Genomic DNA, 57,671 nt, shown 5'->3' with positions numbered 1-57,671 from the left:
CTTCGCCGACTATGACCTCACCAGCCTGCGTACCGGGATCATCGCCGGCTCGACGTGCCCGGTCGAAGTGATGCGCAGGGTGATCGAACAGATGAATATGCCGGCGATCTCGATTTGCTATGGCATGACCGAAACATCTCCGGTCTCCACCCAGACCCATACCGATGATCCCCTGGAGCGTCGGGTCAGCACGGTCGGCCGGGTGGGGCCGCATCTAGAGATCAAGGTGGTGGAGCCGGTCACCGGCGAGACCGTGCCCCGCGGCGTCCCCGGTGAGTTCTGCACCCGGGGTTATTCGGTGATGGCCGGTTACTGGAATGACCCGGAGCGGACCGCAGAAGTGATCGACGCCGACGGCTGGATGCATACCGGAGACCTGGCCGCCATGGACGCATGCGGGTACGTGCAGATCACCGGCCGGATCAAGGACATCGTCATTCGCGGTGGCGAGAATATTTCGCCCCGCGAGATCGAGGAGTTCCTGCACACCCACCCCGACGTCGTCGATGCCCACGTCATCGGCGTGCCCGACGAACGCGTGGGCGAAGAGCTCATGGCGGTGGTCAAGCTGCGGGACGGCGCACCGCAGTTGACCATCGCGCGGCTACACGAATTCTGCGCGGGCCGCATCGCCAGGTTCAAGATTCCGCGGTATCTGCGGATCGTCGACGAGTTCCCCATGACTGTCACCGGCAAGATCCGCAAAGTCGAATTGCGTCAACAGGCAATCGACTACCTGCAAGGTCGAGGGTGAGCACCCGGATGCTGGTTACCGTCCCTTTACCCACCGCGCGGGCGGTGGTATTGTCATGCCCCGGTTAATGATGATTAACTGAAGAACCCAGCCGGCCGGACAGCGAGGAGACTTTGCGGGTAATGGACAAGGTGGTGGCTACCGCTGCCGAAGCGGTAGCGGACATAACCGACGGGTCCTCCCTGGCGGTTGGCGGGTTCGGGCTTTGCGGCATTCCGGAGGCGTTGATCTCGGCGCTGGTGGACAGCGGTGTCACTGACCTCGAGACGGTGTCGAACAACTGCGGCATCGACGGGATCGGTCTGGGAGTGTTGTTGGAGCACAAGAGGATTCGTAGGACTATCTCCTCGTATGTGGGAGAGAACAGGGAGTTTGCTCGGCAATTCCTGGCCGGCGAGCTCGAGGTGGAACTCACCCCGCAGGGCACGCTGGCCGAGCGGCTGCGCGCCGGCGGCATGGGCATCCCGGCCTTCTATACGCCGGCCGGTGTGGGTACCCAGATTGCCGACGGCGGGCTGCCGTGGCGTTACGACGCGTCGGGTGCGGTAGCGGTGGTGTCGCCTCCGAAGGAGACTCGCGAGTTCGACGGTGTCACATACGTTTTGGAGCGGGGAATTCGCACCGACTTCGCGCTGGTGCATGCCTGGAAAGGGGACCGGCACGGCAACCTGGTGTACCGCTACGCTGCCGCCAACTTCAACCCCGAGTGCGCGCCCGCGGGGAGGATCACGATTGCCGAGGTGGAACACCTCGTCGAGCCGGGTGAAATCGACCCGGCGATGGTGCACACCCCGGGTGTGTTCGTGCAGCGGGTGGTACACGTGCCCAATCCCACCAAGCGGATCGAGAAGGAGACGGTGCGCTGATGACCTGGAGCAGAGACGGGATGGCCGCACGGGTCGCCGCCGAATTCCGCGACGGCCAGTATGTCAACCTCGGCATCGGAATGCCCACCTTGATTCCCAACCACATTCCCGACGGCGTGATCGTTGTCCTGCACTCCGAAAACGGGATCCTGGGCGTCGGACCATATCCCAAGCCCGAGGATCTCGATGCCGACCTGATCAACGCCGGCAAGGAGACCGTGACCACGCTGCCGGGCGCGGCGTTCTTCGGCTCGTCGACCTCTTTCGGCATCATCCGCGGCGGCCATCTCGACGTCGCGGTGCTTGGCGCCATGCAGGTTTCGGTCACCGGCGACCTCGCTAACTGGATGATCCCGGGCAAGATGGTCAAGGGCATGGGCGGCGCGATGGACCTGGTGCACGGCGCCCGCAAGGTGATCGTGATGATGGAGCATGCGGCCAAAGACGGCAGCCCCAAGATCGTCGAGCAGTGCACGCTGCCATTGACCGGCGTGGGCTGCGTGGACCGCATCGTCACGGAATTGGCGGTCATCGATGTCTGCGACGACGGCCTGCATTTGATCGAGACCGCGCCCGAGGTGACGGTCGACGAGGTCGTGGCGAGAACTGAACCACGGCTCATATTGCGGGATCTGGTTACCCCGTGACCGCCGTCGCCGCACCGTCCTTCGCCGACGAGCACCGCAGGCTGGTGGCCGAGTTGAACACCAAGCTCGCCACTACCGCACTGGGCGGCAGCGAACGCGCGCGAGAGCGTCACGTCAGCCGTGGCAAGCTGCTGCCCCGGGAACGGGTGGATCGGCTGCTCGATCCGGGCAGCCCGTTCCTGGAGTTGGCGCCCTTGGCTGCCAACGGAATGTACGACGACGAGTCGCCGGGCGCCGGGATCATCACCGGAATCGGCCGGGTATCCGGGCGCGAGTGCGTGATCGTCGCCAACGACGCGACGGTCAAGGGCGGGACCTACTACCCGATCACGGTCAAGAAGCACCTGCGCGCCCAGGAGATCGCGCTGCAGAATCGACTGCCGTGCATCTACCTGGTCGACTCCGGCGGCGCCTTCCTGCCACGCCAGGACGAGGTGTTTCCCGACCGCGAGCATTTCGGGCGGATCTTCTACAACCAGGCGACCATGAGCGCCAAGGGAATTCCGCAAGTGGCGGCAGTTCTGGGCTCCTGCACGGCCGGCGGCGCCTATGTGCCGGCGATGAGCGACGAGGCCGTCATCGTCCGTGAGCAGGGCACCATCTTCCTGGGCGGACCGCCACTGGTCAAGGCCGCCACCGGCGAGATCGTCACGGCCGAGGAGCTCGGCGGCGGCGACTTGCACTCGCGGACATCGGGTGTCACCGACCATCTCGCCGACGACGACGAACATGCGTTGCGCATCGTGCGCTCCATCGCGGCCACCTTCGCGCCCCGCGATCCGGCTCAGTGGGACGTGACGCGTGTGGTCGACCCCAAGTACCCGCAGGCCGAGCTTTACGGCGTGGTTCCCCCCGACCCGAGGGTGCCCTACGACGTGCACGAGGTTCTGCTGCGACTGGTCGACGGCAGCGAATTCACGGAATTCAAGGCAAAATACGGCAAGACTCTGGTGACCGCCTTCGCGCGCATCTACGGACACCCGGTCGGCATCGTCGCCAACAACGGCGTATTGTTCAGTGAATCCGCGCTCAAGGGTGCGCATTTCATCGAACTGTGCGACAAGCGCAAGATCCCGCTGCTGTTCCTGCAGAACATCGCCGGGTTCATGGTCGGCCGGGACTACGAGGCCGGCGGTATCGCCAAGCACGGCGCCAAAATGGTCACCGCCGTGGCCTGTGCCCGGGTGCCGAAGTTGACCGTCGTGATCGGCGGATCCTATGGTGCAGGCAACTATTCGATGTGCGGACGGGCGTACTCGCCGCGCTTCCTATGGATGTGGCCGAATGCGCGGATCTCGGTGATGGGCGGCGAGCAGGCGGCGTCGGTGCTGGCCACCGTGCGCGGTGAGCAGCTGTCCGCGGCCGGCACGCCCTGGCCTGCTGACGATGAGGAGGCGTTCAAGGCGCCGATTCGTGAGCAGTACGAGTGCCAGGGCAACCCCTATTATTCGACCGCCCGCCTGTGGGACGACGGCATCATCGATCCGGCTGATACTAGAACTGTTGTCGGGCTTGCTCTTTCAGTGTGCTCTCGGGCACCGCTGGAACCGGTTTCCTACGGCGTCTTCCGGATGTGACGTGATGTTTGACACGGTATTAGTGGCCAACCGCGGCGAGATCGCGGTGCGGGTGATCAGCACTCTGCGCCGGCTAGGGATCCGCTCGGTGGCGGTCTACAGCGACCCCGACGCCGGCGCGCGGCATGTGCTGGAAGCGGACGAAGCGGTGCGGCTGGGGCCGGCTCCGGCGCGCGACAGCTACCTGGACATCAACAAGGTGCTCGACGCCGCCGCGCGTACCGGATCGCAGGCGATCCACCCCGGTTACGGGTTCCTTTCGGAGAAGGCCGATTTCGCGGCAGCCTGTGAGCGTGCCGGGATCGTTTTCCTCGGGCCGCCGACGCGGGCGATCGAGGTGATGGGTGACAAGATCACCGCCAAGAACGCGGTCGCCGCCTTCGACGTGCCTGTCGTACCCGGCGTTGCCAAGCCGGGGCTCAGCGACGACGACCTGGTGGCGGCGGCCGCCGGGGTCGGCTATCCGGTGCTGATCAAGCCGTCCGCGGGCGGTGGCGGCAAGGGAATGCGGTTGGTCGAGGACCCGGCGCGGCTGCGTGACGCGCTGGTGAGTGCGCGTCGCGAAGCCGGCTCCTCCTTCGGTGACGACACCCTGTTCCTGGAGCGATTCGTATTGCGGCCCAGGCATATCGAGGTGCAGGTGCTTGCCGACACACGCGGCAACGTGGTGCATCTGGGCGAGCGTGAGTGCAGCCTGCAGCGCCGCCATCAGAAGGTCATCGAGGAAGCGCCGTCGGCGCTGCTCGACACGCAGACGCGGGCGCGAATCGGCGCCGCCGCCTGCAACACCGCCCGCAGTGTCGACTACGTCGGCGCCGGAACGGTGGAATTCATCGTCTCCGCCGAGCGTCCCGACGAGTTCTTCTTCATGGAGATGAACACCCGCCTGCAAGTGGAACACCCGGTCACCGAGGCGGTCACCGGGCTGGATCTCGTCGAGTGGCAGCTACGGGTGGCTGCCGGCGAGAAGCTGCCATTTGCACAGGACGACATCGAACTGTCCGGACATGCGATCGAGGCGCGGGTGTACGCCGAGGATCCCGCACGCGGCTTTCTGCCCACCGGCGGGCGGGTGTTGCGGGTGATCGAACCCGCCGGTGCGGGTGTGCGGGTGGACTCGTCGCTGCTGGCGGGCACGGTGGTCGGCAGTGACTACGACCCGATGCTGAGCAAGGTGATCGCGCACGGGGCGGATCGCGAGCAGGCGCTGGCGCGGCTGGACCAGGCGCTGGCGCACACCGCGGTCCTGGGCGTGCAGACCAATGTCGAATTCCTGCGCTTCCTGCTGGCCGACGAGCGGGTGCAGTCCGGGGATTTGGACACCGCACTGCTGGACGAGCGGGTGGCCGACTTTGCGCCGCTGGCGGCGCCCGACGATGTGTTCGCCGCGGGTGGCCTCTACGTGCAATGGGTGTTGGCTCGCCAAGCTGCGGGCGACCTGTGGGCCGCCCCGAGCGGATGGCGAGTGGGCGGCGGTGGTGCCCCGGTGCGAACCGCGATGCAGACTCCGCTGCGTACCGAGACGGTGTCGGTGTGGGGCTTACCGGAGGCGGCCCGGGTGCAGGTCGGCGACGGTGAAATCCTGGGCGCCAGTGTGCAACTCGCGCGGGACCGGATGAGCGTGACGCTGAACGGGGTGCGCCGTGACTACCGATGGGCCGAGGCCGACCGCCACCTCTGGATCGCCGACGAGCGCGGAACCTGGCATATCCGCGAGGCCGAAGAGCGCAAGATTCATCGCGCTGCCGGCGAGCGGCAGGCCGAAGTCGTCAGCCCCATGCCCGGCAACGTCATCGCGGTGCAATCTGCCTCCGGCACCGAGGTTGCCGAGGGCGACGTGGTGGTGGTGGTGGAGGCGATGAAGATGGAACACGCGCTCACCGCACCGGTTTCGGGGCAGTTGGAGGTGCTGGTGTCCGTCGGAGAGCAGGTGAAGGTCGACCAGGTGTTGGCCCGGATCAAGGATCAAGGATCATGACGACGATGATTACCGCGGGGACATTACCCAAGGAATACCAAGACCTCAAAGACACGGTGGCTGACTTCGCGCGCACCGTGGTCGCGCCGGTATCGGCCAAACACGATGAGGAACACAGCTTCCCGTACGAAGTCGTCGCCAAGATGGGTGAGATGGGGCTGTTCGGCCTGCCGTTCCCCGAGGCTTACGGCGGCATGGGCGGCGACTATTTCGCGTTGGCGCTCGCGCTGGAGGAGCTCGGCAAGGTCGACCAGTCGGTGGCCATCACCTTGGAGGCCGCGGTCGGTCTGGGTGCGATGCCGATTTTCCGGTTCGGCACCGAAGAGCAGAAACACAAGTGGTTACCGGATCTGACCGCCGGCCGCGCGCTGGCCGGTTTCGGACTGACCGAGCCCGGTGCGGGCTCCGACGCGGGCAGCACCCGCACCACCGCTCGGCTCGAGGGGGATGAGTGGATCATCAACGGCAGCAAGCAGTTCATCACCAACTCGGGCACCGATATCACCTCGCTGGTCACCGTCACGGCCGTCACCGGAAGCGTGGCGGACGGCAAGAAGGAGATCTCGACGATCATCGTTCCCAGCGGCACACCGGGATTCACCGTCGAGCCGGTCTACAACAAGGTCGGCTGGAACGCGTCGGACACCCACCCGCTGACGTTCACCGATGCCCGCGTGCCGGCCGAAAACCTGCTGGGCGCTCAGGGAACGGGTTATGCCAACTTCTTGTCCATCCTCGACGAGGGCCGTATCGCAATTGCCGCGCTGGCGACCGGGGCGGCGCAGGGCTGCGTCGACGAGAGCGTTAAGTACGCCAAGGAACGTCAGTCGTTCGGCCAGCCTATCGGTTCGTATCAGGCGATCAGCTTCAAGATCGCACGGATGGAAGCGCGGGCCCACGTCGCGCGCACAGCGTACTACGAGGCTGCGGCAAAGATGTTGGCGGGCAAGCCCTTCAAAAAGGAGGCGGCGATCGCCAAGATGGTCTCGTCGGAAGCGGCGATGGACAACGCGCGCGACGCCACCCAGATTCACGGCGGCTACGGCTTCATGAACGAATACCCGGTGGCGCGTCACTACCGCGACAGCAAGGTCCTCGAAATCGGTGAGGGCACCACCGAGGTGCAACTGATGCTGATCGCACGATCACTGGGGCTGTCGTGAGCAGACCTGCCGGCGAGCGTGAACCTGGCGACACCACATCGGCGAGTCGCGTCGCAGAATCCACAGTCGGCGCAACGATAGTCCAGAGAGGCTTGTGGTTCGAAGAGTTCGAGATCGGAACCACCTACCTGCACCGACCCGGACGCACCGTCACCGAGGCAGACAACGTCGTGTTCACCACACTGACGATGAACACCCAATCGCTGCATCTCGACGCGGCCTGGGCGGCGCAGCAGCCGGGGTTTCGCGGTGAGCGGCTGGTGAACTCGATGTTCACCCTCTCGACGATGGTCGGGCTATCGGTGTCACAGCTGACGCTCGGCACCATCGTGGCCAACCTCGGTTTCGCGGAGGTGTCGTTTCCCAAGCCGGTCTTTCACGGCGACACCCTGTACGCCGAGACGGTGTGCACCGGCAAGCGGGAGTCGAAAAGCCGCCCCGGCGAAGGCATTGTCACCCTGGAGCACACCGCACGTAACCAGCACGGCGAGATAGTGGCCCGCGCGGTGCGCACCACGCTGGTCCAGAAACGGCCGGTCGAGGAGGCGCGATGAACCTACGCGCGGCGGGCCCGGGGTGGCTGTTCTGCCCGGCCGACCGCCCGGAGCGCTTCACCAAGGCCGCCGCTGCCGCCGACGTGGTGATCCTCGATCTCGAAGACGGTGTGGCCCAGGCGGAGAAGTCGGCCGCGCGTCAAGCGCTGCGCGACAACCCACTGGACCCCGAACGCACCGTGGTGCGCATCAACGCGGCCGGCACCGATGAGCAGGCCCGTGACTTGGAGGCATTGGGGGCCACCGCGTATCAGACGGTCATGCTGCCCAAGGCCGAGTCGGCGGCACAGGTGGCCGCGCTCGCACCGCGCGACGTCATCGCGCTGGTGGAGACGGCGCGCGGTGCGGTATTTGCCGCCGAGATCGCCGCCGTCGACGGCACCGTGGGAATGATGTGGGGGGCCGAGGACCTGATCGCCACCCTGGGCGGCAGCGCCAGCCGGCGCGCGGACGGCGGCTACCGGGATGTGGCCCGCCACGTGCGGTCAACGATCCTGCTGGCGGCGTCCGCGTTCGGCCGTTTGGCCCTGGATGCCGTGCACCTGGATATCCGCGACATCGAGGGCCTGCGGCAGGAGGCGATCGACGCTGCCGCGGTGGGTTTCGATGCCACAGTGTGCATTCACCCGAGCCAGGTCCCGGTGGTGCGCAAGGCGTATCGACCCAGCGACGAGAAGCTTGACTGGGCGCGGCGAGTGCTGGCCGCCTCGCGAAACGAGCGTGGGGTGTTCGCGTTCGAGGGGCAGATGGTCGACTCACCGGTGCTCAGGCACGCGGAAATGCTGTTGCGGCGGGCGGGGGAATCCGCGCTCGGGTGACGACGGCTTTGCTGTCGGTGGTCCCGGGGCGCGGACGTCGGACCGCGCCCGGCCGCCTCGTCTGGCTAGTTGGGGTGTCCCGACACGTGCGCACCGGCGCCGCCGATCAGCCCGGCGTCTTCGGATTTGGGAGCATAATGGGAGAAGCGCCAGTGTTGCGGCGATCCGAGCCGAATGGTCAGCCAGCCGCTGACTCCGGCTCCATGTAGTGCTGGCTCAGCTTTGCTATTGACCCGCCGCACCACGCGCGCCGACGCGAAGATGCGGCCTGCCCGGCGGGCATCCTCACCATGGCGTGACGGCGTGAGCTGAGGAGGCGGTATGGCTCGCAAGTGTCAGACACCGATGACGGTCGACCTCGAGCCGGTGCAACTCGTTGGCCCGGACGGCACACCGACCGCGGACGAGCATTACAGCCGCGATCTGTCCGCGGAGACGCTGTGCTGGCTCTACGAGATGATGGTGGTCACGCGGGAGCTGGACGACGAGTTCGTCAACCTGCAGCGCCAAGGTGAATTGGCGCTGTTCACACCCTGTCGTGGCCAGGAGGCTGCGCAGGTGGGAGCGGCCGCATGCCTGCGCGCGACCGACTGGTTGTTTCCGCAATACCGTGAATTGGGCGTATACCTGGTGCGTGGCATCCCGCCCGGACACGTGGGCGCCGCATGGCGCGGAAGCTGGCATGGCGGGCTGGAATTCACGAGGAAGTGCTGCGCTCCGATGTCCGTTCCGGTCGGCACCCAGACATTGCACGCCGTCGGCGCCGCGATGGCCGCCCAACGCCTCGGCGAGGACTCGGTGACTGTCGCCTTCCTGGGCGACGGCGCCACCAGCGAGGGCGACGTCCATGAGGCGCTGAATCTCGCCGGTGTATTCGGGGTGCCGTGCCTGTTCTATGTGCAGAACAACCAGTGGGCGATATCGACGCCAGTACGAAAGCAGACGGCTGCTGTTTCCCTCGCGCACAAGGCAATCGGCTATGGCATACCCGGCATCCGAGTGGACGGCAACGATGTGCTGGCGTGCTATGCGGTGATGGCCGAGGCCGCCGCTCGGGCCCGAGCCGGTAACGGTCCCACGCTGATCGAGGCGGTGACCTATCGCCTGGGCCCACACACCACCGCCGACGATCCCACCCGATATCGCGATCAGCAGGATCTGGATCGGTGGCTGGATCTGGACCCGATTCCACGCTTTCGGCGTTACCTGCAGGGCCTGGGGCTGTGGTCGCAGAGCCTCGAGGACCGGGTCGTCGCCCGTTCGAGGGGGCAACGGGCCGAACTGCGCGACGCCGTCTTTGACGCGCCCGATTTCGACGTCGACGAACTCTTCACCGCGGTCTACGCCCACATCACACCGGAGCTTGAAGCGCAGCGCCGGCAGTTGCGCGCCGAATTGGCGCGGACCGAATAGGGAGGCGTCCATGACTCAGATTGCCGATCGCCCAACGCCCTCGGAGGAACGGCTGCCGCTGTCGCGGTTAGCGCAACCGCTGGGGCCGGCACCGCACCCGATCACCATGGTGCAAGCGATCAACCGCGCACTGCACGACGCTATGGTCGCCGACGAGCGGGTCCTGGTCTTCGGTGAGGATGTCGCGACCCAGGGTGGGGTATTCCGGGTGACCGAAGGACTGGCTGAAACATTTGGCGAAGCCCGTTGTTTCGACACACCGTTGGCGGAGTCCGCGGTGATCGGGATCGCCGTGGGGTTGGCGTTGCGTGGGTTTGTGCCGGTACCCGAGATTCAGTTTGACGGCTTCACCTATCCGGCGTTCGACCAGATTGTCAGCCACCTGGCCAAGTATCGCTTCCGCACCCACGGTCAGGTGGACATGCCCGTCACGGTCCGGGTTCCGTCGTTCGGCGGTATCGGCTCGGCCGAACACCATTCGGAGTCCACCGAAACGTATTGGGCCCACACGGCGGGTCTGAAGGTGGTCGTTCCGTCGGATCCGTCGGATGCCTACTGGCTGTTGCGGCATGCTATCGTCTGCCCCGACCCGGTGATGTACTTGGAGCCGAAGCGCCGGTATTGGGCTCGCGGGGTCGTCGATACCAGCCGGCCGGAGGCCCCGATCGGGCAGGCCGTCGTGCGGCGGGCCGGTGGCGATGTCAGTGTGCTGACCTACGGCGGCTTGGTGGCTACGGCGCTTGCCGCCGCGGATACTGCTGAGCAGCAACGAGGTTGGAATCTCGAGATCGTCGATTTGCGTTCGTTGGTGCCGTTGGACTTCGCCACGATCGCCGAATCGATCAGCCGGACGGGCCGGTGTGTGGTGATGCACGAGGGGCCGCGAAATGTGGGCTATGGTGCGGAGCTGGCCGCTCGTATCCAGGAAGAGTTGTTCTACGACTTGGAGGCTCCGGTGCTGCGTGCCTGCGGCTTCGATACGCCGTATCCACCGGCACGTCTGGAGAAGGCGTGGCTTCCCGGCCCGGATCGGTTGCTGGACTGCGTGGAGCGGGTTTTGGGGCAGCCATGAACCCCGAACCGCAGCGGATCAAGGACTTTCTGGTTCCCGACCTTGGGGAGGGACTCGACGAAGTCACGGTGACGTCCTGGAACGTCTCGGTCGGTGAGGATGTGCAGCTCAACCAGACCCTGTGCTCGGTAGAGACTGCCAAGGCGCAGGTCGAGATCCCCAGCCCGTTCGCCGGGCGGATCGTCGAGATCGGTGGCGCCGAAGGCGATGTCCTTCACGTGGGCGCGATGTTGGTGCGCATCGATACCGCACCGGATCGGGTCATGGCAGCAGCAATGGTTGGCGATGCTGAGGCTGGCGCACCGACGCTGGTGGGGTATGGGACCGACGCGGATTTCGACCGCAGTAGACGAGGCGCTCGGCCGCGCGCGGTGCCGTCGGCTCGCATGTTGGCCAAGGAATTAGGGGTTGATCTGGCCGCACTGCAGCGCGGGCCGGACGTCGCCCGCGTGATCACCCGCGCGGACGTGCTCGCCGCAGCTCATGTGTCGGGGATTGATACCGACGTGCGACCGGTGCGCGGTGTGCAGGCCCGGATGGCACAGCGAATGATTTCGTCTCACAAGGAAATCCCCGATGCGTCAGCCAGCGTGCAGGTTGACTGCAGCGGTTTGTTGCAGCTGTCAGAGACCCTTCGCGGCCGCTGTGGGGGAGACGTCACGCCATTCGTGCTGTCACTGCGGTTTGTCGTTATCGCGTTGACCCATAACATGATTCTCAATTCGACGTGGGTTGACTCGGATTCCGGGCCGCAGGTGCATGGCTACCGTCGTGTGCATTTGGGGTTTGCCGTGGCAACCGAGCGGGGACTGTTGGTTCCGGTCATCACTGACGCGCAACGTCTGACCACCCGCGGATTTGCTTGCCGCACAGCCGAATTGATTAGCGGTGCGCGTGAAGGCACGCTCACCCCGGCCGAGTTGACTGGTTCGACGTTTACCGTGTCGAACTTCGGGGCGTTGGGCGTCGACGACGGTGTGCCGGTGATCAACCACCCCGAAGCGGCCATCTTGGGGATGGGAGCCATCAAGACGCGGCCGGTGGTCGTCGACAACGACATCGTCGCTCGCCCGACGATGACGTTGACATGCGTTTTCGACCACCGCGTGGCGGACGGCGCCCAGGTGGCCCAATTCCTGTGCGAACTACGTGACCTGATCGAGTCGCCGGCGACGGCTTTGTTGGACCTGTAACGACAAGTCAGGGTGCGCGTTGTTTCATCATCGAAGCCAAATTGGCTCAGCAAATCACATTCGGATTCCAACACCCCGGCAACATCGGCGCTTGCGGCGGCTCGCCCAACCCGCCACCTCCAACCGTTGCCCAGCCAGCAGCCTGCGTAACGACCGCCTTGGAGGCGGTTCCGGCAAAACCCAACGTGCCGACACCCCGCTCAGAAGCCGTCGGCAGCGGTCCCGGAGAATCTCCCAACACCGAGACCACACGCGCTTCCGGCAACGTCGCTGACGCGACCGCCGTCGGCGCCACGCCGCCGATGGCCGCACCCGTCACACTCCCGAGAATGGCACCCGACGTGGTGCTCGCGTTCGTAGCGACTCCTGCAGCCGACACTGTCGCCCCTGCCGCCAGCGGACTCGCCAGCGTCGAAATAATCCCAACGCTTAGGTGGGTAATCCAGTAGATCACCGCGTTTGCGATGTCGTAGCCCAGCACAAAGGGAATCATCATGAAGCCGAGCGCCATGACACCGATTGCAAACCACGTGTAACTTAAATACTGCAAAATGTTACCGACAAAAGCCGAATAGCCAAGCAATCCCGCTAAGAAGGCGGCAAATAACCATAACGGCGATAGAATTATCACCGCAATCACGAAGAGCGTAAAAAAAGGCACACCGATAATCTCTATCAACATTGTTTCCACCAAGCCCCACAGCAAAGTCCATAGTGGAAACGGGTCGTTGGCGAGAGCCTGACCGATCGTCGCGACGTCGCTGGTCTCGCCGGTGCCGGATTTGATGATCACGGGTGCCGGCGGGGTACGAGGCGCCGTGGTCAACACTGCGGTACTCGACCCCTCATAGACACTCATCGTGGTAGCGGCCTGGATCCACATCCGCGCGTAATCGGCCTCGTTCAGCGCGATCGAAATCGTATTGATGCCGAAGAAATTCGTCGTGACCAGCACAGCATGGGCCGCGTGGTTGGCAGCCAATTCGCCCAAAGTAGGCATCGCGGCCAACGCCGTAGCGTAGGCCCCGGCCGCAGACTCGTGGGCAGCGGAAGCGGCGGCACTATCGGCACTGGCCCGCATCAACCACGCCACGTACGGTGCATAGGCAGCCAGGCATATCTCGGAACTGGGCCCCTGCCAGGCCTCCGCCTGAATGGCGCCCAATGCAGTCGAGAGCTCATGAGCCACTGATGCATACTCTGCACTCAGCGACGACCACCCCGCGGCAGCCGCCACCATCGAACTCGGACCTGGACCGGCGCTCAGCAACGCCGAGTGCACCTCCGGTGGCGAGGCCAACCAGATGGGCGCGGTCATGACAAACCGCCATGAACCCCGCCGCCGGCCAGTGCCCACTCGTCGTTGGCGGCGTCACTGGCCGACCGGGCCAAGCCTGCGGCGTTGTGGGGTGTCGCCCTCGTTGCTACGGTGGCGACGGCAGCGGCCCAAGGCTCCGGCGGCTGATCCGGCCTATGAGGTGCTGTCCTTGTCACAGTGCGCGACGACGCTCGCCGGGGTGATTCCGTGCCCGTGAGTGCCAGCGCTCCGATCGCCACCCAGGACATGCATATGCGGCGCCGCGATCTGGGCGCTCGGGTGGCGACCAAGGTTGGATCGACGTCAATCGCGGCGACTGGGGTGCCGGTGTTGAGGCTCTGGTCTTCTAGACGGTCGTCGAGAAACATGTGCTCGCAACCTTTCGGTAGGACTGCGGTCACCCGGGCGCGAGTGCGTCGCGAGCTACCCATCCGATACATATGACTGGGTGACAATACAAACGAATGGTTATCTGCACCCATGATGAGCGGCTGGAACGCAGCGCAACCATCCCCCGAACGGAGGAAATTCAAACCCCCCAGACGGGGGGGTCGCACGTCCGCTGACAGGGGGACATCGGAGCCCTTGCGAGCAAGGGTCGGAAACGAGCAAAGCCCAGGAATGCTGACGGGTTTTGGTCGTGCCCATGCTGCTGGTTGTCGCGTTGACTCGCAACATTATTCTCGGCTCAGCCTGACTACCGGCGGATTAGCTTGCCGGACAAATCAATTGACTATCGCGGTCCGTCGAGGCCACGCGCATTATGGCTAAGCTGCGACGTCGCGTGGGGAGACCTCGCTCACCGTCGGATCGTCCCGGCACGGCGCCGGTAGACGGGCCTCGTCGGCACTGAGTGCCTACCTGCCTGCGCGACCAGCGCATTTCATGATTGACGAATCGTTCCCGAAGGGGCGGCGGGCACCGTTGGTGGCGAAATGTCCGTCACAGTCGATTCACCCCTGGGATCAGCAACGCGTCAAGCTCTTGGGCCCGCGCGATGGGCGATGGAGTCTATCAACGGATGCGAGCGGGTTTCCACGCCGAGGCCTCGAGTACGCGGGTAGTCGGAGGAAGCATGTCCCTCGTGACCACGACGCCGGCACTGTTGACCTCCGCGGCAACGGATTTGACCGCTCTTGGGTCGAGCGTCGATGCGGCCAACGTCGCCGCGGCGGCCGCAACCATTGGGGTGCTAGCCCCAGCGGCCGACGAGGTATCGACGGCGATCGCCGAGCTGTTGAGCGCGCACGCTCGAAGCTATCAAGCCGTGACCGCGCAAGCCGCGACGTTTCTCGAGGAATTCGTGGAATCGCTGACTGCGGGTGCTCGGGCCTACACATGTGCTGAGGCGGACATTGCGTCGTCGCTGCAGGATCTAGTCAGCGAAGCGAATGCGTCCACCCAGGCGTTCGGGCACTCGCTGGTCGACGGCGGCTCCGGCGTGGCGGCTCTCGGCGGCAGTGCGGCGACGTCGATACCCAAGGTGGCGGCTGCTCTTGCGCAAGATATAGCGCTGATTATGGGCGGAAGTGGGACCCCGATCCCTGGTCAAAGCTATCTCGACAGCGTTTATGAGGCCTTCATCAAACCGCATACGCCGGGGGCGGTTCCCCAGAGCCTCGCCACCCCGGCAGCGCTATATCCGTACACCGGCGTCATGGACCTGATGTTTGACACGTCGGTGTCTCGTGGCGTCGCGATCCTGCACCAGGCGATTACTCAGCAGATCGGCGCCGGAAATCACGTCACCGTATTCGGGTACTCGCAGAGTGCCACCATATCGTCGTTGGAAATGCGGGCCTTGGCCGTCCTGGGGCCGAACGCGCCGACGCCAGATCAGCTGTCTTTCGTGCTGTTCGGGAACCCCAACAGTCCCAACGGCGGCCTCTTTTCACGCTTCGCCGGGTTATTCGTGCCGAGCATTGGACTGACATTCAGCGACGCAACCCCGGCCGATCTCTACCCAACCGCCGTATACACCGTCGAATACGACGGAATTGCCGATTTCCCACGATATCCGCTCAATTTGCTAGCCGACCTCAACGCCTTAGCCGGTATCTACTATCTGCATGGCACCATCCCGAGTCTCACCCCTGAGCAGCTCAGCGGCGCGATCCTACTACCGACCGACGGCCCGACGATGACCAGCTACTACTTGGTTCGAACCCCTGACCTCCCGCTCTTGTACCCGCTGCGATCAATCCCGTTCATCGGGAACCCGCTGGCTGACCTGCTCCAGCCCAACTTGACTACGCTGGTGAACCTGGGTTACGGGGACCCGCGTTATGGCTATTCGACCACGCCGGCGAACGTGCCGACTCCGTTCGGACTGTTTCCCGACGTCAGCCCGCTGACCGTGCTCGACCTCCTCGTTGCCGGGACGCATCAGGGCATTGCCGATGCCGCGCACGAGCTGGCGTCGGCAGGTTTGCCATACCTTTCCCTATCGGGCGCGGTCGATGCGATGACGTTCAATTTTCCTGCCGGGACGCCCGGCGGCTTCCTGACGTATATCGACCTCGCCGAATTGCAGGCAGCGAATATCCATATTGCTGACACTCTCGGCAGGATGGCCGCTACCGGCTACGCAACGTTTCGTGCTACGGCCGACATGACGAGCGCCCTGGCGATCACGCTCCCGGCGTATAACCTCAACTTTTTCTTCGACGGGATTGAGCAATTCGCCGCCGGCGACCCTTTCGGGCTGGTTAACGCGGTTGGCTACCCCTTAGCGGCAAGCACCGGACTGTTCGTGCTCGGCGCCGGTGTCGAACTATTGGTCCTTGTGGATGCGACCGAGACGATCGCTTCCGAGTTCTCGGGGTCCGCGGCATGAGTGGTCGAGCCGCTTCGGGACCGCCGGTGGACACCCGATGGCGCTGCTTGGCCAACTGCGATTCGGGAAGGCCGCGTCGCGTTGGCAAACAGCGCATCTGCCTGGCAACCGGCGTCGCCGGTCTGAGCCGAGATCGACAGCAAACGAAAATCACCGGAGGTGCACGATGGGGTCGAGCCGACCACCAACTCAAGTCACGCCTGACACAAAAACAACAAGGGTCACAGCCAGTGCCCCCGGCACGACTCGAACGTGCGACCTAGGGATTAGAAGGCCCTTGCTCTATCCACCTGAGCTACGGAGGCAATGCGCAGGTCAGTCTATCCAAACCTGGATTCAAGATCAGTCCCGGCGACACGACGGATCCGAAAAGTCTTCCGCTACGCCGAAAATCGGTTATGGTGTGAGCCTCGACACACGTACAACACCGGCCGGTAAGCGGCCGTTAACCGCAACGACGCGTGTGCCCGACGTCGAGGGGTGGGCTTTGTTATGTGCATGGCCAGTGTGACTTCGCGGTGCTCACGTGCTGGTGCCGAGGCGCTGCGGCAGGGAGCACAGCTCGCGGCAGACGCCAAAGACACCATTCGGTCCGGTGCCGTGTTGCTTCGGGGTTCGCCGTTTGCGCTCGGCTGGGTCGCGGGTTGGGTGTCCACAGAGTTTCCCCTGCACGTATTGACCGGGCATGCGCTGTCTCGGGTGACGCCCCCGGCGATCGGCCGATTCGGCACCGCCTGGGCGGCGCAGCGAGCGGACCTAGCGCTCACCGCGGCGCTCGAGGAGTCTTTTGGTCCGGACTTCCGTGACTTGGTGTCGCACCCGAGCGGGGATCCTTCCGCGTTCACCCGGCGGGGCAGCCTGCTGCCGTCGGGGCCTCGCCGCCGCTACGCGGCCCAGACCTCCGACATTTCCTACGGCCCAGGTGGTCGGGCGCATCTGCTCGACATCTGGCGGCGTCCCGACCTGGCGCCGGGGCGCCGTGCGCCGGTGCTGATCCAGGTTCCCGGGGGTGCGTGGACCGTCAACGGCAAACGCCCGCAGGCGTACACGTTGATGAGCCGGATGGTGGAACTGGGTTGGATCTGCGTGTCGATCAACTACAGCAAAAGCCCACGCTGCAGTTTCCCCGCACACGTCATCGACGTCAAAAGGGCCATCGCCTGGGTCCGCGAGAACATCGGTGACTACGGTGGCGACTCCGACTTCATCGCCCTCACGGGCGGGTCAGCCGGCGCGCACCTGGCTTCCTTGGCGGCGCTCACTCCCAACGACCCGAGGTTTCAGCCCGGGTTCGAACATGCCGACACGACGGTTCAGGCGGTGGCACCGTATTACGGGGTATACGACTTCACCGACTTCGACAACATGCACGAGATGATGCTGCCGTTCCTCGAGCATTTCGTGATGAAGACCCGGTATTCCCAAGACCCGGAGCGCTTTACCTCGGCTTCACCGATTTCCTATGTGCACCGGGACGCGCCTCCGTTCTTCGTGCTGCACGGTGACAAAGATCCGCTGGCGCCGTGCGCGCAAGCACGGGCCTTCTGTGCGGCATTGCGCGGAGCGGGAGCCGGCACGGTGGCCTACGCCGAGCTCGCCAATGCCCACCACGCTTTCGACATCACCCCGACGGTCCGATCCCGGCTGGCGGCCAATGCCGTCGCTGATTTCCTCGGGGTCGTGTACGGTCGGCGGGCCAGCTCGATGCTGAGCACGTTGGCCCTGCAGGCGACTCCGGCCAGCTGAACTCACCGGCGCGAGCCGAACTCGTGCGCCACAAGAGGTCGCGCCGTGCGGGTCTCCGGGCACCCGAGCCGAGGTGTGGATCCTCACTTTCACCGCCGCTGCGACCGGACTAGCGTTGTGTCTGCATTTCGGTTGACGGTCTGACGCAGGAGGCTTGATGGCGGTGACAAGGTTGGCGCGTCGAGTTATCCAATCCTGGTGGGGTCGTGACCATGGCTGAGCCGGTCGAGGCCGCCGAATTGTCCAACGACCTGGGACCGGTCGACTATTTGCTGCATCGCGGCGAAGCCAATCCGCGGACCCGTTCGGGGATCATGGCGCTGGAACTACTCGACGCCACGCCGGACTGGGACCGTTTCCGGACCCGCTTCGAAAACGCCTCCCGGCGGGTGTTGCGGCTGCGGCAAAAGGTCGTGGTTCCGACGCTGCCGACCGCGTCGCCGCGTTGGGTGGTCGATCCCGACTTCAATCTCGACTTCCATGTACGTCGGGTGCGCGTCGCCGAACCCGGCACGCTGCGACAAGTTTTCGATCTCGCCGAGGTGATTCTGCAGTCGCCGCTGGACATCTCGCGGCCATTGTGGACAGCCACACTGGTCGAGGGCCTGGCCGATGGCAAGGCCGCGATGCTTCTTCATGTCAGCCACGCTGTCACCGACGGTGTCGGTGGTGTCGAGATGTTCGCTGAAATCTACGACTTGGAGCGGGAACCACCGCCGAGGCCGACGCCACCGCAACCCATTCCGCAGGATCTGTCGCCTAACGACTTGATGCGCGAGGGCATCAACCATTTACCCATGGCCATCGTCGGCGGCCTTTTGGGCGCGCTGTCCGGGGCGGTGTCGGTGGCCGGGCGAGCGGTTCTGGATCCCGTCTCCACGGTGTCCGGAATCGTGGGCTACGCGATGTCGGGCGTTCGGGTGTTGAACCGCGCCGCCGAGCCGTCGCCGCTGCTGCGGCGGCGTAGCCTGACCACCCGCACCGAGGCGATCGACATCCGGCTCTCCGAACTGCACCGGGCCGCCAAGGCAGGTGGCGGGTCGATCAACGACGCCTACCTCGCGGGCGTGTGCGGCGCGCTGCGGCGTTACCACGAGGCCCACGGCCTGCCGATCAGCACCTTGCCGATGGCGGTGCCGGTGAACTTGCGGGCCGAAGGCGCTTCAGCCGGCGGCAATCAATTCACGGGAGTCAACTTGGCGGCGCCCATCGGCACCGTCGATCCGGTGACCCGGATGAAGAAGATCCGTGCCCAGATGACGCAGCGCCGCGACGAGCCCGCGATGAACATCGTCGGGTCCATCGCGCCGGTGTTGAGCATCTTGCCCACAGCCGTCCTCGAAGGGATTACCGGCTCGGTGGTGGGTTCGGACGTGCAGGCCAGCAATGTCCCGGTCTACCCCGGCGACACCTTCGTCGCCGGTGCAAAGATATTGCGGCAGTACGGCATCGGCCCGCTGCCGGGTGTGGCCATGATGGTGGTCCTGATATCGCGGGGCGGCTGGTGCACCATCACCGCGCGCTACGACCGGGCATCCGTGCGAAACGACGACTTGTTCGCCCAGTGCCTGCTCGAGGGTTTCGACGAGATCTTGGCGCTGGCCGGTGAGCCCGCACCGCGGGCGATTCCGGCATCCTTCACCGCCCCGGCCGGTGCGGCGTCTCGTTCGGTGTCGGGCTCATGAGCATGTCGCAATCTCAAGGCGAACAGCGCGAGACCGGCAAGCCTGGCGGCGACTTGCGGTTACCCGGATCGGTGGCCGAGATCATGGCCAGCGCTGCGGGGCCGAAGGTCGGCGCGTTTTTCGATCTCGACGGGACGTTGGTCGCGGGCTTTACCGCCGTCATCCTCACCCAAGAACGGCTGCGCCGCCGCGATATGGGTGTCGGCGAGCTGCTCAGCATGGTCCAGGCCGGTCTGAACCATACGCTGGGACGCATCGAGTTCGAGGATCTCATCATCAAGGCGTCTTCGGCGCTGCGGGGACGGCAGTTAAGCGATTTGGAGGAGATCGGTGAGCGGCTGTTTCACCAGCGGATAGAGCCCCGGATCTATCCGGAAATGCGTGAGCTGGTTCGGGCCCATATGGCGCGTGGGCATACCGTGGTCCTGAGCTCCTCGGCGCTGACCATCCAGGTCGAACCGGTGGCCCGTTTCCTGGGCATCACCAACATGCTCACCAACAAGTTCGAGGTCAATGCAGACGGACTGCTTACCGGCGATGTGGTGCGGCCGATCTTGTGGGGGCCCGGCAAAGCCGCAGCGGTACAGCGTTTTGCGGCCGAACACGGCATCGACCTCAAGGACAGCTACTTCTACGCCGACGGGGACGAGGACGTCGCCCTGATGTACTTGGTCGGCAATCCGCGGCCGACCAACCCCGAAGGCAAGATGGCCGCCGTCGCCAAACGCCGCGGCTGGCCGATTCTGAAGTTCAACAGCCGCGGCGGTGTGGGTCTGCGGCGGCAGCTGCGAACACTCGCCGGTTTCAGCACGATGTTCCCGGTCGCGGCCGGGGCGGTAGGCCTCGGTGTGCTGACCGGTAGCCGGCGGCGTGGGGTGAACTTCTTCACTTCCAACTTCTCCCAGTTGTTGCTCGCCACCAGCGGCGTACACCTGAATGTGATCGGAAAGGAAAACCTGACCGCCCAGCGTCCGGCGGTCTTTATCTTCAACCACCGCAACCAAGTTGACCCGGTTATCGCCGGAGCGCTGGTACGCGACAACTGGGTTGCGGTGGCCAAGAAGGAATTGCAGAACGACCCGATTATGGGCACCCTCGGCAAGCTACTGGACGGGGTGTTCATCGACCGCGACGACTCGGCGGCCGCGGTGGAGACGCTGCACACCGTCGAGGACCGCGCCAGAAACGGGTTGTCGATCGTGATCGCGCCCGAGGGCACCCGGTTGGACACCACCGAAGTCGGGCCCTTCAAGAAGGGTCCCTTCCGGATCGCGATGGCGGCGGGAATCCCCATCGTGCCCATCGTGATTCGCAATGCCGAGATCGTCGCCTCGCGAAACTCCACGACGATCAATCCCGGCACGGTCGACGTCGCGGTCTTTCCGCCGATCCCGGTCGACGACTGGTCTCTCGACACACTGCCGGACCGCATTGCCGAGGTGCGCCAGCTGTATCTGGACACCCTGAAGAACTGGCCGGTCGACGAGCTGCCCGAAGTCGACTTGTCCGCAGAGCAAAAGGCGGCAAAGAAAGCACAGGCCGCGAAGAAGCAACCGGCCAAGAAGGCCCCGGCCAGAAGCGCGGCGAAGAAGCAACCAGCCAAGAAGGCTCCGGCCAAGAGCGCTGCAAAGAAGGCCGCGAAGACCACATCGGGCAAAGCGAACCCCCGCCGTGAGTCGAAGATCGCCGTCACCGATGGTGAGATTCAACAGCCGGGCACTGACCAAGCCGATGCCCCCGAATCGTCGAGCTCTGGGCCCAAAGGACTGCCGTGACCAAACCGGTCGCCGACACCAGCGCAGTCCTCACGGCTGAAGACACGCTGGTGCTGGCTTCGATGGAGTCGCCGGTCGAGATGCAGCTGATCATGCGTTGGCTGGATGAACAGCGGACCCGTCATCCCGAGGCGAAATTCGACGTTCTGAGGCTGCCACCCCGCAATGCTCCACCGGCGGCGCTGACCGCACTCGCCGAGCAGCTCGGGTGCGGGCCCGAAGCTGACTCCGAATGTCTCGAGGACCGATCGATCGTGCCGGTGCGGGTGTTCTGGCTGCCGCCACCGGATCGCAGCAGAGTGGCCAAGGTGGCAGGGCTGCTTCCGGGCCGGGATCCTTACCACCCCAACGCACGTCAGCAGCGCCGCATCCTGCGCTCGGACCCACGGCGGGCCAGGGTGGTGGCCGGGGAGGCCGCCACGGTCTCCGAGTTGCGCCAACAGTGGCGAGACACCACCGTCGGCAACAACAAACGCGATTTCGCCCAGTTCGTCACCCGAAGGGCAATCCTGGCGTTGGCACGTGCCGAATACCGGATCCTCGGGCCGCAATACAAGTCTCCGCGGCTGGTGAAGCCAGAGATGTTGGCGTCAGCGCGGTTTCGTGCCGGGCTGAAGCAAATACCCGGTGCCACCCTCGAAGAGGCCGGTAGAATTCTCGATGAACTGGCCACCGGTTGGAGTCAGGTGTCGGTAGACCTGATTTCCGTCCTGGGCAAGATGATCAGCCGCGGTTTCGATCCCGAATTCGACTATGACGAATACCAGGTCGCGGCCATGCGCTCCGCGCTGGAATCGCACCCGGCGGTCTTGCTGTTCTCCCACAGGTCTTATATCGATGGCGCGGTGATACCGGTGGCCATGCAGGACAACAGGTTACCGCCGGTCCACATGTTCGGCGGCATCAACCTATCGTTCGGCGTGATGGGTCCCCTGATGCGTCGTTCGGGGATGATCTTCATCCGGCGCAATATCGGCGATGATCCGCTGTACAAGTATGTGCTCAGGGAGTACGTCGGCTACGTCGTCGAGAAGCGCTTCAATCTGAGTTGGTCCATTGAAGGTACCCGGTCTCGCACCGGAAAGATGTTGCCGCCCAAGCTGGGACTGATGACCTATGTGGCCGACGCCTACCTTGACGGTCGCAGCGAAGATATTTTGCTGCAAGGGGTGTCGATCTGCTTCGACCAGTTGCACGAGATCGCCGAATACGCCGCCTACGCGCGCGGTGCGGAGAAGACGCCTGAGGGTTTCAGCTGGCTCTACCGGTTTATCAAGGCGCAGGGGGAGCGCAACTACGGCAAGATCTATGTCCGTTTCCCCGAAGCGGTTTCGATGCGACAGTATCTCGGCGAACCGAATGGTCCGCTGGCTGATGACCCGGCCGCGAAACGGCTTGCGTTGCAAAAGATGACGTTTGAGGTGGCATGGCGGATCTTGCAGTCGACGCCGGTGACCGCGACCGGGCTGGTGTCTGCGTTGCTGCTTACTACCCGCGGGACCGCGCTGACGCTCGATCAGCTGCACCACACCCTGCAGGATTCACTTGACTACCTGGAGCGCAAGCAGACCCCGATGTCGACAAGTACGCTGCGGCTGCGTTCGCGCGAAGGAGTGCGCGCGGCGGTCGACGCATTGTCCAACGGACACCCGGTCACCCGGGTGGACAGCGGCCGGGAAGCGGTGTGGTACATAGCGCCCGACGATGAACTGGCGGCGGCGTTCTACCGGAACTCGGTTATCCATGCCTTCCTGGAGACTTCGATCGTCGAACTGGCGCTCGCCCATGCCCGGCACACCGACGGTGACCGCATGGCCGCTTTCTGGGACCAGGCGATGCGGTTGCGCGATCTGCTCAAATTTGACTTCTATTTCGCCGATTCGGCAGCGTTTCGTGCCAACATCGCCGAAGAGATGGCCTGGCACCAAGGTTGGGAGAGCCAAGTCGCCGCCGGCGCCGACGGGATCGACGCGATCCTTTATGCCAAGCGGCCGTTGATGTCGGATGCGATGCTGCGGGTGTTCTTCGAGGCCTATGAGATTGTCGCCGACGTGTTGCGCGACGCTCCTGCTGATATCGGGCAGAAGGAACTGACCGAATTGGCGCTCGGGGTCGGCCGCCAGTACGTGGCCCAGTCGCGAGTGCGCAGCAGCGAGCCGGTGTCGACGCTGCTGTTCGCCACTGCGCGCCAGGTTGCCGTCGATCAGGACCTGATCGGGCCCGCTTCGGACCTGTTGGAACGCCGGATCGCCTTCCGGCGCGAACTGCGAAACATTCTGCACGACTTCGACTACGTCGAAAAGGTCGCGCGCAACAAGTTCATCGCCCGCGAGTTCCAAGCGCGTCGGGGACACGCCGAAGAGAAATCGTCGAGCACCGTCCAGTAGCCGGCCGGGCGGCGACGCCGGGCCCTGCACAGGATCCGCGGGCGCAGTCCCATGTCGCGGCAATCGCAGCCGTCCCACAAGTTTGTCTCGCTTGGCTCAAATGAGTGCACACGGTCGGGGCTACGTCGCATTGGTCGCAACCGTCACCATGTGTTTCCTGCGTCGGTCGACTTGCGATGTGCCCCGCTCACCCGGGAATTCGTGGTGACCACGAATGTGGGGTTCAACGATATGCTCTTGCGCAGCCTTGGATAGCTGGCGCTGTTTTCGGCACACTTGGGCTCTGTTTTCGGCACGCCGATACCGCACCTTCACTCAAACCTCTCGTGGTAGTAGGCGTTCGGGGGATGTCGCACGTGCTCACCGTATCGGCTGTCATGTCGTCGTTTCGAGTGTGCAGTGACGGCTTTGGCTGTGTGTGTAGGGCGGTAACCGCCGCGATCGGCCGCCCTGACGGCACACTCGGCGCCGCCAGCGCACACTCGGCGCCCTGACGGCACACTCGGCGCATCAGCAAGCGAATCCGCGATCAAAGGACTGTAGCGACCCGGTGCTGCGAATCGTGACTAACTCGGGTCGCAACTGTCCCACTGTTTGTGATCGGTTCTGACGTCTTGCCCGGCTACCGGCGACAAGTTAAGGCGCACAACGGAATTGTCGCTGATTGGGCACAACTCACCTAGCCGCCGGTGCCAAGCGGTGTAACTGGTGGCACTCGGGCCATGGCGAAAGCGGGGCTGCTGTCCCCCAGTTATCCCCAGTTCCGGCCTTTTCCACAGGCCTACCTCGCCAGGGCTCTCGCCGGCGCCGTTAGTCGCTGGTTTGTCGGTGACCCGGGGCTCAATGGGCATCAGCGCGAGTACTACCTCGCACCAATGGGACACGAATGGGAAAGGAATGTGGAGTCACATGTTTGAAACGCAGCTGACCGTCGTCGGTCACATCGTCAACGACCTCCAGCGCCGGAAGGTCGGAGACCAAGAGGTCGTCAAGTTCCGGGTAGCCAGCAATTCACGTCGACGCACCAGCGACGGTGGTTGGGAGCCGGGCAACTCGCTGTTCATCACCGTGAACTGCTGGGGCAGGCTGGTCAGCGGGGTAGGCGCGGCGCTGGGCAAGGGTGCGCCGGTGATCGTGGTGGGCCACGTGTACACCAGCGAGTACGAGGACCGCGACGGCAATCGCCGGTCCTCGTTGGAGATGCGGGCGACGTCAGTCGGTCCAGACCTCTCGCGGGTCTTCGTGCGAATCGAGAAGCCCAGCTACACTGGCCCGAGTTCCGAGAACGCTCCGGCAGCCGGAATGACAGGGCAGTCCGGGACCGTCGTGAACGACGACTACCTCGCGGCCCGGGTTGATTCCGTCCCGGACGCGGCTGCCGCCCAGAACGCCGCCGACCACACCGCGCTACCGCTGTCGGCTTGATGCCGGTAGGCGGTGCCTAGGATGGTCGGCGGGATAACCCGGATAACCCGGCAAGACCAGAAAGGCAATACCGCGGCATGGCTGAGTTCATCTACACGATGAAAAAGGTCCGCAAGGCGCACGGCGACAAGGTGATCCTCGACGACGTCACGTTGAGTTTCTACCCCGGTGCCAAGATCGGTGTGGTCGGTCCGAACGGGGCCGGTAAGTCGAGCGTCTTGCGGATCATGGCCGGTCTGGACAAGCCGAACAATGGTGACGCTTTCCTGGCTACCGGGGCCACCGTCGGCATCCTGCAACAGGAGCCGCCGCTGAATGACGAAAAGACAGTTCGGGGCAACGTTGAAGAGGGCTTGGGGGACATCAAGGTCAAGCTCGACCGATTCAACGAGGTCGCCGAATTGATGGCCACCGACTACTCCGACGAGTTGATGGAGGAGATGGGCCGACTCCAGGAGGTATTGGACCACGCCGACGCGTGGGACCTGGATTCGCAACTGGAGCAGGCGATGGACGCCCTGCGCTGCCCGCCACCCGACGAGCCGGTGACCAACTTGTCCGGAGGTGAACGTCGCCGCGTCGCATTGTGCAAGCTCTTGCTGTCAAAGCCCGACTTGTTGCTACTCGACGAGCCCACCAACCACCTGGACGCCGAAAGCGTGCAGTGGCTCGAACAGCATCTCGCCGTCTATCCCGGCGCTATCTTGGCCGTCACCCATGACCGCTACTTCCTGGACAACGTCGCCCAATGGATCCTGGAACTGGATCGGGGCCGTGCCTACCCCTACGAAGGCAACTACTCGACCTACCTCGAGAAGAAGGCCGAGCGGATCGCGGTGCAGGGCCGCAAGGACGCCAAGCTGCAAAAGCGTCTGCAGGACGAGCTGGCCTGGGTTCGCTCCGGCGCCAAGGCGCGCCAGGCCAAGAGCAAGGCGCGCCTGCAGCGCTACGAGGAGATGGCCGCCGAGGCGGAGAAAACCCGCAAGCTTGACTTCGAAGAGATTCAGATCCCGGTGGGACCGCGACTGGGCAACGTGATCGTCGAGGTCGATCATCTCGACAAGGGCTATGGCGGACGCACGCTGATCAAGGACCTGTCCTTCACTTTGCCGCGCAACGGCATCGTCGGCGTCATCGGGCCCAACGGCGTCGGCAAGACCACACTGTTCAAGACCATCGTCGGGCTCGAAGAACCGGACAGCGGCACGGTCAAGATCGGCGAAACCGTCAAGCTGAGCTACGTCGATCAGGCCCGGGCCGGCATCGATCCGAAGAAGACCGTGTGGGAGGTCGTGTCCGACGGCCTGGATTACATCGAGGTCGGTCAAAACGAGATACCGTCGCGGGCCTATGTGTCGGCGTTCGGTTTCAAGGGTCCGGATCAGCAGAAGCCGGCCGGGGTGCTTTCGGGTGGCGAACGCAACCGGCTCAACCTTGCGCTGACCCTCAAGCAGGGCGGCAACCTGATCCTGCTGGACGAACCGACCAATGACCTGGACGTCGAGACCCTGAGCTCATTGGAGAACGCCCTGGTGAACTTCCCCGGCTGTGCCGTGGTGATCTCGCACGATCGCTGGTTCCTCGACCGCACCTGCACCCACATCCTGGCGTGGGAAGGTGATGCCGACAACGAGGCCAAGTGGTTCTGGTTCGAGGGGAACTTCGGCGCCTACGAGGAAAACAAGGTGGAACGGCTCGGTATCGAAGCCGCGCGTCCACACCGAGTTACCCACCGGAGGCTGACGCGCGACTAGTGTCAGGTCTGCCGGCCCCACGACGATGTGGCCGGTGCGGCCGTTGAGGAGTGGGGCCAATTGAACCGGGTCCCACGACGATGCGGCCGGTACGGGTGTTGAGGAGTGGGGCCAATTGAACCGGGCCCCACGACGATGCGGCCGGTACGGGTGTTGAGGAGTGGGCCAAGTGAAAGCAGTCGGTATGACGAGCGATCCCGAAGTTAAGCAGGATGTCGGGGCATGGACCACGTTCACCCGGTCCGCTGACGTCCCTGACTGGATCTCGCAGGCCTATCTGGAGAGCTACCGGGGCCAATCGGACGACGGGTCGCAGAGCCCCGACTCGCTGCTGACGCCGCGCATGTTGGGTGCGCACTATCGGCTCGGTCAGCACCGCGCGGCCGGTGAGAGCTGTGTCGCGGTGTATCACGCGGACGATCCGGAGGGATTCGGGCCGGCGCTGCAGGTGGTCGCCGAGCACGGCAGCATGCTGATGGACTCGGTGACGGTGCTGCTACACCGGCTCGGGGTGGGCTACACCGCCATCATGACGCCGGTGTTCGATGTGCGCCGCAGCCCCGCCGGTGAGCTGTTGCGCATCGAACCCAAAGCGGCTGGCGCGTCACCGTATACCGGCGAGGCCTGGATTTTCGTCCAGCTCGCGCCCTCGGTGGACCGCAACGCCCTGACCGAAGTCGAACGGCTGTTACCGAGGGTCCTGGCCGACGTCCAGCGGGTAGCGACGGATGCGGCGGCGATGATCGCCACCCTGAGCGAATTGGCCGTGGCGGTCGACACTGACACCGAGGGCCACTATGCGGCACCGGATCGTCAGGAGGTCGCGGCGTTACTGCGCTGGTTGGGCAATGGCAACTTTCTGCTGCTGGGTTACCAGCCCTGCCGGGTCGACGAGGGCATGGTCATTGGCGACGGGTCCAGCGGCCTCGGCGTGCTGCGGGCGCGGGCAGGCATCCGGCCCCGGCTGACCGATGAAAACAAGTTGCTGGTCTTGGCGCAGGCACGTGTCGGCAGCTACCTGCGTTACGGCGCTTACCCCTATGCCATCGCGGTGCGCGAGTACGTCGGCGATGGCAGCGTAACCGAGCATCGCTTCGTCGGGCTGTTCACAGTCGCCGCCATGAACGCCGATGTCCTGGAAATCCCGGCGATTTCGCGCCGGGTTCGGGAGGCCCTCGAGTTGGCCGGCAGCGACCCAACCCACCCGGGTCAGCTGTTGCTCGATGTCATCCAGACCGTCCCGCGCCCCGAGCTTTTCACCCTGAGCGCCGAGCGGCTGTTGGAGATGGCCAAAGCCGTGGTGGACCTTGGATCCCAGCGACGCGCTTTGTTGTTCCTGCGGGTGGATCGGCTGCAGTTCTTCGTCTCGTGCCTGGTCTACGTGCCGCGCGATCGCTACACCACGGCTGTGCGCTTGCAGATCGAGGACATCCTGGTCCGCGAGTTCGGCGGGACGCGACTGGAATTCACCGCACGGGTCAGTGAATCGCCTTGGGCTCTGATGCATTTCATGGTCCGGTTGCCCGAAAAGGACGACGCGGCCTCCCCGCCCGGCTCGGTGGACGTATCCGAGGCCAACCGGCTCCGGATCCAGGCGCTGCTGAGCGAGGCCGCGCGCACCTGGGCCGACCGGCTGATCGGCGCGGCGGCGGACGGCTCCGTCGGACACAACGACGCCGAGCATTATGCGGCTGCCTTCTCCGAGGCCTACAAGCAGGCGGTCAGTCCGACCGATGCCATAAACCACATCGCCATCATCAACGAGCTGACCGACGACTCGGTCAAGCTGGTGTTCTCCGACCGCGACGAACAGGGCCTCGCGCAGCTGACCTGGTTCCTCGGCGGATCCACCGCCTCGCTCAGCGAGCTACTGCCGATGCTGCAGAGTATGGGTGTCGAGGTGCTCGAAGAGCGGCCGTTCACGGTGACCCGTCCCGACAGGCTGCCGGTGTGGATCTATCAGTTCAAGATCTCGCCGCATCGAACCATCCCGCGCGCGACGACGACCACCGAACGGGACGCGGCCGCACAACGGTTCGCCGATGCGGTCACCGCAATCTGGCAGGGCAGGATCGAAATCGACCGGTTCAACGAACTCGTGATGCGCGCGGGGCTGACCTGGCAGCAAGTTGTCGTGCTGCGCGCTTACGCCAAGTACCTACGGCAGGCCGGCTTCCCCTACAGCCAGTCCTATATCGAATCGGTGCTCAACGAGCATGCCTCGACCGCACGCTCGCTGGTGACTCTGTTCGAGGCAATGTTCGATCCCAGGCCGGCGGGCTCGCGGCGCGACGCGCAGGCGGCCGCGGCCGCTGTGGCCGCCGACATCGACGCGGTGGTGGGTCTGGACACCGACCGCATCCTGCGCGCCTTCGCCTCGCTGGTTCAGGCCACATTGCGGACCAATTACTTTGTGACACGACAGAGTTCGGCCCGGAGCCGCAATGTGCTGGCGGTCAAGCTGGACGCGCAGTTGGTCGACGAGCTGCCGCTGCCGCGCCCCAAGTTCGAAATCTTCGTGTACTCGCCGCGGGTGGAAGGCGTGCACCTGCGGTTCGGTCCGGTCGCGCGCGGCGGCTTGCGCTGGTCGGATCGCCGCGACGACTTCCGCACCGAGATCCTGGGCCTGGTCAAGGCGCAGGCGGTGAAGAACGCCGTCATCGTGCCGGTCGGCGCCAAGGGCGGATTCGTCGTCAAGCGGCCGCCGCTGCCCACCGGCGACGCGGCCGCCGACCGCGATGCCACCCGCGCCGAGGGTGTGGCGTGCTACCAGCTGTTCATTTCCGGATTGCTCGACGTCACCGACAACGTCGACCACGCGACCGGAAAAGTCAGCCCACCGCCGGAGGTGGTGCGTCGCGACGGCGACGATGCCTACCTGGTGGTGGCCGCCGACAAAGGCACCGCCACGTTCTCCGACATCGCCAACGACGTCGCCAAGTCCTACGGGTTCTGGTTGGGTGACGCGTTCGCCTCCGGCGGATCGGTGGGCTACGACCACAAGGCCATGGGTATCACCGCCAGGGGTGCCTGGGAGGCCGTCAAACGACACTTCCGGGAAATCGGGGTCGACACGCAGACCGAGGACTTCACCGTCGTCGGCGTCGGCGACATGAGTGGCGACGTATTCGGCAACGGCATGCTGCTCAGCAAGCACATCAGGTTGGTCGCCGCCTTCGATCACCGGCACATCTTCCTCGACCCGGACCCAGACGCCGCCGCCTCCTGGGAGGAACGGCGGCGGATGTTCGAGCTGCCCCGATCAAGCTGGGACGACTACGACATGTCGCTGATCAGCGAGGGCGGCGGCGTCTACAGCCGCGAGCAGAAGGCCATTCCGATCAGCCCGCAGGTCCGTGCCGCGCTCGGCATCGACACCGACGTCACCGAGATGTCGCCACCCAACCTGATCCGCGCGATTCTGCAGGCGCCGGTCGACCTGCTGTTCAACGGCGGCATCGGCACCTACATCAAGGCGGAGTCGGAATCGGACTCCGATGTCGGCGATCGGGCCAACGACCCGGTGCGGGTCAACGCCAACCAGGTGCGGGCCAAGGTGATCGGCGAAGGCGGCAACCTCGGGGTCACGGCGCTGGGCCGCGTCGAATTCGATCTGTCGGGGGGCCGGATCAACACCGACGCGATGGACAACTCCGCCGGCGTGGATTGCTCCGACCATGAGGTCAACATCAAGATCCTGATCGATTCGCTGGTCACCGCGGGCAAGGTCAAAGCCGACGAACGCAAACAGCTGCTGGAGTCGATGACCGACGAGGTGGCTCGGCTGGTGCTCACCGACAACGAGGACCAGAACGACCTGATGGGCACCAGCCGCGCCAACGCGGCCAGCCTGTTGCCGGTGCACGCCGACCAGATCAGGCACTTGGTGGCCGAGCGGGGACTCAACCGGGAATTGGAGGCGCTGCCGTCGGAGAAAGAGATTGCGCGGCGGGCCGAGGCGGGTATCGGCCTGACCTCGCCCGAGTTGGCTACGTTGATGGCCCACGTCAAGCTGGCACTCAAAGAGGAGGTGCTGACCACCGAGCTGCCCGATCAGGATGTATTCGCGTCCCGATTGCCCGATTATTTTCCGCGGCCGTTACGGGAACGGTTCACCCCGGAGATCCGCTCGCACCAGCTGCGTCGCGAGATCGTCACCACGATGCTGATCAACGATCTGGTGGACAATGCCGGTATCAGCTACGCATTCCGGCTCGCCGAGGATGTCGGAGTAACCCCGATCGACGCGGTGCGCACCTACGTCGCCATCGACGCCATCTTCGGGGTGAACCACCTCTGGCGGCGGATCCGCGCGGCGAATTTGCCGGTCGCACTGTCGGACCGGCTGACGCTCGATACCCGTCGGCTGATCGACCGGGCCGGACGCTGGCTGCTCAACTATCGTCCGCAGCCGCTGGCCGTGGGCGCCGAGATCAACCGTTTCGCCGCGAAGGTCAAGGCCATGACGCCGCGCATGTCGGAGTGGTTGCGCGGCGACGACAAAGCCATCGTCGAGAAGGAAGCGGCTGATTTCACCGCACAAGGCGCACCCCACGACTTGGCCTATCGGGTCGCCGTGGGCCTGTACCGCTACAGCTTGCTCGACATCATCGACATCGCCGACATCATCGAGATCGACACGGCTGAAGTCGCCGACACCTACTTCGCCCTGATGGACCGGTTGGGCACCGATGGGCTGTTGACTGCGGTCTCCGAGCTTCCCCGCAACGATCGCTGGCAAGCGTTGGCGCGGTTGGCGATCCGCGACGACATCTACGCCTCGCTGCGGGCGTTGTGTTTCGACGTGCTGGCCGTCGGCGAACCCGACGAAAGCGGGGAGCAGAAGATCGCCGAGTGGGAGCACATCAGCGCATCCCGGGTGGAGCGGGCTCGCCGCACGCTCAACGAAATCCGGGAATGCGGCGCGAAAGACCTCGCGACGCTGTCGGTGGCGGCGCGTCAAATCCGCCGGATGACCCGCACCAGCGGGCGCGGGGCGTCCGCATGAGTGTCGGTTTCGTCGCGCCGGTGCCGGTGCGCTGGTCCGACATCGACATGTACCAGCACGTCAACCACGCCACCATGGTCACCATCCTGGAAGAGGCGCGCGTTCCGTTTCTCAGGGACGCCTTCGCGGCCGACATCACCACCACCGGCCTGCTCATCGCCGACGTCCGGGTCAGCTACAAAGGTCAACTGCGGCTTTCCGATTCGCCGCTGCAAGTGACGATTTGGGTGAAGCGGCTGCGCGCGGTGGACTTCACCCTGGGTTACGAAGTACGGTCGGTCAACGCGGAACCGGACTCGAAGCCGGCCGTCCTCGCCGAGTCACAGCTGGCCGCGTTCCATATCGAAGAACAGCGGTTGGTCCGACTGTCCCCACATCATCGGGAGTATCTGCAACGGTGGCTTCGCGAATAGGGGAAGCGTTGGCGGGGGGAACCGGGGGCGGAGGCGAGCGCGGCCTGTGGCTGACTGACCCGGCGCATCGCGCGGATCTGGCCACGTTCGTCGAGCGTGCGATGCGACTCGACGACGCGGCGATCATTCGTATCCGGGCACGATCGGCTGGATTGCTGACGGCTTGGGTGGCAACGGGTTTCGACGTGCTGGCCAGCCGGGTGGTGGCCGGCAGAGTGCGGCCCGACGATTTTTCGGTGGGGGCAGCCGGATTGGCGCGCGGACTGGAGGCGATGGACACGTCGGGATATGTCGATCCAGGTTATGGAATGGACTCGGCGTGGCGCGGTGCGCTGCCCCCGGAGTCCGGTTTCGTCCACCTCGACGACGTGCCGGCCCGGGTGATGCTGGATCTGGCGGCGACCGGCGCGCGGCTGGCCAAGGAATACGGCAGTTCTCAGGGTCCGCCGGCCTCGCTGCTGGATCAAGAGGTGATCCAGGTCAGTTCCGGCGATGTCGTCGTCGGGCTACCGATGCGCTGTGTGTTCGCTTTGACCGCAATGGGTTTCCTGCCGCAGCCGGCGGAGGTGATCGACGCCGACGAGATGATCCGGGTCCGGGTGCTGCCGACCTGGTTGCGGCTCGACGCCCGCTTCGGGTCGGTGTACCGGCGGCGCGGTCATCCCGCTCTGGTGCTGCGCTGACGCGAGAGGGCTTTTGCTAGGGCGGATTTCGCCAGTGCAGACGGTACCGGTAGTACAGGCCCCGTCGGAGTTGGGCGTTGGGGAGAACCTCGTTGGCTACCTGCCGGATCTGATCGAAGTTTTCGTGTGGCTCGGTGACCGGTACGCCGATGTCACGGGTCTCGCCATGAAGGCGCGATCCGATGCGAACGATGGGCATGCAGAGCAGGGACCACGCCCGGTCGCGGATCGTCGTGTTCGCCGCAAGCCCCACGACGGCCAGCTCGCCGCCGGGCTTGAGCAGTCGGCGCGCTTTGGCCAGCGCTTCTCGTAGTGGCTGGTGATGAATGCTGGCCACGAATACGATGACATCAAAGCTTTGCTCGGGTGCGGTAAAGCCCTGAAAGTCGCAGCGGTCGACCGATGTATTGGTCGTCGAGTGCAGCCGCAGACGTGCCCGCTCGAGTGTGGCATCGTCAGGTTCGATGCCGACGACTCGCTGCGATACCGCCGCGAGCCGTTGCACCAGCAGGCCCTCACCGCACCCCACATCCAAGACGTCGCCGTGGTGTTGCGCTGCGATATCGACCAGCCATGGGTGATAGGCGGTGTTGTGGTTCCAGTAGTCCGCCATGCTGTGCGGGCTAAATCAACCAGGCCGCGGTGTCCGGCGGCAGCTGTCCGTCGACCAACGGCCCGCTCGCCATGAGCAGCTCACCCGGCGGCAGGGTCGTCGGGTGACGGCCCGCATTCAAAGCGCACATCAGTCCGCCGCCACGCCGCCGGAATATCAGCGCACCGTCGGGCGCGTCCAGCCAATCGAGTTGGCTGCCCTCGAATTCGGTTCGCGCTCTTCGCAATTCGAGTGCCCTCCGAAAGAACGACAACGTCGAATCGGGATCTGCGCGTTGCATCTCGACGGTCAACGCGGCCCATTCGCGCGGTATCGGTAACCAGGTGTCGGCGCACGTCGAAAACCCGAATGGGGGAGCGTCGCCCGACCACGGCAGCGGAACCCGGCACCCGTCGCGGCCGCGCTCGGTGTGGCCGGAGCGTTTCCACGTCGGGTCCTGCAGCGCCTCGTCGGGCAGGTCCACATCGGGCAGCCCCAGTTCCTGACCGTTGTAGAGAAATACCGCGCCCGGCAGGGCGAGCATGACCATCGCCATTGCCCGCGCCCGGCGCAGCCCAGCCGCGCCGCCGCCGTAGCGGGTGACCTCCCGTCCCACATCGTGGTTGGCCAGCGTCCAGGTAGGCGTGGCGTTTTCTATCGCCGCAGCCGCCAGCGAGTTCTGCACGGCGTCGTGGATCTCGATGGCGTCGAACTCGGTGCGGGTCAGCCGGAAGTTGAAGCCGAGGTGCAGTTCGTCGGGCCGTACATATTCGGCCCATCGGGTGTTGTCCTGCACCCAGACCTCGCCGACGGTGACCGCCCCCGGATAGTCGTCGATAACCGCGCGGATATCGCGGTGAATCGCATGTACCTGCGGGCGGTTGAAACGCGGGTCGTCATCGGTGTGGCGCAAGATCTTGGCTTCGTCGGCGGCGTCGGGCAGACCAGCGGGCTTGGCCATGCCATGGGCCACGTCGATGCGGAACCCGTCCACCCCGCGTTCCAACCAGAAGCGCAGTGTCTTCTCGAAGTCGTCGAAAACCTCTGGGTTGTCCCAGTTGAGGTCGGGCTGCTCGGCGTCGAAGAGGTGCAGATACCACTGGCCTGGGTTGCCGTCCGGTTCGGTCACCCGGGTCCATGCCGGTCCGCCGAAGACCGACTCCCAGTTGTTCGGCGGCAGCGACCCGTCCGGGCCCCGGCCGTCGCGAAAGAAATAGCGATCCCGCGCGTCGGTGCCAGGACCGGCGGCCAGCGCCGCTTGAAACCACGGGTGCTGGGAGCTGGTGTGGTTGGGCACCACGTCCATGGTGACCTTGATGCCGCGCTGATGTGCGGCCGTGACCAGTCGTTCGAACGCTGCCATCCCGCCGAAAAGCGGATCGATGTCCCGAGGGTTGGCAACGTCATAACCGTGGTCGGCCATCGGCGAGACGGTGACCGGGTTGATCCAGATACCGTCGATACCGAGCTGCTGCAAATATTCCAAGCGTGCCGTGAGCCCGTCGAGGTCACCAACCCCGTCTCCGTCGCTGTCGGCGAACGAGCGCGGATACACCTGGTAGAACACCGCGTCCGACCACCACGACCGCGGCTGATCTTCTCGATCCACTGCGGCGGCCATCAAAACGCGGAGTTCACCAACGAGTGGGCTGCCATCTCGAGATAGGCGAGCAACTCGCGGCGGCGCTCGTCGTCCAGGGTCTGTGCGTCGATGGAGGCGACCGCGGTGTGCATGCACCGCAACCAGGCGTCGCGCTCGATCGGCGTGATCCGAAACGGCATGTGCCGCATCCGCAGCCGGGGATGCCCGCGCTGTTCGGAGTAGGTTCGCGGGCCGCCCCAATATTGCTCGAGGAACATCCGCAGTCGTTCTTCGGCGCCCGATAGGTCCTTCTCGGGATAGAGCGGACGCAGGATCTCGTCTTCGGCGACCTGTTCGTAGAAGCGTGACACGATCGCGTCGAACGTCTTGGCGCCGCCCACGGCGTCGTAGAAGGATTGTTGTTGCGGTTCCATTGCTTCCATTGTGGTCTATGAATCGCCGACGTCGCGTGATGTCGATCTCACCTTCGCCTCCGGTCCGAGCATCCTAGAGATTGGAGCCAAATCGTCGCTTGGCGCTCGCCATGTCGGCAGCAAGCCGGTCCAACAGGTCGCGCAGCGGCGACGGCGGCAGGCCTGCGCCACCCGTTTCGAAAGTGCTCAGTTCGACCCCGGCCTTGGCGCACTCGATGAAAGACCAGGGTATCCCCGGTTCGTCGGCACCCAACCGTTCGGCGATCGTGGCCACCGAACGCTCCTGCACCGCAGCCATCTCCGCGAGCACCGACATGAGGCGATGCTCGTAGCGGGCGCGGCGCATAGTGGCCTCGTCGCCCGCCAAGTGTTGAGCTGCTGTCCCGATGCTGACGCAGCCGTCTGATGCCACCGCGAAGCCTTCCCGGCTTGCGGCGGCCGCGATCTCCAACCTTTTCCCGTCGAGGTGCTGCATTCCGCAAATGCAGTCATCTATCGCGCGCAGTGCGCCTTGGAGCCGTTCGGGCAGTTCTCGGCGCCGAGGCTCCGCGCGATCGGCGGCATCTCGTTCAGCCAATCCTTTCGCTATCCCGCGCTTGGCGTCCAGCGCGGCTTGCCGGGATCGGGAGAAACTCAGCGCTGCCGGCAACTGTGGATCCGGCTCGGTGATTTCGATGACGCGATTCATCGAGGCGAGCAGTTCCGCCACGGCGGCACGGGGAGTGAGCGGGTTCCGCGCGGTGTGGCGGTAGCGTTCTGCGGTCGTGTCCTGATCACCGGGATCGCCTGAAGGACCCGAATCACCCGGCATGTCGTCAGCTCCTGTTCTTGACCGGCGGATAAGCGCAGCGGGATTTCGACAAGTGATGCCAGTGTTGCACTCCGCTACCGCCGCTGCCGGCGCCTAGCGGCGGTATCCGTCGGGCAGGGATCAGCTGGCACCCCGGTGTTCACCCGATCGACACGGCGTGGTCCAGGCAATTGGCGTGCGGTCGGCAATAAATCATGGTGGACTGTTCCGCGGAGGATCTATGGCGCAGGGCAAAAAGCGCCGCGGCCATCGCAATGGCGGTGCCGCGGCAGGTGGAACAGGGCCTGCAATCGCGTCATGCCTGCACAGTGCCCACTCCCACCGACCCGCCCTGGGTGTCGAAACCCATCCACCCAACCGCTCAGAAAGCGCATCGATCTGGAACCGCCGGCGGGTATTGCTGCTGAATTCCACCTACGAGCCGCTCACCGCGTTGCCGATGCGGCGGGCGGTCGTCATGGTGATCTGCGGTAAGGCTGACGTGGTACACGACGATCCCGACGGTCCGGTCATCCACTCGGCGACCAGCTCGATCGTGGTGCCATCGGTCATCCAGCTGCGAACCTACGTCCGGGTTCCCTACCGGGCCCGCGTCCCGATGACCCGTGCTGCGCTGATGCACCGCGATCGCTTCTGCTGCGCCTATTGCGGGGCAAAGGCAGATACCGTCGACCATGTGGTGCCGCGCAGCCGGGGGGGTGAGCACTCGTGGGAGAACTGCGTCGCGTGCTGCTCGACATGCAATCACCGCAAGGGCGACAAGCTGCTGACCGAACTCGGCTGGTCACTGCGCCGCAAGCCGCTGCCGCCGACCGGGCAGCACTGGCGGCTGCTGTCCACGGTCAAAGAGCTGGACCCGTCGTGGGAGCGATACCTCGGTGAAGGCGCAGCCTGATTTTCTGCTGTCCTCAGTGCCCTGACCGGCCTTCGGTGGGATACGGTTTGCGTCGTGAACGCTATGGAGATTCACCTCTTGTTCGTCGGAATCCCGCTGTTGCTGGTGGTCGTGCTGGCATTGATGATCTTCACCCGCAAGGGACCGCACCCGGCGACCTATGAAATGTCGGAGCGTTGGACACATCCACCGATCCTGTGGGCCGCGACCGACGAAGACGTCGGTGGCTCCCACGGCGGACATGGTTCGTCAGAGTTCTCGGTTGGAGGTGGCGCCAGTGGCACATGGTGACGTTGCGACGATCGAACCCACCGATCTGCCGAAGGGCTGGGTGATCACCAGCAGCGGCCGGATCTCCGGGGTCACCGAGCCCGGAGACCTGTCGGTGCACTATCCGTTCCCGACCAAGGACCTCGTGGCTTTGGACGACGCGCTGGTCTACAGCTCGCGGGCGTCCAAGGCTCGCTTCGCCGTCTACCTGGGTGATCTCGGTGGGGACACCGCCGCACGGGCGCGGGAGATTCTGGCGAAGGTGCCCACCCCCAACGACGCGGTGCTGATCGCGGTTTCACCCAACCAGTCCGTCATCGAGGTGGTCTACGGCTCGGGGTTGCGAGGTCGCGGTGCCGAGTCGGCTGCGCCGCTCGGCGTGGCCGCCGCGTCGTCGGCATTCGAGCAGGGTCACCTGATCGACGGGCTGATCAGCGCGATCCGCGTAATCAGTGCCGGGATCTCGGCGGCGTAGTTCCAGCCGCGCGCGACCGTGCGCGGTCGCACGCACCTGCGGCGGTTCGCGATGCAGGCGCGGACGCTACCTGCGCGCTATTCGGCCGCGTCGAATCGCCGGGCCCGCAGCGACCGTTTGACGCCGGCTTGGCCCTCCAGCACCAGCCGGCGCAACGGCGGCGGCAGCTCGGAGTCCGGGGCGGACAAGAAGTTGTCGGCGGCGGCGATGCCGTCCTCGCTGATGTCGGAACCGGGATACAGCCCGATCACCACCGATTGGGCGACCTCGCTGGATCGCCGTGCCCACACTGCCGGGATCGCCTCGAAATAACGTGGTGTGAACGGCTTGAGCAGTTCAGCTTGCCCCGGCGCGGCGATGCCGGCGATGATCGCGCGGCTGGTCGCGTTGGCCAGGGTGTCGTCTTCGACCACGGTGGTGAAGGCCCTCTCCTTGACCTCGAATTGCGGCCGCGCTGCCCGGGCCTGGGCGGCGTACCGCTTGCCGGTGGCGGTCGGGTCGCGCTGTTCTTCGGCATCGATCCTCGGTGACTGCGGCCCGTCGGCGTCAATGACGCCCGCGGTTGCCAGCGCGATCACGATGCGCCACCGCAGGTCGGTGTCGACGACCAAGCCCGCCAGTCCCACTTCGGCGGGGTCACCGTCGAGCAGCGCGGCCACGGTTTCGACGTGGCGAGGCGACAGCACCGACCCGCACAACGCGTTGACGAAGGCCAGCTGATGATCGGAGCCGGCCGCGGCGTCGCGGGCCAATTCCAGTAGCCGGTCGGCAAACTGCGGCCAACCATCCTCACGCGCCCAGCCCGGTTCGGCGTAGGAACCCAGCGCCGTCTGCGCCTGCATCAGCAACCGCTGCGCCACGCCGACCTCGGTCTCGGCGTACACACCGCCTGACACCAGCGCCACGAACTCGCGGGCGCGCAACTCGGCCTCGCGGGTCATCTCCCACGCCGCCGACCACACCAGGCTGCGGGGCAGCGGCTCGGCGATGTCGGCGATCCGCTGCAGCGCTGTCCGCAGCGACTCGGCGTCCAGTCGCAGCGAGCAGTAGGTCAGGTCGTCGTCGTTGACCAGAATCAGCTTGCCGCGCGGAATGCCAACCAGCGCAGGCACTTCCGATTCCGCACCGGCGACGTCGAGTTCCTCGCGGTGCACCCGGACCAGTTTGCCCGACCCGCTGGCGACATCGTCGTCGTAGATGCCCACCGCCAGCCGGTGCACCCGGGTCTCACCCGCGCCCGGCGCGGCCCCGCTCTGCCGCACCGCAAACCGGGTGAAGCTACCGTCGACGTCGACGTCAAAGTCCGGCCGCAGCGTGTTGAGCCCGGTGGTCTTCAGCCACTGCTGACCCCAGGTCGACAGATCGCGGCCGGAAGCCTTTTCCAGCGCGGCAATCAGATCCTCGAACGTGGCGTTGCCGAAGGCGTGGGCGCGGAAGTAGTCGCGCAGCCCGGCCAGGAAATGCTCCAGCCCGACGTAGGCGACCAGCTGTTTGAGCACCGACGCGCCTTTGGCGTAGGTGATGCCGTCGAAGTTCACCTCAACCGCGGCCAGGTCGGGAATATCGGCGGCGATCGGGTGCGTCGACGGCAGTTGGTCCTGGCGGTAGGCCCAGGACTTTTCGACGGTGGCGAATGTCGTCCAGGCCTCGGTGAACTCGGTCGCCTCGCTTTGGCACAGCACCGACGCGAAGGTGGCGAAGGACTCGTTGAGCCACAGGTCGTCCCACCATTTCATGGTGACCAGGTCGCCGAACCACATGTGCGCCATCTCGTGCAGTACCGTCTCGGCGCGCCGCTCGTAGGAGGCGCGGGTGACCTTGCTGCGGAACACATAGTCTTCGAGGAAGGTCACCGCGCCGGCGTTTTCCATCGCACCGGCGTTGAATTCGGGCACGAACAGCTGGTCGTACTTGCCGAACGCATAGGGAAGCCCAAAGTGCGTGTGGTAGAAGCCAAATCCCTGCTTGGTCTGGGTGAACAACCGCTCGGCGTCCATATATTGCGCCAACGACGCCCGGCAGTAGAGGCCCAGCGGGATCTCGCCGTGCTCGTCGCGGTAGGTGTCATGCCAGGCGGCGTACGGTCCGGCGATCAGCGCCACCAGATAGGTGCTCATCGGCGGGGTGGTGGCAAAGGTGTGCACCCCGTCGTCCGCCCCATTGTCTACCGGGGTGGCGGCGGCGTTGGAGATCACCTTCCAGTGCCGGGGCGCGGTGACCCGCAGCTCGAACGTGGCCTTGAGGTCGGGCTGGTCGAAGCAGGCGAACATCCGCTTGGCGTCGGCGGTTTCGAACTGCGAGTACAGGTACGTCTCGCCGTCGACGGGGTCGACGAAGCGGTGCAAACCTTCGCCGGTGTTGGAGTAGCGGCAGTCGGCGTCGATGATGACGACGTTGCGGTGGGCCAGCCCCCGCAGCGGGATCCCGGTCGACTCGTCGTAGCCGGAGACGTCCAGTTCCGCGCCATTGAGGCTGGCGCTGCGGACGGTGTCGGCGGCGATGTCGATCACCGTGTCGGCGCCGGCGAGCGCGTCGAATACCACCGTGGTGGTGGATCGGAAAGTCTGTTCGCCTGGCCCGCCATGCCCGTCGGTCAGATCGAGGTTGATCTGGTAGCTGTCGACGGTGATCAGGGCGGCGCGTTCGATTGCTTGTTCGCGGGTGAGATTCGGAAGGGCCACGGGCTCCAACATATCGGCTGGCGCTACCGGTTCCGACGGATCCTGGTTGCGGTGGCGCCGCGTCGCCGTGACCCTGGGAACACCCGAACCGCGGCCGTGGTTGTGCTGGACGGTGTTCTCACCGTCTTCGAACTTTGCAGGAGAGGATCGCAGTATGCCCGAAAAGTCTGTTGCCGATTTCTGGTTCGACCCGCTGTGCCCGTGGGCATGGATCACGTCGCGCTGGATTCTCGAGGTGGAAAAGGTCCGCGATATCGAGGTGAATTTCCACGTCATGAGCCTGGCGGTGCTCAACGAAAACCGGGAAGGGCTGCCGGAGCAGTATCGCGAGAACATGACGAGGGCGTGGGGTCCGGTACGGGTGGCGATCGCCGCGGAGCAGGCCCACGGCGCTGCCGTGTTGGCGCCGCTGTACACCGCGATGGGCACCCGGATTCACAACGAGGGCAACAAGGACCTCGAGGAGGTCATCACCCAATCGTTGGCGGAGGTCGGGCTGCCGGCCGAACTGGCCGCGGCCGCTACCACCGATGCCTACGATGATGTCCTGCGCAAGAGCCACCACGCCGGGATGGATGCCGTGGGTGACGACGTGGGCACGCCGACCATCCACTTCAACGGGATGGCGTTCTTCGGACCGGTGCTGTCGAAGATCCCGCGCGGCGAGCAGGCCGGCAAGCTCTGGGACGCATCCTTGACGTTCGCCGCCTACCCACACTTCTTCGAGCTCAAGAGGACTCGCACCGAGCGCCCCGAGTTCGAATAGGCCGGGCGACGACGACCCGCGGCGGGTGTCGGGCACAATGTCGGGCATGCGCGTCTACCTGGGGTCTGACCATGCCGGATTCGAACTCAAGCAGCACATCATCGAGCACCTCACGACGTCGGGACACGAACCGGTCGACTGCGGTGCCTTCAGCTACGACGCCGACGACGACTACCCGGCGTTTTGCATCGCCGCCGCGGAACGGACGGTGGCCGATCCGGGCAGCTTGGGCATCGTGTTGGGGGGGTCCGGCAATGGTGAGCAAATAGCGGCCAACAAGGTTCCCGGCGCGCGCTGCGCGCTGGCGTGGAGTGTGCAGACGGCGTCGCTCGCCCGCGAACACAACAATGCTCAGCTGATCGGCATCGGCGGCCGCATGCACACCGTCGCCGAGGCACTAGCCATTGTCGATGCGTTTGTGTCCGCGCAATGGTCCAAAGCCGAACGCCATCAGCGCCGAATCGACATTCTCGCCGAATACGAACGCACCCACCAAGCGCCGCCGGTACCCGGTGCGGTGGCCTGAGACCTGAACCCAGACAAGGACTGCCGTGCCCGAAGGGCATACGTTGCACCGGTTGGCCCGGCTGCATCAGCGCCGGTTCGCCGGTTCGCCGGTGGCGGTATCCAGCCCCCAGGGCCGCTTCGCCGATTCGGCCGTCGCGGTGGACGGCCGGGTGCTGCGGCGAACCAGTGTGTGGGGCAAACACCTGTTCCATCACTATGCCGGCGGCGGGATCGTCCATGTGCACCTCGGGCTCTACGGCACCTTCACCGAATGGGAACGTCCGGCGGCCGATCGTCTTCCCGAACCGGTGGGACAGGTGCGGATGCGCATGATCGGCGCCGAATACGGCACCGACCTACGCGGCCCCACGGTATGCGAGGTGATCGACGAGAGCCAAGTCGCCGACGTGATTGCCCGGCTAGGGCCCGACCCGCTGCGCCCGGACGCTGACCCGTCGTGGGCGTGGGCCCGAATCATGAAGTCCCGCAGGCCCATTGGTGCGCTCCTGATGGACCAGACAGTGATGGCAGGGGTGGGCAACGTCTTTCGCAGCGAGCTGTTGTTCCGTCACCGCATCGACCCCTACCGGACCGGTCAGCGGATCACCGAGGCAGAGTTCGACGCGGCCTGGACCGACCTGGTGGCCTTGATGAAGGTGGGCCTGCGGCGCGGCAAGATCATTGCCGTCCGCGCCGAGCACGACCACGGCGCCCCGTCGTACCGCCCGGGCCGGCCCCGCACCTACGTCTATCGGCGCGCGGGCGAGCCATGCCGACTCTGCGGGACCACGGTGCTTACTGCCGAGCTGGAAGGCCGCAACGTGTTCTGGTGCCCGGCCTGCCAACGGTGACGACGCGCGCGCCAGTTTGCGCGTCGGGCATCCGGGTACTCGTTGACCTATGCGAGCTTCTACACGTTTAGCTGCAGCGACTTTCGCGACGGCCTGCGGTGTGGGCATGCTTGGGTTGGGCGTCGCATCGGAGGTGCAGGCCCAGCCGTCGCCCATGCCGCAATGGTGGTGCCCGGGCGACTTCTGGGATCCCGGCTGGGGCAACAACTGGGACTGGAATAGCTGCCACGACAACTGGCGTGGACCTGGGCCCTACCCGAATGGAGGGCCTGGTCCGGGCGGAGTCGGCGGACCTGGGCCTGGTCCAGCAGGGCCTGCCGGACCTGGTGGCGGCCCCGGGGGCGGACGCTAAGCCGAGGTCCGGTCACAACCGCATTGCGCAAATTTCGAGGGAGGGTTAGGCCGGGTCAGCCCGGCGTGACACCGAGCGTCGCGTAGACCTCGTTGCTCATGGCGACGCTGCGCGGGTCGGCGTTGGCCTTGCTGGCGTCGTAGCGGTTCATCACGTACGCGTAGCCGATCCCGTGTTCCAGATCGACAAACCCGAACGAACCACCGAGGCCGCCGTGGCCGAAGGTGCGCGGATTTGGGCCGTTGACGGCGCGCTGGTTGAGCATGTAGCCCAATCCCCACCCGTGATCGGCCACCCGCGGACCGAGCACCAGGTCGGTGTCGAAGCCGCCTTGCGACACCCGGACCAGTTCCATGTGTTCGCGGCTGAGCAGCTTTTCCTGCGCGAGCGCGTTGTAGAACGTCGCCAAACCCAGGGCCGAGACGAGGCCGTTGGTGCCGGGGAACTCCAGCTCACGCCACAGTTGCATGTCGTTGTTGCCGACTTCGTCGGCGGGGGCGTATCCCATCGAGACCGACAGCGCGGCCTTGGGGTGTTCGTCCAGGCTGGCCGGGCAGTCGGGGGCTTGCACGTCGGCGAGCATCCCGCGCACCTTCGGCTCGTTCACCATGTCGGCACAGCGATGCTGTTCGTAGCGGGGCAGGCCGATGTGGATGTCGGCGCCGATCGGTTCGGCGATCTCGGTGCGCAGGTAGTGGCCGATCGTGCGACCGGTGATCCGGCGAAACACTTCGCCGAGGATGAAACCGAACGTGGTCATGTGGTAGCCCTGAGCAGTGCCCGGCTCCCACCAGGGTTCCGCGGCAGCCAGCTGATCGCAGACGAAGTCCCAATCGGTGACTTGCTCCCAGCTCAGTCGCTTGTTCGGTCCGATCACGCCGGATCGGTGGCTCAGCACCATGGCCACGGTCACGGCTTCCTTGCCCTTTTGCCCGAACTCGGGCCAATACCGGGCCACCGGTGCCTGCAGGTCCAACTCACCGCGGTCGGCGAGTTGGTGGATGCAGGTAGCCGCCAGGCCCTTGGTGCCGGATAGCACGTTCGTCAGAGTGTCTTGTCGCCACGGCCGGGTGCCGGCAGCGTCCGCTGAACCGCCCCAGAGGTTGACGACGAGATCGCCGTCCACCCATACGGCGACTGCCGCGCCGACTTCCTGGCCCGACCGAAAGTTGCGCTCGAAGGCGTCACGTACTTTGCCGAAGGCGGGTGCGCATGTGCCTTTGACGTCGGCATTACACATGGCGCACTCCCCCGGGGCAGCTAAGTCTGAGCGGGCGACGGGAATCGAACCCGCGTCGCTAGTTTGGAAGACTAGGGCTCTACCATTGAGCTACGCCCGCATGCATTAAGTCGAGCGAAACTCTACGTGGTGGCCAAGATCAAATCTAATCGACGCAGGTATGTGACGCGTGTCGCATGCGCTGTCAGGTCCCCGGAGGTCGCTGCCGGCCCGGTGCCGCCGGGGCCGTAGGATCGCGAGGTCAGCGCGGGGTGTAGCGCAGCTTGGTAGCGCATCCGCTTTGGGAGCGGAAGGCCGCAGGTTCAAATCCTGTCACCCCGACCAGCCGACCGTCCGGAACGACCATCGAGGAGCACATCCGTGAAGAGCAGCGTCGAGCATTTGAGCCCCACTCGGGTTCGCATCAATGTGGAGGTGCCCTTCGAAGAGCTCGAGCCCGATTTCCAGCGGGCCTACAAGGAGCTGGCAAAACAGGTTCGGCTGCCTGGGTTCCGGCCGGGCAAGGCGCCGATCCGGCTGCTCGAGGCGCGCTTCGGCCGCGAGGCGATGCTCGATCAGATCGTCAACGATGCTCTGCCCAGCCGGTACGGACAGGCGCTGGCCGAGTCGGAAATCCAGCCACTGGGCCGGCCCGACATCGAGGTCACCCGGAAGGAATACGGCCAGGATCTGGCTTTCACCGCGGAGGTCGACGTCCGGCCCAAGATCACGCTGCCCGACGTGGGCCAGTTGGCGGTCTCGGTAAAGCCCATCGAGGTCAGCGACGACGACGTCGAGACTGAGCTGCAGTCCCTGCGCGTCCGCTTCGGCACGCTCAACCCGGTCGAGCGGCCGGTGGCGGTCGGCGACTTCGTCACGATCGACCTTTCGGCAACCGTCGACGGGGAGGAGGTGCCCAACGCCGCCGCCGAGGGACTGTCGCACGAAGTCGGCTCCGGTCGCCTGATCGCAGGGCTCGACGACGCGATCGTCGGCCTGTCCGTCGACGAGTCCCGGGTGTTCACCGCCACGCTGGCAGCCGGCGAACACGCCGGGCGCGACGCGGAGGTCACCGTCACCGTCAAGTCCGTCAAGGAGCGCGAGCTGCCCGACCCCGACGACGAGTTCGCCCAGTTGGCCAGCGAGTTCGACACCATCGAGGAGCTGCGGGCCAACCTGCGTGAGCAGGTGCTGCAGGCAAAGCGCGCCCAGCAGGCGGAGCAGATCCGCAACGCCACCATCGACATCCTGCTCGAGCAGGTCGACGTGCCGGTGCCGGAGTCCTATGTCCAGGCGCAGTACGACAGCGTCATCCACAGCGCACTGAGTGGCATCAACCACGACGAGGCCCGGTTCAACGAGCTGCTCGCCGAACAAGGCTCGTCGCGTGAGGCGTTCGATGCCGAGGCCCGCAGCGCATCGGAGAAGGATGTCAAGAGGCAGCTGCTGTTGGATGCCCTCGCCGATGAGCTGAAAGTCCAAGTGGGTCAGGAGGACCTCACCGAACGACTGTTGACGACGTCGCGGCAGTACGGCGTCGAGCCGCAACAACTGTTCGCCTACCTTCAGGAGAACAACCAGCTGCCGTCGATGTTCGCCGACGTTCGGCGCGAGTTGGCGGTACGGGCCGTCGCCCGGGCCGCAACCGTCACCGATAGCGACGGCAACACGATCGACACCGGCGAGTTGTTCGGCACGAGTCCCGAGGCTTCGGAAGAGCCCGACGCGGGTGCCGAAGAGCCCGAGGCGGGAGCCGAGACCGCCGACGCCCCGGCCGAGGCTGCCGACGCCCCGGCCGAGACTGCCGATGCCCCAGCCGTGACCGACGCGACCGATCCGCCCGGCCACGAACACAGCGCGTGACGCTGTGAGCGAACGCGCCCATTTCAGGGGTGCGGGAGCGCCACACAGCCAGTGCGGTTGGTTAGGGTCGGTTCATACGGAACTCAAGAAAGCAGGTGTCCCACTGTGAGCCAAGTGACTGGCATGCGTTCAAACTCGCAGGGCCTTTCCCTCACGGACTCGGTATATGAGCGTTTACTCTCCGAGCGCATCATCTTCCTGGGTTCAGAGGTGAACGACGACGTGGCCAATCGGCTGTGTGCGCAGATTCTGCTGCTCGCGGCGGAGGACCCCACCAAGGACATCTCGCTGTATATCAACTCCCCGGGCGGATCGATCAGCGCCGGCATGGCGATCTACGACACCATGACCTTGGCGCCCTGCGACATCGCCACCTACGCGATGGGGATGGCCGCCTCCATGGGCGAGTTCCTGCTGGCCGCGGGCACCAAGGGCAAGCGTTACGCGCTGCCGCACGCTCGCATCCTCATGCACCAGCCGCTGGGCGGCGTCACCGGCAGCGCGGCTGACATCGCAATCCAGGCCGAGCAGTTCGCGGTCATCAAGAAGGAGATGTTCCGGCTCAATGCCGAATTCACCGGCCAGCCGATCGAGCGCATCGAGGCGGACTCGGATCGCGATCGCTGGTTCACCGCCCCCGAAGCCCTGGAATACGGTTTCGTCGACCACATCATCACCCGCGCCGCAAGCGTCACCAATGGAGAAATGCAATGAATCCTCAGAGCCAGCCCCAGGCGCGATACATCCTGCCGTCGTTCATCGAGCACTCCAGCTTCGGTGTCAAGGAGTCCAACCCCTACAACAAGCTGTTTGAGGAGCGCATCATCTTCCTTGGTGTCCAGGTCGACGACGCATCGGCCAACGACATCATGGCGCAGCTGCTCGTGCTCGAGTCGCTGGACCCCGACCGCGATATCACCATGTACATCAATTCGCCCGGCGGTGGGTTCACCTCTCTGATGGCGATCTACGACACCATGCAGTACGTGCGGGCCGATATCCAGACGGTGTGTCTCGGTCAGGCCGCCTCGGCGGCGGCTGTGCTGTTGGCTGCCGGGACGCCGGGTAAGCGGATGGCGCTGCCCAACGCGCGGGTGCTGATCCACCAGCCGTCATTGTCGGGGGTGATCCAGGGTCAGTTCTCCGATCTGGAGATCCAGGCTGCCGAGATCGAGCGGATGCGCACGCTGATGGAGACCACGCTGGCGCGCCACACCGGCAAGGACGCCGCGGTGATCCGCAAGGACACCGACCGGGACAAGATCCTGACCGCCGAAGAGGCCAAGGACTACGGCATCATCGACACCGTTCTGGAGTACCGGAAGCTGTCCGCGCAAAAGGCCTGAACTTAGGCCTCAACGGCCAGTGCCCGCCGGAGCTCGGCAATGTCCGCCGGCCCCACCCGGCAGCATCCGCCGACGATGCGCGCTCCCGCGGCAACCCACTGCGCGGCGAGCTCACCAGAAAACCGCCGCGGGCCTACCCAAGAACGGTGCCGGCTGTCCCAATGCTCGCCGCTGTTGGGGTACACGATCACCGGCTTGCCCACGTCGGCGCACGTCACTGCCGCCAACACGTCGTCGGGAGCACAGCAATTGACGCCCACCGCGACGATCTCCGGAACGCCGGCGGCCACCGCGAACGCGGCGGCCAGCGGTTGCCCGGCTCGGGTTCGGGTTCCCTCGATCGTGTAGCTGAGCCACGCCGGCACCCCCACCTGGCGCACCAGGCTGACGAGTGCTTCGGCCTCGTCGACATCGGGGATGGTTTCCAGTGCCAGCACGTCCGCGCCGGCGGCGGCCAGCACCTCCAACCGGGGGCGATGCCACCGAGTTAGAGCCCGGACGCTGAGTCCGTAGCGGCCTCGATATTCCGACCCATCGGCGAGTGCGGCGCCGTAGGGTCCGACCGAGGCGGCCACCAGAAGGCCGGCCGTGCCGGCCTCGTCCCGCGCGGTCGCGGCGAGTTCGACACTGCGGCGCAGCAACGCGACCGCGCCGTCTCGGCCGATCCCGTGCGCCGCGAATCCGTCGAACGACGCCTGGTAGCTGGCTGTCGTGGCGATTGTGGCGCCGGCGCGGAAGTACTCCGCATGCACCGCGGTGATCTCCTGTGGCGCGTCGGTCAGCAGCCGCGCTGACCACAACCGGTCGGTGAGGTCGTGACCGCGGGCCTCGAGCTCGGTGGCCAGGCCGCCGTCGCTGATCACCACGGAATCAGCAGCCAACCGCACAAACGTCACTGTAGGGTGGTCGCCTGGGGTGCGGGCCGCCACCGGATGCCAGTTGATGAGCAACGGTTGCATCACGACCGCGACACGCCAGAGACAACGATTGCGCGTCTCGACGAGTGCCGCGCGCCGCTGGGCGATATGTTTCATTCAGACACGAGGCTATGAATACCAAGGAATATCAAAGACGCTATTCGGCGCCAACAGTCGCGGTGGGCCGCAGCAAGCGGGTAGCGTCGGGGAGTACACGCGGCACGGTAAGACGAACGGCGAACAGGAAGTAGGCCCTCACCATCATGGCGCGCATAGGAGACGGCGGTGACCTGCTGAAGTGCTCGTTCTGCGGGAAGAGTCAAAAACAGGTCAAGAAGCTCATCGCCGGTCCCGGAGTGTACATCTGCGATGAGTGCATCGACCTTTGCAACGAGATCATCGAAGAGGAACTCGCCGACGCCGACGATGTGAAACTCGATGAACTGCCCAAGCCCGTTGAGATCCGGGAATTCCTCGAGGGCTACGTCATCGGACAGGACACCGCCAAACGGACCCTGGCCGTCGCGGTCTACAACCACTACAAGCGCATCCAGGCCGGCGAGAAGAGCCGAGACTCCCGGCACGAGCCGGTCGAGCTGACCAAATCCAATATCTTGATGCTGGGACCGACCGGTTGCGGTAAGACCTATCTGGCCCAGACGCTGGCCAAGATGCTTAACGTGCCGTTCGCCATCGCCGACGCCACGGCCCTCACCGAGGCCGGTTATGTCGGTGAAGACGTCGAGAACATCCTGCTCAAACTGATCCAGGCAGCCGACTACGACGTCAAGCGTGCCGAGACGGGCATCATCTACATCGACGAGGTCGACAAGATTGCCCGCAAGAGCGAGAACCCGTCGATTACCCGCGACGTCTCGGGAGAAGGCGTTCAGCAGGCCCTGCTGAAAATTCTCGAGGGCACCCAGGCATCGGTTCCCCCGCAGGGCGGCCGCAAGCATCCGCACCAAGAGTTCATCCAGATCGACACCACCAACGTGCTTTTCATCGTCGCGGGCGCATTCGCCGGGCTGGAGAAGATCATCTACGAGCGGGTGGGCAAGCGTGGCTTGGGCTTCGGCGCCGAAGTCCGGTCCAAGGCCGAGATCGACACCACCGACCACTTTGCCGAAGTGATGCCCGAGGACCTGATCAAGTTCGGTCTGATTCCCGAATTCATCGGCCGCCTGCCGGTGGTTGCCTCGGTCACCAACCTGGACAAGGAGTCGTTGGTCAAGATTTTGTCAGAGCCGAAGAACGCTTTGGTCAAGCAGTACACCCGGCTCTTCGAAATGGACGGGGTGGAGCTGGAGTTCACCGACGATGCGCTGGAAGCGATCGCGGACCAAGCGATCCACCGCGGCACCGGCGCTCGCGGCTTGCGGGCGATCATGGAAGAAGTTCTGCTGCCGGTCATGTATGACATCCCCAGCCGCGACGATGTCGCCAAAGTCGTGGTCACCAAGGAGACGGTGCAGGACAACGTGCTGCCGACGATCGTGCCGCGCAAGCCGTCCCGTTCCGAGCGCCGCGACAAGAGCGCCTAGCGTCGGGAGGAGACGGGCTCCGACGCTACGAACCGAGCCCGTCGCGACCTAGCTCTGTACCCGCGCGTCGCCCAGCTGAGACACGATCGAGCGGTCTCAGGCGCGGCTGGTGAGAAAGTGACCAAGACCACAGTTTGGGCTGCCACCACAACCGTCCCCTCCCTGACGTCGGCTTTTAGTAAATCGACCGCACTCTGCCGAGGTTCGGTGACGGCTAAACGCGCAGGAACAAGTGTCATACTTGATACCGCCAGTGACACCAAAACGTGAGGTGGGGGAGCCATTCCGACGGCGTAACCTGAAACCGCACCGGAGTGCTTCTCCTGATTAGGGCCTGATTAAAAGCCTGATTACGGACGGAAGGCGGAGACGTGGATCCGAATGGCAGCGGAGCCGAGTCAGAGTCTCATGCCGTGGCGTCGCATGCCCGGCACGAGCGGCGGCGCCTGGAACATGTCGTCATCCGTTTCGCCGGCGACTCCGGCGACGGGATGCAGCTGACCGGCGACAGGTTCACTTCGGAAGCGGCCATCTTCGGCAACGACCTGGCCACCCAGCCGAACTATCCCGCCGAGATCCGGGCTCCGGCAGGCACCCTGCCCGGGGTGTCGTCATTTCAGATTCAGATTGCTGACTACGACATCCTGACGGCCGGTGACCGGCCGGACGTGCTGGTCGCGATGAACCCGGCAGCGCTGAAGGCCAATCTCGGTGACCTGCCCCGCGGGGGGATGGTGATTGCCAACTCTGACGAGTTCACCAAGCGCAACCTGATGAAGGTCGGATACGTCACCAATCCGCTGGAGTCCGATGAATTGGACGAGTACGTCGTGCATTCCGTGCCGATGACCGGGTTGACCCTGGCGGCAGTGGAAACCGTTGGCGCGTCGAAGAAAGACGGCCAGCGCGCCAAGAACATGTTCGCCTTGGGGTTGTTGTCGTGGATGTACGGCCGGCCGATACGGACCAGTGAAAACTTCATCAGAGAGAAGTTTGCGCGCAAGCCCGACATCGCCGAGATCAATGTGCTGGCCCTCAAGGCGGGGTGGAACTACGGCGAGACCACCGAGGCATTCGGCACCACGTACGAAGTTTCGGCGGCGGCCTTGCCGCCCGGCGAATACCGGCAAATTTCGGGAAATACCGCCTTGGCGTACGGGATCGTTGCAGCGGGCCAGCTCGCCCATGCTCCGGTGGTGCTGGGCAGCTATCCGATTACGCCGGCGTCCGACATCCTGCACGAGCTGTCCAAGCACAAGAACTTCAATGTCATCACCTTCCAGGCCGAAGACGAGATCGGTGGTATCTGTGCGGCCCTGGGTGCGGCGTACGGCGGTGCGATCGGCGTCACCAGCACGTCGGGGCCGGGTATTTCGCTGAAGTCCGAGGCACTAGGCCTTGGCGTGATGACCGAACTGCCATTGATCGTCATCGATGTGCAGCGAGGTGGGCCGTCGACCGGCCTGCCCACCAAGACCGAGCAGGCCGACCTGCTGCAGGCGTTGTATGGCCGCAACGGTGAGTCGCCGGTAGCGGTGCTCGCGCCGCGGTCGCCGGCCGACTGCTTTGAGGTCGCCGTCGAGGCGGTGCGGATCGCCCTTGCCTACCAGACCCCGGTGATCGTGTTGTCCGATGGGGCCATTGCCAACGGCTCCGAACCGTGGCGGATTCCCGACATCACCACCTTTGAGCCCATCGTGCATAAGTTCGCCAAACCCGACGAGCCCTTCCAGCCGTACAACCGGGACCCCGAGACTCTGGCCCGTCAGTTCGCCGTTCCCGGCACTCCCGGTCTGGAGCACCGCATCGGCGGGCTGGAAGCGGCCAATGGCTCCGGTGCCATCTCCTACGAGCCGATGAATCACGACCTCATGGTTCGGATTCGCCAAGCTAAGATTGACGGAATCCGGGTTCCCGACCTCGAGGTCGACGACCCGACGGGGGACGCCGAGCTGTTATTGATCGGCTGGGGCAGTTCTTACGGGCCGATCGGTGAGGCGTGCCGGCGGGCGCGGCGCAAGGGGATCAGGGTCGCTCATGCCCACTTGCGGTACCTCAGCCCATTGCCGGCGAACTTAGGTGACGTGCTGCGACGTTATCCGCAGGTAGTGGCACCTGAGATGAACCTGGGCCAGTTGGCGCTGGTGCTACGCGGAAAGTATCTGGTCGACATTCAATCGGTCACCAAAGTTCAAGGATTGTCGTTCTTGGCCGACGAAATCGGCCGAGTTATCCGCGCGGCATTGGGCGGGACGCTGGCCGAGATTGAGCAAGACAAGACGATGGTCGCCAAATTGGGGGCGGCCCCCATCGGAGCGGGAGCTGTCGAATGACCGGCGCCGCGCCCCAGTGGTGCGCCGTCCGTCAGCGCGGGACCAGGCAATGAGAAGGAAGGGCGCTCATGACTAGCGCGACCGGCGATCTGGCGGGCACAGACCTCGGTCTAACCCCGAGTTTGACCAAGAACTCGCGGGTGCCCATGACGAACGAACCGCAGAAGGCCAAGGATTACACCAGTGACCAGGAGGTCCGCTGGTGCCCGGGGTGCGGGGACTACGTCATCCTCAACACCATTCGCAACTTTCTGCCCGAACTCGGACTGCGCCGCGAGAACATCGTGTTCATCAGCGGCATCGGATGTTCCAGCCGCTTCCCGTACTACCTCGAGACCTATGGATTCCACTCGATCCACGGCCGCGCGCCGGCGATCGCGACCGGGCTGGCGCTGGCCCGCGAGGACCTGTCGGTGTGGGTGGTCACCGGAGACGGGGATGCGTTGTCGATCGGTGGTAACCACCTGATCCATGCGATGCGCCGCAACGTCAACATCACGGTCCTGCTGTTCAACAACCGGATCTACGGGCTGACCAAGGGGCAATACTCACCGACATCGGAAGTCGGCAAGATCACCAAGTCGACCCCGATGGGTTCGCTGGACACTCCGTTCAACCCGGTCTCGTTGGCCTTGGGTGCCGAGGCGACGTTCGTCGGTCGCGCGCTGGATTCCGACCGCGCCGGGCTTTCCGAGGTGCTCCGCGCTGCCGCCCAGCACCGCGGTGCCGCGCTGGTCGAAATCCTGCAGGACTGCCCGATATTCAACGACGGCTCTTTCGACGCGCTGCGCAAGGAGGGGGCGGAAGAGCGGGTGATCAACGTCCGACATGGTGAACCGATCGTGTTCGGCGCCAATGGTGAATACTGCGTCGTGCGGTCTGGCTTCAGCCTCGACGTGGCCAAGACCGCCGACGTGGCTGTCGAGGACATCGTGGTCCACGACGCGCACGCCGACGACGCGGCGTATGCGTTCGCGTTGTCACGGCTGTCCGATCAAAACCTCGAACACACCGTGCTCGGAATCTTCCGCCACATCAGTAGGCCCACCTACGACGACGCGGCACGGTCTCAGGTCAGCGCCGCCCAGAGTGCGGTTCCGTCCGACGCCACCGCGCTGCAAGCACTGCTCCGCGGGCGTGACACCTGGACTGTCGGCTGACGTGGGCGAACCGGTGCCGGGCGCAGAGTCACTTGCCGGGGTCGTCCTGGCCGGCGGAGAGTCGCGGCGGATGGGTCGTGACAAAGCGACGCTACCGCTGCCAGGAGGGACCACAACGCTGGTCGAGCACGTGGTCGGTGTTGTCGGACAGCGCTGCGACCCGATATTCGTGATGGCGGCTCCTGGACAACCATTGCCGCCGCTGCCGGCTGACGTGCTGCGCGACGAAGTGCGGGGGCTCGGTCCATTGCCGGCGACTGGGCGCGGACTGCGTGCGGCCGCCGCGGCCGGCGCGCGGCTTGCGTTCGTGTGCGCCGTCGACATGCCTTTGCTGACAGTCGAATTGATCGATGATCTGGTGCGCCGTGCGGTGCAGACCAATGCCGAAGTGGTGCTGCCGTGGGACGGTCGCAGCCACTATTTGGCTGCGGTATACCGGACGGAGTTGGCCGATCGGGTTGATGCATGGGTTGCCGCCGGTGAGCGCAGGATGAGCGCCTTCGTCGATGCTTGCGACGCTCAACGGATCGTGATGTCGAATTCCGGGCCGCTGTCGAATGTCAATACCGCGGCCGACTTGCGCGTACCAGCACAGCCTCGGCGCTGACCGTCAGCTCTTACCGTGCCCGTGCGACGGGCTGCAAAATTCATGCCCGGCTCGCGTCTGTTTGCTCTCCGGATTGAGTGCAATCGAATTCTTTGACCCGGCGTGAGTCTTTTACTTCTGTTTGTTTTCTCATTTAAATGTTATTAGTAGATTTAGAATTCTTCCGTTGTTAGCCCGGATGTTTCGCGGGGTTGACGTGGCGGCCTGATCGGTTCGGATTGCGGTTTTCGATCTTGATTTTCGACGGTGGGCATCATGGCGGTCCCGGTCAGCGGGTTCTGGCGGGTTCCTGTGCCCGTCGGTCCTTCCGTGGGGTCGTGGGGGTAGGTGGGGTGTTCGTCAGCCCGGTTGGAGGCGCGCCAACGCGGTAGCCAGCAGATCGGCCCATGGGGTGCTGGCGGCGAGCCGCAGCCGGGTTCGACGGGCGTGGCGCGCCAACCGGCCGGCGATCGAAAACAGGCGCAGTCGTAGGCGTTTGGGTTCCCAGCGCCGCGCCGAATGCTCGTCAAAGGCCAGCATCTGCAGCCATGCGGTCAAGTCGATCGCGAGCTGCACCAACGCGCACCAGATCCGGTTTTGATCGAATCCATGCAGAGGTAGGTTGACCAGGCCGGTGTCCTTGGCCACCCGAATGCGGTCTTCACAGCGGGCACGACGGCGGTGCCGCAGCTCGAGATCGGGCAGTTGGCCCCGGCCGGTGTTGGTGACGAACGCCGTCAGCCGTAGCCCGTCGCGGTCGGTGAACCGCAGCTGCGCACCGGGATGGGGGCGTTCCTTGCGCACCACCAGCCGCATCCCCGCAGGCCAGTCCGACAGGTCAACCACCCCGGTGGCCTCGGCCACCCACGCCCCGTCACGGACCTGCCCGTCAGCGTCGTAGGCCGGGGTCCAGGCCCGTTCGGGAATCACGTCGATGGCAGCGGTCATCGTTTCGTTGAGCGTGAATCCCAGCGAGTAGGACAGCCGGCGAGCGGTCAGGTAGTTGAGGAATTCGTGAGTGGCTCCGCCAGCGTCGGTGCGCACCAAAACCTTCTTGCCGACCCGATAGCCGACCTCAAACGGCAGCTGCTGTAGTGCCGATGCGAGGACGGTCTTGTGGTCGGCGGCGGTGTTGGAGCCGGCGTTGCCAGGCCGCAGCAGGATCGCCAGTGACTCCCCGGTTCCCGCACTGCCGTGGTCAACGAATGCGCACAATGGATGAAATCCAAAGCCGCGCTTGAATGTTGGTGCTGCTTTCTCCTTTTCCGAGTGCGCGGTGACCAGGGTGGCATCCAGATCGACGATCAACGGGTGATCGGCATCGATCCCATGACCGGGTGAGTGCTGCCCGGCGGCTGCCCACGCCGCCGCACGCGCGCTGGCCCGCGCCGAATCAATGGCCGCCAAGGCTTTCGAGGCATCTGCGGCCAACGTCGTGATCAACCGCGACACGGTGGGATCGGAGGCCACCGGGCCGAACACGCCCGGCTCGGCGCGCAGCAGGCCGACATCTGCCAGGCAGTCCCCACCGAGCGCCAGTGCCACAGCGATATCAAGCACAATCTTGCCGGGATCGTGGCTGGCCAGAGGTTTACGCCATGGCGCCAACGCGTCCGACAAGGCGCCGGTCAGCCCGGCCCGCTCGGCGGCGCGCAGCAATACCACCGCACCTGCGTGCGACACGACACCGGTTGCGCGGCCATCGACCGACAACGACGGGTAACACGACGTAGACTTGCCCACCAGATTGGTGCTCCGATTCTTGAGATGATCTGGTCCTAGACAAACCGGATTATCCCTGCTCAGAGCACCATTCTTCGTTCAAGACACACCATCAAGATCAACCGGCGCGAAAGCCCGAGGTTAGGGCTGCTTTTCAGCCAGGAAGGACCATGCCCCTTGTGCTGCGAATCCCAATGTTGTTGTAGCACAGTGCCTTTCGGCTGACAGCTATCTGGAAATCGTTCCGCTGCCATCGCCGACAAATGTGTCTATGAACGGCAGCGCACCGACGGCAGGCATCTGGGGGGTGGTGTGCAATCAGCGGCTGGGCCGGCCTCGGCGCGCCGGGGTGCGCGGCTACCGTGCCGAACCTCGACAAAGAGGTCATGGAACACGTAAAGCCTTAGCGGATACGCACTTTCACTGAGCGGTGAGTTTGGTATCGGCCCCGGACGTCTTCCGGGATGTGGTTTCGGCCGCGGCCTACGTGGTGGCGAGGACTACCGGCCATAGCGGAAGCGGTGCGCTATGAGCTGGGTCACGAGCGGCTGCCGACGGATTCATTGAATAGCCCGGCGACCACATGCGGCCAAATGCGTGGCGCAGCTCACAAAATACCCGTGATTCGGCTCACCGTGGCACCGGAGGCAGGCAGGTCCGAACGCAGTAATAAACAGGTGTTTGACCTGCGGAGACCATTGTGCGACCGCGTCGTGATCCGCTCGTTATAGAACCGAAATATCACTTCGGCTGGGATGACGAATCCAAATCGTTATCGTACGGTGCGTTTAGCCCGAAACCGGGCATCAGTAGTTGAACACAATTGAATCCACGGATCCCGCGTGTGAGCGGAGCTGCGGGCGGCACGGATCTAGTACAGCCGTCGCAGCAGTCGGGCATAGAAACCCCCGACGGGCAACTCGGGCCCTCCGCTGTCGTGCCGAAACGAGACGGCACGTCCCAAAGCAGCAATTCCACCTGGACATCGCATCCAACCCACCGCCGTGGGCTGGCTCGCTTTGGCGCGCGCACCGCGAAAGGAACAATCTTGAAGAACGTCCGTAAGACGCTCATCGTCGCCGCGATCACTGGGACGCTCGTGACTGTGCCGTCCGGTACCGCCGCCGCGGACGAGGGCCTTGACCCGAACGCGGCGCCCGGCCCCGATGCGGTGGGCTTCGACCCTAACGTGCCTGCGGCCCCGGACGCCTTTGCTCCGGGCGCCCCGGACGACGCACCGGCCCCTGAGCTAGTGGGGTTCGACCCAAGCGTGCCTCCGCCTGCGGCTCCGGGCGCCGTGATCGCGCCGGTCGACCTGCCGGATGGGCCGGCCCCGGACGCCGCGCCGCCGGCCCCGGAACCGGTGGACTTCGACCCGAACATGGCGCCACCGCCGGCCCCCGACGTTCCGCCTCCTCCTCCGCCGGCTGCTCCCAAGGCCTACAGCGTGAACTGGGACGCCATCGCCCAGTGCGAGTCGGGCGGCAACTGGGCCATCAACACCGGTAACGGCTACTCCGGCGGCCTGCAGTTCACCGCCGGCACCTGGCATGCCAACGGCGGCTCCGGCTCGGCGGCCAGCGCCAGCCGTGAGGAACAGATCCGCGTGGCCGAGAACGTACTGCATTCGCAGGGGATCGGCGCCTGGCCGGTCTGCGGTCGTCGCGGCTGACCACACCGCCAGGCGATATAGCCGAACA

Annotated in this window: 45 protein-coding genes and 3 tRNA genes (1 of these 48 only partly in view); 37 read left to right on the top strand and 11 right to left on the bottom strand. The window is 65.1% G+C overall.

Annotated features, from left to right (window positions below):
* The 11 genes from B4U45_RS05730 to B4U45_RS05680 all read left to right on the top strand — a co-directional run.
* Window positions 1-754 carry the 3' portion of an AMP-binding protein gene (locus B4U45_RS05730; protein ID WP_075548402.1) on the top strand. 890 nt of this gene lie to the left of the window's left edge, so the window shows 754 of its 1,644 coding nt (coding positions 891-1,644); its start codon lies beyond the left edge, outside the window; its stop codon occupies window positions 752-754.
* A gap of 122 nt (window positions 755-876) precedes the next feature.
* Window positions 877-1,620, top strand: a complete 744-nt coding sequence (locus B4U45_RS05725) for a CoA transferase subunit A (protein WP_075548401.1) — start codon at window positions 877-879, stop codon at window positions 1,618-1,620.
* On the top strand, window positions 1,620-2,267 hold the full coding sequence (locus B4U45_RS05720) for a CoA transferase subunit B (RefSeq protein ID WP_075548400.1): 648 nt from the start codon (window positions 1,620-1,622) through the stop codon (window positions 2,265-2,267). The genes B4U45_RS05725 and B4U45_RS05720 overlap by 1 nt, the downstream gene beginning before the upstream one ends.
* On the top strand, window positions 2,264-3,844 hold the full coding sequence (locus tag B4U45_RS05715; protein ID WP_075548399.1) for a carboxyl transferase domain-containing protein: 1,581 nt from the start codon (window positions 2,264-2,266) through the stop codon (window positions 3,842-3,844). The genes B4U45_RS05720 and B4U45_RS05715 overlap by 4 nt, the downstream gene beginning before the upstream one ends.
* A gap of 4 nt (window positions 3,845-3,848) precedes the next feature.
* A complete protein-coding gene (locus B4U45_RS05710; protein ID WP_075548474.1) occupies window positions 3,849-5,822 on the top strand; it encodes an acetyl/propionyl/methylcrotonyl-CoA carboxylase subunit alpha in 1,974 nt (657 codons plus the stop codon).
* Complete coding sequence (locus tag B4U45_RS05705) at window positions 5,819-6,985, top strand: acyl-CoA dehydrogenase family protein (RefSeq protein ID WP_075548398.1); 1,167 nt, start codon at window positions 5,819-5,821, stop codon at window positions 6,983-6,985. The genes B4U45_RS05710 and B4U45_RS05705 overlap by 4 nt, the downstream gene beginning before the upstream one ends.
* The gene (locus tag B4U45_RS05700; RefSeq protein ID WP_089024966.1) at window positions 6,982-7,539 is read left to right on the top strand and encodes a MaoC family dehydratase; all 558 of its coding nucleotides are present in this window, start codon (window positions 6,982-6,984) and stop codon (window positions 7,537-7,539) included. Before B4U45_RS05705 ends, B4U45_RS05700 begins: the two co-directional genes overlap by 4 nt.
* Complete coding sequence (locus B4U45_RS05695; protein WP_083153192.1) at window positions 7,536-8,357, top strand: HpcH/HpaI aldolase/citrate lyase family protein; 822 nt, start codon at window positions 7,536-7,538, stop codon at window positions 8,355-8,357. The genes B4U45_RS05700 and B4U45_RS05695 overlap by 4 nt, the downstream gene beginning before the upstream one ends.
* A 321-nt stretch (window positions 8,358-8,678) precedes the next feature.
* Window positions 8,679-9,770, top strand: coding sequence for a pyruvate dehydrogenase (acetyl-transferring) E1 component subunit alpha (gene pdhA / locus B4U45_RS05690; protein ID WP_075548394.1), 1,092 nt, complete (start codon window positions 8,679-8,681; stop codon window positions 9,768-9,770).
* 10 nt (window positions 9,771-9,780) lie between these two features.
* Complete coding sequence (locus B4U45_RS05685; protein WP_075548393.1) at window positions 9,781-10,842, top strand: alpha-ketoacid dehydrogenase subunit beta; 1,062 nt, start codon at window positions 9,781-9,783, stop codon at window positions 10,840-10,842.
* Window positions 10,839-12,035: a dihydrolipoamide acetyltransferase family protein gene (locus B4U45_RS05680; protein ID WP_075548392.1), complete on the top strand. Its 1,197-nt coding sequence runs from the start codon at window positions 10,839-10,841 to the stop codon at window positions 12,033-12,035. Before B4U45_RS05685 ends, B4U45_RS05680 begins: the two co-directional genes overlap by 4 nt.
* Before the next feature lie 46 nt (window positions 12,036-12,081).
* Here B4U45_RS05680 and B4U45_RS05675 read toward each other — a convergent pair whose 3' ends face one another.
* The gene (locus B4U45_RS05675) at window positions 12,082-13,353 is read right to left on the bottom strand and encodes a PPE family protein (RefSeq protein ID WP_075548391.1); all 1,272 of its coding nucleotides are present in this window, start codon (window positions 13,351-13,353) and stop codon (window positions 12,082-12,084) included.
* A gap of 1,021 nt (window positions 13,354-14,374) precedes the next feature.
* Here B4U45_RS05675 and B4U45_RS05670 point away from each other — a divergent pair.
* A complete protein-coding gene (locus B4U45_RS05670; protein ID WP_338396541.1) occupies window positions 14,375-16,189 on the top strand; it encodes a PE family protein in 1,815 nt (604 codons plus the stop codon).
* Window positions 16,190-16,420: 231 nt separating this feature from the next.
* On the opposite strand, the gene B4U45_RS05665 is transcribed toward B4U45_RS05670, so the two are convergent.
* A tRNA-Arg gene (locus tag B4U45_RS05665) sits at window positions 16,421-16,494 on the bottom strand.
* A gap of 187 nt (window positions 16,495-16,681) precedes the next feature.
* Here B4U45_RS05665 and lipQ point away from each other — a divergent pair.
* The 9 genes from lipQ to B4U45_RS05620 all read left to right on the top strand — a co-directional run bounded on the left by lipQ (window position 16,682) and on the right by B4U45_RS05620 (window position 33,065).
* Window positions 16,682-17,935, top strand: coding sequence for an esterase LipQ (lipQ, locus tag B4U45_RS05660; protein ID WP_075548389.1), 1,254 nt, complete (start codon window positions 16,682-16,684; stop codon window positions 17,933-17,935).
* A gap of 212 nt (window positions 17,936-18,147) precedes the next feature.
* Window positions 18,148-19,620: a WS/DGAT/MGAT family O-acyltransferase gene (locus tag B4U45_RS05655; RefSeq protein WP_075548473.1), complete on the top strand. Its 1,473-nt coding sequence runs from the start codon at window positions 18,148-18,150 to the stop codon at window positions 19,618-19,620.
* Window positions 19,617-21,395: an HAD-IB family hydrolase/lysophospholipid acyltransferase family protein gene (locus B4U45_RS05650; RefSeq protein ID WP_075548388.1), complete on the top strand. Its 1,779-nt coding sequence runs from the start codon at window positions 19,617-19,619 to the stop codon at window positions 21,393-21,395. The genes B4U45_RS05655 and B4U45_RS05650 overlap by 4 nt, the downstream gene beginning before the upstream one ends.
* Window positions 21,392-23,782, top strand: a complete 2,391-nt coding sequence (locus B4U45_RS05645) for a glycerol-3-phosphate 1-O-acyltransferase (protein ID WP_075548387.1) — start codon at window positions 21,392-21,394, stop codon at window positions 23,780-23,782. Before B4U45_RS05650 ends, B4U45_RS05645 begins: the two co-directional genes overlap by 4 nt.
* A gap of 909 nt (window positions 23,783-24,691) precedes the next feature.
* Entirely contained in the window at window positions 24,692-25,207 is a 516-nt protein-coding gene (locus B4U45_RS05640) for a single-stranded DNA-binding protein (protein ID WP_036392933.1), read from the top strand.
* 77 nt (window positions 25,208-25,284) lie between these two features.
* The gene (gene ettA, locus B4U45_RS05635; protein WP_063470914.1) at window positions 25,285-26,961 is read left to right on the top strand and encodes an energy-dependent translational throttle protein EttA; all 1,677 of its coding nucleotides are present in this window, start codon (window positions 25,285-25,287) and stop codon (window positions 26,959-26,961) included.
* A 184-nt stretch (window positions 26,962-27,145) separates the two neighbouring features.
* Window positions 27,146-31,969, top strand: a complete 4,824-nt coding sequence (locus B4U45_RS05630; protein WP_075548386.1) for an NAD-glutamate dehydrogenase — start codon at window positions 27,146-27,148, stop codon at window positions 31,967-31,969.
* Window positions 31,966-32,382: an acyl-CoA thioesterase gene (locus tag B4U45_RS05625; RefSeq protein ID WP_075548385.1), complete on the top strand. Its 417-nt coding sequence runs from the start codon at window positions 31,966-31,968 to the stop codon at window positions 32,380-32,382. Before B4U45_RS05630 ends, B4U45_RS05625 begins: the two co-directional genes overlap by 4 nt.
* Before the next feature lie 8 nt (window positions 32,383-32,390).
* Window positions 32,391-33,065 (top strand): DUF8010 domain-containing protein, encoded by a 675-nt coding sequence (locus B4U45_RS05620; RefSeq protein ID WP_075548472.1) that lies wholly within the window; start codon window positions 32,391-32,393, stop codon window positions 33,063-33,065.
* Window positions 33,066-33,081: 16 nt separating this feature from the next.
* Here the strand turns inward: B4U45_RS05620 and B4U45_RS05615 are convergent, their stop codons facing one another.
* From B4U45_RS05615 to B4U45_RS05600, 4 genes are all read right to left on the bottom strand, one after another.
* Entirely contained in the window at window positions 33,082-33,678 is a 597-nt protein-coding gene (locus B4U45_RS05615; protein ID WP_075548384.1) for a class I SAM-dependent methyltransferase, read from the bottom strand.
* A gap of 10 nt (window positions 33,679-33,688) precedes the next feature.
* Window positions 33,689-35,278, bottom strand: coding sequence for a glycoside hydrolase family 13 protein (locus B4U45_RS05610; RefSeq protein WP_075548383.1), 1,590 nt, complete (start codon window positions 35,276-35,278; stop codon window positions 33,689-33,691).
* Entirely contained in the window at window positions 35,278-35,673 is a 396-nt protein-coding gene (locus B4U45_RS05605) for a globin (RefSeq protein WP_075548471.1), read from the bottom strand. Before B4U45_RS05605 ends, B4U45_RS05610 begins: the two co-directional genes overlap by 1 nt.
* A 73-nt stretch (window positions 35,674-35,746) precedes the next feature.
* Window positions 35,747-36,484, bottom strand: a complete 738-nt coding sequence (locus B4U45_RS05600) for a hypothetical protein (RefSeq protein ID WP_075548382.1) — start codon at window positions 36,482-36,484, stop codon at window positions 35,747-35,749.
* 220 nt (window positions 36,485-36,704) lie between these two features.
* On the opposite strand from B4U45_RS05600, the gene B4U45_RS05595 reads away from it, so the two are divergent.
* The 3 genes from B4U45_RS05595 (at window position 36,705) to B4U45_RS05585 (ending at window position 38,124) form a co-directional block, all read left to right on the top strand.
* Entirely contained in the window at window positions 36,705-37,379 is a 675-nt protein-coding gene (locus B4U45_RS05595; RefSeq protein ID WP_075548381.1) for an HNH endonuclease, read from the top strand.
* Between the two features lie 63 nt (window positions 37,380-37,442).
* On the top strand, window positions 37,443-37,670 hold the full coding sequence (gene ctaJ, locus B4U45_RS05590) for an aa3-type cytochrome oxidase subunit CtaJ (RefSeq protein ID WP_075542532.1): 228 nt from the start codon (window positions 37,443-37,445) through the stop codon (window positions 37,668-37,670).
* The gene (locus B4U45_RS05585; RefSeq protein ID WP_075548380.1) at window positions 37,657-38,124 is read left to right on the top strand and encodes a DUF5130 domain-containing protein; all 468 of its coding nucleotides are present in this window, start codon (window positions 37,657-37,659) and stop codon (window positions 38,122-38,124) included. The genes ctaJ and B4U45_RS05585 overlap by 14 nt, the downstream gene beginning before the upstream one ends.
* 77 nt (window positions 38,125-38,201) lie before the next feature.
* Here B4U45_RS05585 and pepN read toward each other — a convergent pair whose 3' ends face one another.
* Window positions 38,202-40,805 carry an aminopeptidase N gene (gene pepN / locus B4U45_RS05580; protein ID WP_075548470.1) on the bottom strand — a complete coding sequence of 868 codons (2,604 nt, stop codon included), beginning with the start codon at window positions 40,803-40,805 and terminating at the stop codon, window positions 38,202-38,204.
* A gap of 154 nt (window positions 40,806-40,959) precedes the next feature.
* Between pepN and B4U45_RS05575 the strand changes: the two genes are divergently transcribed.
* The 4 genes from B4U45_RS05575 to B4U45_RS30660 are packed head-to-tail and all read left to right on the top strand — an operon-like array spanning window position 40,960 to window position 43,281.
* The gene (locus tag B4U45_RS05575; RefSeq protein ID WP_075548379.1) at window positions 40,960-41,571 is read left to right on the top strand and encodes an Rv2466c family mycothiol-dependent reductase; all 612 of its coding nucleotides are present in this window, start codon (window positions 40,960-40,962) and stop codon (window positions 41,569-41,571) included.
* 46 nt (window positions 41,572-41,617) lie between these two features.
* A complete protein-coding gene (locus B4U45_RS05570; protein ID WP_075548469.1) occupies window positions 41,618-42,097 on the top strand; it encodes a ribose-5-phosphate isomerase in 480 nt (159 codons plus the stop codon).
* A 25-nt stretch (window positions 42,098-42,122) separates the two neighbouring features.
* A complete protein-coding gene (locus tag B4U45_RS05565; RefSeq protein ID WP_075548378.1) occupies window positions 42,123-42,929 on the top strand; it encodes an Fpg/Nei family DNA glycosylase in 807 nt (268 codons plus the stop codon).
* A gap of 49 nt (window positions 42,930-42,978) precedes the next feature.
* Window positions 42,979-43,281, top strand: a complete 303-nt coding sequence (locus B4U45_RS30660) for an Mtp family mycobacterial-type pilin (RefSeq protein WP_478212077.1) — start codon at window positions 42,979-42,981, stop codon at window positions 43,279-43,281.
* 55 nt (window positions 43,282-43,336) lie between these two features.
* Here the strand turns inward: B4U45_RS30660 and B4U45_RS05560 are convergent, their stop codons facing one another.
* Together B4U45_RS05560 and B4U45_RS05555 are read right to left on the bottom strand one after the other, a co-directional pair.
* A complete protein-coding gene (locus B4U45_RS05560) occupies window positions 43,337-44,521 on the bottom strand; it encodes a serine hydrolase domain-containing protein (protein ID WP_075548377.1) in 1,185 nt (394 codons plus the stop codon).
* Between the two features lie 29 nt (window positions 44,522-44,550).
* Window positions 44,551-44,621 (bottom strand) — tRNA-Gly (locus tag B4U45_RS05555).
* A gap of 147 nt (window positions 44,622-44,768) precedes the next feature.
* On the opposite strand from B4U45_RS05555, the gene B4U45_RS05550 reads away from it, so the two are divergent.
* From B4U45_RS05550 to clpP2, 4 genes are all read left to right on the top strand, one after another.
* Window positions 44,769-44,845, top strand: a tRNA-Pro gene (locus tag B4U45_RS05550).
* Between the two features lie 36 nt (window positions 44,846-44,881).
* A complete protein-coding gene (gene tig, locus B4U45_RS05545) occupies window positions 44,882-46,363 on the top strand; it encodes a trigger factor (protein ID WP_082275541.1) in 1,482 nt (493 codons plus the stop codon).
* Between the two features lie 105 nt (window positions 46,364-46,468).
* Entirely contained in the window at window positions 46,469-47,077 is a 609-nt protein-coding gene (gene clpP1 / locus B4U45_RS05540) for an ATP-dependent CLP protease proteolytic subunit ClpP1 (protein WP_089024968.1), read from the top strand.
* The gene (gene clpP2, locus B4U45_RS05535) at window positions 47,074-47,709 is read left to right on the top strand and encodes an ATP-dependent CLP protease proteolytic subunit ClpP2 (RefSeq protein ID WP_023365890.1); all 636 of its coding nucleotides are present in this window, start codon (window positions 47,074-47,076) and stop codon (window positions 47,707-47,709) included. The genes clpP1 and clpP2 overlap by 4 nt, the downstream gene beginning before the upstream one ends.
* Window positions 47,710-47,711: 2 nt before the next feature.
* On the opposite strand, the gene mmuM is transcribed toward clpP2, so the two are convergent.
* Window positions 47,712-48,596, bottom strand: coding sequence for a homocysteine S-methyltransferase (gene mmuM / locus B4U45_RS05530; RefSeq protein WP_075548468.1), 885 nt, complete (start codon window positions 48,594-48,596; stop codon window positions 47,712-47,714).
* A 293-nt stretch (window positions 48,597-48,889) separates the two neighbouring features.
* On the opposite strand from mmuM, the gene clpX reads away from it, so the two are divergent.
* The 4 genes from clpX to mobA all read left to right on the top strand — a co-directional run bounded on the left by clpX (window position 48,890) and on the right by mobA (window position 54,270).
* Entirely contained in the window at window positions 48,890-50,170 is a 1,281-nt protein-coding gene (gene clpX / locus B4U45_RS05525; RefSeq protein WP_023365883.1) for an ATP-dependent Clp protease ATP-binding subunit ClpX, read from the top strand.
* 371 nt (window positions 50,171-50,541) lie between these two features.
* A complete protein-coding gene (locus B4U45_RS05520) occupies window positions 50,542-52,503 on the top strand; it encodes a 2-oxoacid:acceptor oxidoreductase subunit alpha (protein WP_176357384.1) in 1,962 nt (653 codons plus the stop codon).
* A 68-nt stretch (window positions 52,504-52,571) separates the two neighbouring features.
* The gene (locus tag B4U45_RS05515) at window positions 52,572-53,663 is read left to right on the top strand and encodes a 2-oxoacid:ferredoxin oxidoreductase subunit beta (protein ID WP_075548375.1); all 1,092 of its coding nucleotides are present in this window, start codon (window positions 52,572-52,574) and stop codon (window positions 53,661-53,663) included.
* A gap of 1 nt (window position 53,664) precedes the next feature.
* Window positions 53,665-54,270, top strand: coding sequence for a molybdenum cofactor guanylyltransferase (mobA, locus tag B4U45_RS05510; RefSeq protein WP_082275540.1), 606 nt, complete (start codon window positions 53,665-53,667; stop codon window positions 54,268-54,270).
* A 339-nt stretch (window positions 54,271-54,609) separates the two neighbouring features.
* On the opposite strand, the gene B4U45_RS05505 is transcribed toward mobA, so the two are convergent.
* The gene (locus tag B4U45_RS05505; protein WP_075545416.1) at window positions 54,610-55,992 is read right to left on the bottom strand and encodes an IS1380 family transposase; all 1,383 of its coding nucleotides are present in this window, start codon (window positions 55,990-55,992) and stop codon (window positions 54,610-54,612) included.
* 1,027 nt (window positions 55,993-57,019) lie between these two features.
* On the opposite strand from B4U45_RS05505, the gene B4U45_RS05500 reads away from it, so the two are divergent.
* Window positions 57,020-57,643 (top strand): transglycosylase family protein, encoded by a 624-nt coding sequence (locus B4U45_RS05500; RefSeq protein WP_219859348.1) that lies wholly within the window; start codon window positions 57,020-57,022, stop codon window positions 57,641-57,643.
* Window positions 57,644-57,671 lie beyond the last annotated feature (28 nt).

It is taken from the genome of Mycobacterium persicum (assembly GCF_002086915.1).
GTDB lineage: Bacteria > Actinomycetota > Actinomycetes > Mycobacteriales > Mycobacteriaceae > Mycobacterium > Mycobacterium persicum.
This window is presented reverse-complemented; position numbering and strand designations above follow the sequence as displayed.

Bases quoted from the DNA above. Each gene is read 5' to 3' on its own strand.
- B4U45_RS05725 (WP_075548401.1), top strand. From the start codon at position 877: ATGGACAAGGTGGTGGCTACCGCTGCCGAAGCGGTAGCGGACATAACC.
- B4U45_RS05720 (WP_075548400.1), top strand. From the start codon at position 1,620: ATGACCTGGAGCAGAGACGGGATGGCCGCACGGGTCGCCGCCGAATTC.
- B4U45_RS05710 (WP_075548474.1), top strand. From the start codon at position 3,849: ATGTTTGACACGGTATTAGTGGCCAACCGCGGCGAGATCGCGGTGCGG.
- B4U45_RS05705 (WP_075548398.1), top strand. From the start codon at position 5,819: ATGACGACGATGATTACCGCGGGGACATTACCCAAGGAATACCAAGAC.
- B4U45_RS05695 (WP_083153192.1), top strand. From the start codon at position 7,536: ATGAACCTACGCGCGGCGGGCCCGGGGTGGCTGTTCTGCCCGGCCGAC.
- pdhA (WP_075548394.1), top strand. From the start codon at position 8,679: ATGGCTCGCAAGTGTCAGACACCGATGACGGTCGACCTCGAGCCGGTG.
- B4U45_RS05685 (WP_075548393.1), top strand. From the start codon at position 9,781: ATGACTCAGATTGCCGATCGCCCAACGCCCTCGGAGGAACGGCTGCCG.
- B4U45_RS05680 (WP_075548392.1), top strand. From the start codon at position 10,839: ATGAACCCCGAACCGCAGCGGATCAAGGACTTTCTGGTTCCCGACCTT.
- B4U45_RS05675 (WP_075548391.1), bottom strand. From the start codon at position 13,353: ATGACCGCGCCCATCTGGTTGGCCTCGCCACCGGAGGTGCACTCGGCG.
- B4U45_RS05670 (WP_338396541.1), top strand. From the start codon at position 14,375: ATGCGAGCGGGTTTCCACGCCGAGGCCTCGAGTACGCGGGTAGTCGGA.
- lipQ (WP_075548389.1), top strand. From the start codon at position 16,682: ATGTGCATGGCCAGTGTGACTTCGCGGTGCTCACGTGCTGGTGCCGAG.
- B4U45_RS05655 (WP_075548473.1), top strand. From the start codon at position 18,148: ATGGCTGAGCCGGTCGAGGCCGCCGAATTGTCCAACGACCTGGGACCG.
- B4U45_RS05650 (WP_075548388.1), top strand. From the start codon at position 19,617: ATGAGCATGTCGCAATCTCAAGGCGAACAGCGCGAGACCGGCAAGCCT.
- B4U45_RS05640 (WP_036392933.1), top strand. From the start codon at position 24,692: ATGTTTGAAACGCAGCTGACCGTCGTCGGTCACATCGTCAACGACCTC.
- ettA (WP_063470914.1), top strand. From the start codon at position 25,285: ATGGCTGAGTTCATCTACACGATGAAAAAGGTCCGCAAGGCGCACGGC.
- B4U45_RS05630 (WP_075548386.1), top strand. From the start codon at position 27,146: ATGACGAGCGATCCCGAAGTTAAGCAGGATGTCGGGGCATGGACCACG.
- B4U45_RS05625 (WP_075548385.1), top strand. From the start codon at position 31,966: ATGAGTGTCGGTTTCGTCGCGCCGGTGCCGGTGCGCTGGTCCGACATC.
- B4U45_RS05615 (WP_075548384.1), bottom strand. From the start codon at position 33,678: ATGGCGGACTACTGGAACCACAACACCGCCTATCACCCATGGCTGGTC.
- B4U45_RS05610 (WP_075548383.1), bottom strand. From the start codon at position 35,278: ATGGCCGCCGCAGTGGATCGAGAAGATCAGCCGCGGTCGTGGTGGTCG.
- B4U45_RS05605 (WP_075548471.1), bottom strand. From the start codon at position 35,673: ATGGAACCGCAACAACAATCCTTCTACGACGCCGTGGGCGGCGCCAAG.
- B4U45_RS05600 (WP_075548382.1), bottom strand. From the start codon at position 36,484: ATGCCGGGTGATTCGGGTCCTTCAGGCGATCCCGGTGATCAGGACACG.
- B4U45_RS05595 (WP_075548381.1), top strand. From the start codon at position 36,705: ATGGCGCAGGGCAAAAAGCGCCGCGGCCATCGCAATGGCGGTGCCGCG.
- ctaJ (WP_075542532.1), top strand. From the start codon at position 37,443: ATGGAGATTCACCTCTTGTTCGTCGGAATCCCGCTGTTGCTGGTGGTC.
- B4U45_RS05575 (WP_075548379.1), top strand. From the start codon at position 40,960: ATGCCCGAAAAGTCTGTTGCCGATTTCTGGTTCGACCCGCTGTGCCCG.
- B4U45_RS05570 (WP_075548469.1), top strand. From the start codon at position 41,618: ATGCGCGTCTACCTGGGGTCTGACCATGCCGGATTCGAACTCAAGCAG.
- B4U45_RS30660 (WP_478212077.1), top strand. From the start codon at position 42,979: ATGCGAGCTTCTACACGTTTAGCTGCAGCGACTTTCGCGACGGCCTGC.
- B4U45_RS05560 (WP_075548377.1), bottom strand. From the start codon at position 44,521: ATGTGTAATGCCGACGTCAAAGGCACATGCGCACCCGCCTTCGGCAAA.
- clpP2 (WP_023365890.1), top strand. From the start codon at position 47,074: ATGAATCCTCAGAGCCAGCCCCAGGCGCGATACATCCTGCCGTCGTTC.
- clpX (WP_023365883.1), top strand. From the start codon at position 48,890: ATGGCGCGCATAGGAGACGGCGGTGACCTGCTGAAGTGCTCGTTCTGC.
- B4U45_RS05515 (WP_075548375.1), top strand. From the start codon at position 52,572: ATGACTAGCGCGACCGGCGATCTGGCGGGCACAGACCTCGGTCTAACC.